General features: G+C 71.5%; 28 protein-coding genes (1 of these 28 only partly in view). 18 read left to right on the plus strand and 10 right to left on the minus strand.

Annotated features, from left to right (window positions below; translation table 11 throughout):
* Nucleotides 1-74: 74 nt before the first annotated feature.
* From AB0B90_RS29820 to AB0B90_RS29840, 5 genes are all read right to left on the minus strand, one after another.
* Nucleotides 75-3,875 (minus strand): beta-ketoacyl synthase N-terminal-like domain-containing protein, encoded by a 3,801-nt coding sequence (locus AB0B90_RS29820; RefSeq protein WP_362925868.1) that lies wholly within the window; start codon nt 3,873-3,875, stop codon nt 75-77.
* A gap of 58 nt (nt 3,876-3,933) precedes the next feature.
* Nucleotides 3,934-4,977, minus strand: a complete 1,044-nt coding sequence (locus AB0B90_RS29825; RefSeq protein WP_362925869.1) for a ketoacyl-ACP synthase III family protein — start codon at nt 4,975-4,977, stop codon at nt 3,934-3,936.
* Between the two features lie 18 nt (nt 4,978-4,995).
* Complete coding sequence (locus tag AB0B90_RS29830; protein WP_350947098.1) at nt 4,996-5,247, minus strand: phosphopantetheine-binding protein; 252 nt, start codon at nt 5,245-5,247, stop codon at nt 4,996-4,998.
* A complete protein-coding gene (locus AB0B90_RS29835) occupies nt 5,244-6,254 on the minus strand; it encodes a ketoacyl-ACP synthase III family protein (protein WP_362925870.1) in 1,011 nt (336 codons plus the stop codon). Before AB0B90_RS29835 ends, AB0B90_RS29830 begins: the two co-directional genes overlap by 4 nt.
* 399 nt (nt 6,255-6,653) lie before the next feature.
* Nucleotides 6,654-7,976, minus strand: coding sequence for a cellulose binding domain-containing protein (locus tag AB0B90_RS29840; protein WP_350947100.1), 1,323 nt, complete (start codon nt 7,974-7,976; stop codon nt 6,654-6,656).
* Between the two features lie 539 nt (nt 7,977-8,515).
* Between AB0B90_RS29840 and AB0B90_RS29845 the strand changes: the two genes are divergently transcribed.
* Complete coding sequence (locus AB0B90_RS29845) at nt 8,516-8,734, plus strand: hypothetical protein (protein WP_350947101.1); 219 nt, start codon at nt 8,516-8,518, stop codon at nt 8,732-8,734.
* Between the two features lie 133 nt (nt 8,735-8,867).
* Here AB0B90_RS29845 and AB0B90_RS29850 read toward each other — a convergent pair whose 3' ends face one another.
* The gene (locus AB0B90_RS29850; RefSeq protein ID WP_350947102.1) at nt 8,868-9,881 is read right to left on the minus strand and encodes a LacI family DNA-binding transcriptional regulator; all 1,014 of its coding nucleotides are present in this window, start codon (nt 9,879-9,881) and stop codon (nt 8,868-8,870) included.
* A gap of 265 nt (nt 9,882-10,146) precedes the next feature.
* Here AB0B90_RS29850 and AB0B90_RS29855 point away from each other — a divergent pair, with 265 nt between their 5' ends.
* The gene (locus tag AB0B90_RS29855; protein WP_362925871.1) at nt 10,147-11,049 is read left to right on the plus strand and encodes a hypothetical protein; all 903 of its coding nucleotides are present in this window, start codon (nt 10,147-10,149) and stop codon (nt 11,047-11,049) included.
* A gap of 135 nt (nt 11,050-11,184) precedes the next feature.
* On the opposite strand, the gene AB0B90_RS29860 is transcribed toward AB0B90_RS29855, so the two are convergent.
* Nucleotides 11,185-12,819, minus strand: a complete 1,635-nt coding sequence (locus AB0B90_RS29860) for a protein kinase (protein WP_362925872.1) — start codon at nt 12,817-12,819, stop codon at nt 11,185-11,187.
* A 185-nt stretch (nt 12,820-13,004) separates the two neighbouring features.
* Here AB0B90_RS29860 and AB0B90_RS29865 point away from each other — a divergent pair, with 185 nt between their 5' ends.
* Nucleotides 13,005-13,346, plus strand: a complete 342-nt coding sequence (locus AB0B90_RS29865) for a hypothetical protein (protein WP_362925873.1) — start codon at nt 13,005-13,007, stop codon at nt 13,344-13,346.
* A 104-nt stretch (nt 13,347-13,450) separates the two neighbouring features.
* Here the strand turns inward: AB0B90_RS29865 and AB0B90_RS29870 are convergent, their stop codons facing one another.
* Together AB0B90_RS29870 and manA are read right to left on the minus strand one after the other, a co-directional pair.
* A complete protein-coding gene (locus AB0B90_RS29870; protein ID WP_362925874.1) occupies nt 13,451-13,951 on the minus strand; it encodes a calmodulin-binding protein in 501 nt (166 codons plus the stop codon).
* 443 nt (nt 13,952-14,394) lie between these two features.
* The gene (gene manA, locus AB0B90_RS29875) at nt 14,395-15,507 is read right to left on the minus strand and encodes a mannose-6-phosphate isomerase, class I (protein ID WP_350947106.1); all 1,113 of its coding nucleotides are present in this window, start codon (nt 15,505-15,507) and stop codon (nt 14,395-14,397) included.
* 588 nt (nt 15,508-16,095) lie between these two features.
* On the opposite strand from manA, the gene rfbC reads away from it, so the two are divergent.
* From rfbC to AB0B90_RS29945, 14 genes are all read left to right on the plus strand, one after another.
* On the plus strand, nt 16,096-16,689 hold the full coding sequence (gene rfbC, locus AB0B90_RS29880; RefSeq protein ID WP_362907095.1) for a dTDP-4-dehydrorhamnose 3,5-epimerase: 594 nt from the start codon (nt 16,096-16,098) through the stop codon (nt 16,687-16,689).
* Nucleotides 16,690-17,106: 417 nt separating this feature from the next.
* The gene (locus tag AB0B90_RS29885; protein WP_362925875.1) at nt 17,107-19,965 is read left to right on the plus strand and encodes a BREX system ATP-binding domain-containing protein; all 2,859 of its coding nucleotides are present in this window, start codon (nt 17,107-17,109) and stop codon (nt 19,963-19,965) included.
* A 91-nt stretch (nt 19,966-20,056) separates the two neighbouring features.
* Nucleotides 20,057-20,887 (plus strand): DUF742 domain-containing protein, encoded by an 831-nt coding sequence (locus AB0B90_RS29890; RefSeq protein WP_362925876.1) that lies wholly within the window; start codon nt 20,057-20,059, stop codon nt 20,885-20,887.
* Between the two features lie 116 nt (nt 20,888-21,003).
* On the plus strand, nt 21,004-22,434 hold the full coding sequence (locus tag AB0B90_RS29895; RefSeq protein ID WP_362925877.1) for a carboxyl transferase domain-containing protein: 1,431 nt from the start codon (nt 21,004-21,006) through the stop codon (nt 22,432-22,434).
* 593 nt (nt 22,435-23,027) lie between these two features.
* Nucleotides 23,028-25,817, plus strand: a complete 2,790-nt coding sequence (locus AB0B90_RS29900; RefSeq protein ID WP_362925878.1) for a LuxR family transcriptional regulator — start codon at nt 23,028-23,030, stop codon at nt 25,815-25,817.
* On the plus strand, nt 25,810-28,659 hold the full coding sequence (locus tag AB0B90_RS29905; RefSeq protein ID WP_362925879.1) for an AAA family ATPase: 2,850 nt from the start codon (nt 25,810-25,812) through the stop codon (nt 28,657-28,659). Before AB0B90_RS29900 ends, AB0B90_RS29905 begins: the two co-directional genes overlap by 8 nt.
* Before the next feature lie 669 nt (nt 28,660-29,328).
* Nucleotides 29,329-30,018 carry a LuxR C-terminal-related transcriptional regulator gene (locus AB0B90_RS29910; protein ID WP_350947113.1) on the plus strand — a complete coding sequence of 230 codons (690 nt, stop codon included), beginning with the start codon at nt 29,329-29,331 and terminating at the stop codon, nt 30,016-30,018.
* Between the two features lie 92 nt (nt 30,019-30,110).
* The gene (locus AB0B90_RS29915; RefSeq protein WP_362925889.1) at nt 30,111-30,302 is read left to right on the plus strand and encodes a DUF5988 family protein; all 192 of its coding nucleotides are present in this window, start codon (nt 30,111-30,113) and stop codon (nt 30,300-30,302) included.
* Nucleotides 30,303-30,464: 162 nt separating this feature from the next.
* Nucleotides 30,465-30,992, plus strand: coding sequence for a cold shock domain-containing protein (locus AB0B90_RS29920; RefSeq protein ID WP_350947125.1), 528 nt, complete (start codon nt 30,465-30,467; stop codon nt 30,990-30,992).
* Nucleotides 30,993-31,343: 351 nt separating this feature from the next.
* Nucleotides 31,344-32,375 carry a GDP-mannose 4,6-dehydratase gene (locus tag AB0B90_RS29925; RefSeq protein ID WP_350947115.1) on the plus strand — a complete coding sequence of 344 codons (1,032 nt, stop codon included), beginning with the start codon at nt 31,344-31,346 and terminating at the stop codon, nt 32,373-32,375.
* Nucleotides 32,376-32,468: 93 nt separating this feature from the next.
* Nucleotides 32,469-33,332, plus strand: a complete 864-nt coding sequence (locus AB0B90_RS29930; RefSeq protein WP_350947116.1) for a 3-hydroxyacyl-CoA dehydrogenase family protein — start codon at nt 32,469-32,471, stop codon at nt 33,330-33,332.
* Entirely contained in the window at nt 33,329-33,619 is a 291-nt protein-coding gene (locus AB0B90_RS29935) for an acyl carrier protein (RefSeq protein ID WP_350947117.1), read from the plus strand. The genes AB0B90_RS29930 and AB0B90_RS29935 overlap by 4 nt, the downstream gene beginning before the upstream one ends.
* Nucleotides 33,612-34,721, plus strand: coding sequence for an acyl-CoA dehydrogenase family protein (locus tag AB0B90_RS29940; RefSeq protein ID WP_362925880.1), 1,110 nt, complete (start codon nt 33,612-33,614; stop codon nt 34,719-34,721). Before AB0B90_RS29935 ends, AB0B90_RS29940 begins: the two co-directional genes overlap by 8 nt.
* Before the next feature lie 18 nt (nt 34,722-34,739).
* Nucleotides 34,740-35,879, plus strand: a complete 1,140-nt coding sequence (locus AB0B90_RS29945) for an HAD-IIIC family phosphatase (protein WP_362925881.1) — start codon at nt 34,740-34,742, stop codon at nt 35,877-35,879.
* Here the strand turns inward: AB0B90_RS29945 and AB0B90_RS29950 are convergent.
* Entirely contained in the window at nt 35,876-36,559 is a 684-nt protein-coding gene (locus AB0B90_RS29950; protein WP_350947120.1) for a class I SAM-dependent methyltransferase, read from the minus strand. The genes AB0B90_RS29945 and AB0B90_RS29950 overlap by 4 nt on opposite strands.
* A gap of 233 nt (nt 36,560-36,792) precedes the next feature.
* On the opposite strand from AB0B90_RS29950, the gene AB0B90_RS29955 reads away from it, so the two are divergent.
* Nucleotides 36,793-57,671: the 5' portion of a type I polyketide synthase gene (locus AB0B90_RS29955; protein ID WP_362925882.1), read on the plus strand. 8,902 nt of this gene lie beyond the right edge of the window; only the first 20,879 of its 29,781 coding nucleotides appear in the window; its start codon is at nt 36,793-36,795; its stop codon lies off the right edge, out of view.

The raw sequence follows: 57,671 nt of genomic DNA on the forward strand, positions 1-57,671 counted from the left end.
GCGCCCCCCCCCCCCCGCCCCCGGCCGGGCGTGGCTCCGGCGTGCACCCCCCTCCGCACCCCCGGCCGGCGGCCTCAGCCTCCGATCGCGAGCATGCTCTCGGCGGCGGTCTCCGTCGCCACCTCCGGTCCCGGAGCCGTGAGAAGCTCCACCAGGTGGTTCGCGATCGCGGTGATGGTGGGCTGCTGCCACAGCAGGGTCGCCGGGAGACGGCGGCCGAAGCGCTTCTCCAGACGTCGCCGGACCATGATGGTCATCACCGAGTCAAGCCCCTGCTCGACCAGGGGACGCCTGGTCGCCAGGTCCTCGGGGGCGAGCCTCATCACGGCGGCGATCTCCGCGCGGATCTCGGGCAGGACACGCTCGCGCAGGTCCTCGGGCGCCAGGCCGGAGAACGACTCCGCGGGCCCACCGAGATCCTCCTCGGCCGGGGCGGGCGCGTCGATCACCGGATAGCGGAGTCCGGTGAGGTGTCCCACCACCCGGCCGTCCACGTCGGCGAGGAGCACCCGGACGGTGTCCTCGGCGGCAGGGTCGACGGCCGCGTCGATGATCACCGTCGAGGGAGGCGCGCCGGTCAGCGTCACCTCGTCGATGTGCACGACCATGCGCAGCACCGGATCGCCGGGGAACACGCAGGGCGCCACGGACATCGCCGCGTCCAGCGCCGGCGTCCAGCCCTCCGCCTCCCCGGTGCGTACCGTGGCCCGCAGCACGCCGTCCCCGCTCAGCAGCGTCTCGATCGTCCAGTCGAAGCCCGTCGAGGGCACGCCGACGCCTGCGAGCCGCTTGTGCACGAACCCGGGATCGATCGGGCCGAGAGAGTCGGCGTCCGGCAGCATGTCGGGTTTCACCTGGCCGGGGGCGGCCACGTCCGCGGTGACGTGCACCAGCCAGGCGGGTTCCGGCTCGTCGGGACCGGCCGGGGTACGGGCCGCGAGCCGCACCGCCGGAGGCTCGTGCACGACCTGGATCTGCCTGCGTTCCGCGGTCATCAGCGGATGCATCATCTCCACGTCGGTGAGCGTGACGTCCTCGTCCTCGACCGCGTGCAGGAACGTGTTGACGAGCACGGCGGCGGGCACGATCTCGACCCCGTTGAGGGCGTGGCTGCCCGGGTAGGGCCGGTTGGCGTCCTCCAGGCTGGTCCGCCACACCCGGGTCCGGCTGCCCGCGAGGCCGGTCCCGGCCCCGAGCAGGGTGTGGGAGTGCACGTCGTGCCCCCGGTTGTCGTCCCCGGTGTACGCCTCCCGCCAGTGGCGGCGGTGCTGCCAGGCGTACGGCGGCAGGTCGGCCAGGCCGCCGGACGGCTGCAGCCGGCTCCAGTCCACCTCGACGCCGTGGCAGTGCGCCGTGCCCAGCGCGACGAGGAAGGTCGAGGACTCGGGCTGGTTCCTGCGCAGTGACGTGCCGACGAACACGTCGTCGAACCCGTTCTCCGAGAGCGTCTCGGTCACCGAGTGCGCGACCACGGGGTGGGGGGAGATCTCCAGGAACACGCGGTGGCCGTCCTGCGCCGCGGCCGTCGTCGCCGCGGTGAGCCGCACGGGGTCTCGCAGGTTCGCCGCCCAGTACGCGCCGTCCAGGACGGGCGTCGACCGGGGGTCGGCCAGCGCGGTCGTGTACATCGGGACGCGAGGCGCACCGAACGAGAGATCGGCGACGGCGGCGGCGAGTTCGACGGCGAGCGGGTCCATGTGCGGGCTGTGGAAGGCGACGTCGGAGGCCACCCGCCGCACCACGATGCCCTCGGCGGGCCACTCGTTCACCACCGCCTCGACCGCGGCGACGTCGCCGGACAGCACGGTGGAGCCGGGGGCCGACGAGATCGCGGCCACCAGGTCGGTACGGCTGGCGAGCCGCTCCGCCGCCTCCTCGAACGACAGGTCGACCATCGCCATCGCCCCCTCGCCCTCGACCTGGCGCAGCAGCCGGGAGCGGCGGCAGATCAGGCGGGCGCCGTCGGCGACGGTCATCGCGCCGGCCGTCACCGCCGCCGCGATCTCGCCGACGGAGTGGCCGATGACGGCCTTCGGAGTGACCCCGTACGCGTTCCAGAGCCTGGCGAGGCCCAGCTGCATCACGAAGATCATGGTCTGCACGCGGTCGATGGTGTCGAGATCGCCGTCGGCGAGGACCTGCCGGGGCGAGAAGCCGATCTCCTCGACGAAGATCGGATCCACCTCGTCGACGAGGGACGCGAACTCCGGCACGGCGAGCAGTTCCCGCCCCATTCCGCGCCACTGGCAGCCCTGGCCTGAGAAGACCCAGACCGGCCCGGGGCCGAGCTCGGGCAGCACGTCACCGGTGATGACGCTCTCGGCGGGTACGTCATCGGCGAGCCTGCGCAGACCGGCCGCGAGCTCGTTCCCGTCCGCCCCGATCACGACGGCGCGACGGGCCAGATGGGTGCGCCGGAGCGCGAGCGTGTGCCCCGCCGACGCCAGGTCGAGCCCTTGGCCGAGTCCCTGGTCGAGGCGGTCGGCGAGCCTGCCCGCGTACTGCCGCAGCGCCTGCTCCGAGGCGGCCGACAGCGGGAACAGCCGCTCCCCGCCTTCCCCGCCTTCTTCGCCCCGGGGGGCCTCCTGGGCCGCGGGGGCCTGTTCGAGCACGATGTGCGCGACCGTGCCGCCGTACCCGAAGCTGGAGACGCCCGCCCTGCGGGGGTGGTCGCGCTCGGGCCAGGCCGATTGCTCGGTCACCACGCGAAGGCCCGAGGTCTCCCACGGGATGGCCGGGTTCAGGGTGTTCAGCACGCTCGGCGGGATCTCACCGCGGTGGAGGGCGAGCACCGCCTTGATGACGCCGGCGATGCCGGCGGCGCCCTCGAGGTGACCGATGTTGGACTTCACGGAGCCGACGAGGCACGGGTCGCCGGGGGGCCGCGGTGTGCCGTACACGGAGGAGAGCGCTCCCGCCTCAAGCGGGTCGCCGAGCCGGGTGCCCGTGCCGTGCGCCTCGATGTAGTCGACGGTGGACGGTGCGATGCCCGCCTGCCGGCAGGCCCGGATCATCACGTGTTCCTGGGCCTGTCCGCACGGCGCCATGATGCCGTTGGTGTGCCCGTCCTGGTTCACGGCGCTGCCGATGACGAGCGCGAGGATCCGGTCACCGTCGCGCCGGGCGTCCGACAGCCGCTTGAGCACGACCACGCCGCAGCCCTCGCCGCGTCCGTAGCCGTCGGCCGAGGCGTCGAACGACTTGGACCGCCCGTCGGGGGCGAGGGCTCCCGCCGTGCCGAGCGTGAGGGTCTGGCCCGGGGTGACCAGCAGGTTCACGCCGCCGGCGAGGGCGACGTCGCTCTCGCCGAGCCGCAGGCTCTGGGCGGCCAGGTGCAGCGAGACCAGCGACGCCGAGCAGGCGGTGTCGATCGCCATGCTGGGGCCGCGCAGGTCCAGGGAGTAGGAGATGCGATTGGCGACGGCGCAGGTCGCGGCGCCGATCCCGGTCCACGCCTCGATCTGGGGCAGGTCCTCGAGGAGGCGGCCTCCGTAGTCGGCGGTGCAGACTCCGATGAACACCCCGGCGTCGGTGCCGGTCAGCTTGTGCGGCGGCAGGCCGGCGTGCTCCAGGGCCTCCCAGGCGGTCTCCATCAGGATCCGCTGCTGCGGGTCCATCAACTCGGCCTCGCGGGGCGACAGGCCGAAGAACTCCGCGTCGAAGCCCTCGATGTCGTCGAGGAAGCTGCCGTGACGTACGGCGTCGCGCAGCGAGGCGGCGTGCTCGGGGCTTCGGTTCTCGTACGGGCGCCAGCGTTCCGCGGGCAGCGGCCCGGTCGTGTTCCGGCCGGCACGCAGCAGGTCCCAGAACTCGTCCGGTGAGCGGGCGTCGCCGGGAAGGCGGCATCCGATCCCGATCACCGCCACTGGTTCCACCTGGACTCCGCGCGTACTGTCGGCCATCTGCGTTCGTTTCCCTTCGGTCGGACCCACTTCAGACCCACTGAGGATTGTCGATGATCTTGATGACGGCGCCGGAGACGGTCACTCCCGGCCCGGTGCCGAGCATCAGCACGTGGTCGCCGGGGCCCAGCTGCCCGGTCAGGAGCAGGTGGTCGAGGGAGAGGGTCTGGTCGGCGGCACCGCAGTGGCCGATGGTGCGACCGTAGTCCCAGGTCGAGCGGGACATGGGCAGGTCGAGCATGGCCATGCACCGCTGTTCGACGATCTCCTCCGAGTAGTTCATGAACGCCACCCTGGTGAGGTCGCCGGCCCCGATCCCGCTCTCGGTCAACGCGCGCTCGACGACCTCCATCAGCGCCCGCTGGATCTTGAACAGCGCCGTGGTGGCCTCGCCCTTGGGCATGACCTGCTGCCTGAACTGCTCGTTCCTGGCGGCGAAGCTCATCTTGCGCCCGACCGTGACGCCCGGCGGGAAGAGAGGCTCGCTGCCCCGGTGGAGCTCCTCGGCCTCGGTCACCGTCGTCGTGCAGACCGACGTCAGGCGCGCGAAACCCGTCCCCTTGGTGAGCACGAGCGCGGCGGCGGCGTCCCCGCCGATGTAGCCGGGGCCCATCCGCCACCGGTCCATCAGCGGGGTGCCGTAGTTGTCGGCGGCGACCAGCAGGGCGGCCTGCCTGCCGGGTACGGCGTCCAGGTGGCCGGCCGCGAGCTCCAGGGCGATGAACATCCCGTTGCAGCCCTGCCGGATCTCGGTGGCCAGGACGTCCCCGCCGACGAGGTGACGCTGCAGGTAGGAGTGCGGCGGCCAGCCGTCGGGACCCTGGTGCCACGTCGAGGCGTACAGGAGGAGATCCAGGTCGTCCGGCGCGCGCCCGCTGCGCTTGAGCGCGCTCCGCGCCGCGTGCAGGGCCATCTCCGGAGCCGGTACGTCACCGGCCACCACCGCCCCGGCCAGGTTGTGCAGCTCGGCCTCCTGCGCCGGGTACCAGCCTTTGGCGACGGCTTTCTCGACGCTGACGACGGTCCGGGGGAGGAAGGCTCCCACCCCGCTGATGTAGGTGTCCGCCAACTGCATGACTCTGCCCTCGCCCGGCTAGACGGATTCGAGTTCTTCGACCATCGCCACGATGGTCACGACGTCCTTGAAGTTCTCCGGGTCGAGCCTCGCGGCGGGAATCGGGACGCCGACGTCCTTGCGGAGGAAGTTCAGCAGCCGCGCGGTCCGCAGGGAGTCCAGGAGCCCCGACAGCAGGAGCGGGGTCGTCTCGTCGACCTTGATGTCGTCGCCGTCCAGGACGAGGTTCTCCTGGATGAAGTCGACCAGCCTTCGCGTGAGATCGGTCATGCGCGTGCCCCTGTCGTGACGGGAGAGGTGGCCAGGACCCTGAAGACCGCCGCGGCGACGGACGTTCCCGAGCCGAACCCGACCGTGAGCAGGTGATCGCCGGCCACGAGCCCGCCGGTCGCGACGAGATGCTCGAAGGCGATGAACTGGTCCACCGCGCCGCAGTGGCCCACGCGCCTTCCGTAGTCCCAGGTCGTCTGGTCCTCCTCGATGCCCAGCCAGGACATCTGCCCGTCCAGGTCCTCGCGGCGGCCGTGCGGCAACGCCACCCGCGTGATGTCGGAGAGCTCGATCCCCGCCTCGTCCAGGGTCTTCTCGACCTGCTGCATCATCGTCTTCTGGATCGTGAGATGGATCCCGGTTCCCTGCTTCTTGAGCAGCCTCTGGCGGAACTCCTCGTGCCGGTCGCCGAAGCTCAGCCCTCTGCCGACGGTGGCGTCCGGGGGGAACAGGGGGTAGGCGCCGTCGTTGACCGCGTCGGCCTCCGGGATCACCGTCGCGTTCACCGAGAGGAGCTCGGCCATGCCGTAGTCCTTGCCGAGGAGGAGCGCGGCCGCGGCGTCGCCGATCAGCGCCCCGGGGGTCATCCGCCAGCGGTCCACCAGCGGGGTGCCGTGGTTGTCCGAGGAGACGACCATCGCCGTCTTTCGGTCCGCGTCGGCCTGCAGGTAGCTCGCCGCCAGTTCGAGCGAGCTGATCATCCCCACGCAGCCGCTCCGGATCTCGAACGCGGGAACGTTCCCACCGAGGAGGTGCATCTGCAGGTAGTGCTGGGGCTGCCAGCCGTTCGGGCCCTGGTGCCAGACAGACGGGTAGAGCAGCAGGTCGAGGTCGCGCGGGGAGGACTCGCCCCAGCGGTCGTACGCGTCCAGGACCGCGAGCCGTGCCATCTCGGGCGCGGGCATGTCGCCGGCCACCGCCGCGCCGATCTGCTGGAACCTCTCGACCTCCTCGGCCGGGTACCAGCCCTCACGAACCGCCTGCTCGACGCTCACACTGTCAGGCACATAAACGCCGAGGCTCCTGACGAATATGTTGGATGTACGCACACGTCCCCTAACTCATCGACGATCCCGGACAACGGCCTTCTGACAGCGGAAGACGGCTTATCCGATTTATTTCGGGTCACGGGATATCAAGTGACCTGCGGCCGGGCAATGAAAAGCGGGAAATGGGCCGGCGGCCGTCGGGGGCAACAATAGGGGCGGACCGTTGCGGAAAGCAATATGGACGTGAGCGGCCGGTCGGTGACATTCCGTGATCGGGTTCCGACGGAATGTATTCAACTCTGGAAATGCGCCTTTCCGCTCCAGGTCACGGTTTCCCAGAATGTAATTCTTGGGAATCCCGGCGACAGGAGAACGGTGCCGGGCCCTCGCCGTTCGGCTCGGGCCCGGTACGTCGTCTCAGGCGGGCACTCTCGTGCAGACGAGGTTGTTGAGTTTGAACTGGGCCGGAATGCCGTTCGTTCCGGTGGCGGTCGCCGAGAAACCGAGGCTCTGACTGGAGCCGGGGCCGATGTAGGAGTTATGGCCGGCGTCACGGGCGGTCACCTGGGTGCCGACCTGGGTCGCCGTGGTGTTCCAGGCGGTGGTGATCTGCTGGTTGCCCGGCCAGGTCCACGTCAGGGTCCAGCCCTCGATGGGGGTGGTGCCGGTGTTCCTGATGGTCGCGCTGCCGTTGAAGGCGCCGTTCCAGGCGCCGGTGGAGTAGGTGACCTCGCAGGAGGTGCCCATCTTGAGCCCGCCGCGCAGGAAGGTGGTGAAGTTGGGCCAGGTGGGGTTCAACGTGCCGGTACCGACGGTCTCTGAGCAGTTGGCGGTGGTGCGGACGGTCTGCAGGCCGTGCCGGGCGGGGTCCATGATCTGGGGCATCATGTGGTCCGCGCCGGGCACCGAGATGAACGTGGCATTGCCGCACTGGGCCTTGATCCTGTTGTAGAGCAGGAGGCTCTGCCCGTGCGGTACCAGGAAGTCGGCCTGGCCGTGCATGAACATCAGCGGCGGGTCGTTGCTGTCGACGTAGGTCATCGGATTGGCCTGGGCCACCGTGGCCGGACAGGTCTGGATCGGGCAGCCGACCAGGAGGGACTCGGGGGAGGCGGGGGAGTTGTGGTCGAGCCCGCCGGTCGGCAGGTTCTGCGCGTTCATCTGCAGGAAGTCGGTCGGACTGAAGAAGGCGAGTCCTGCCTGCACCGCGCTGGAGACGCCGGTCGTGCCGACGGTGCCCTCCAGTGCGGCCACGCCACCGGAGAAGGTGGCCATCTCGGTCAGCCAGCCGCCCGAGGAGTCACCCATGATCGCGAATCGATTGGGGTCGAGCTGGTACGTGGCGGCGTTCGCGCGCAGCCAGCGGATGGCCGCCTTGATGTCGTGCACCTGGGCCGGGAAGATCGCTTGGGCGCTGGAGCGGACGCTGACCCCGGCCACGGCGAAGCCCAGGGGGGTGAAGATGTCCGCGATCGCGTCCGCGCCGGCCTTGCCGTCGTCACTCGTCCACGCCGAGCCGGTGTGCCAGATCAGCAGCGGCCGGGGCGTGATTCCGGTGGAGGGCAGGTAGAGGTCCAGCAGATGCCCCTTGCTCCCGGCCGGTTGCGCGGGCGCGTAGGCGATGTTGGTGATCACCTGCGTGGCGTGAGCCGGTGGCGCGAAGACTGCTGACACGCCGACGACGGCCAGCATGGTCATCGCCATGCCGACGATCACGGCCGTGCGGATTCGAGCTTGCATGGTGCGACTCCGGTTGGTCGGATGCTCGCCGCTCGTCCCCGGTGACCGTCCGTGTTTTCTCTCGCGCCGTGGCGACCTCGATCAGCAGGCCGACCGTAGCGCCTGCGAGAACAACGTCCTGTTCGAGTGTCGCGGCTCACATCGATATGGGCGGGGCGACGATATGACACGTAAGTGATGGTGGTCAAAGTTTTCGATGCATCGTTCCAATAGAACAGGATGAGAGGCGTAAATCGTACTTTGAGCATCAGGTGGTGCGAAGACAGGCCAGATCATCTATGGCATGCACAGGCGGTCGGATACGCGCCCGCGAGGCCTTTCAAGGCCGCCATGTCGGGAATGGGACAGCGGCTGGACCTTCGAGGGCGGGTGGCATGGGATTTACCGTCGGTAAACATCCGCGAAACATGTGCGGCCGGTGACAAGGCCGATGAAAGTTTCATCCCCGTCCCGCGAATGATTCGAGTGCGATGATCTTCTCTGGTGCGGGCCGAGTGATAATGTTCACCTTCATGATCTCCCCAGTCACAGGAGGACGAATGCGAAAGGTACGCGCTGTTCTCGTCTCGGCCGTCATGGTCCTCGGAGTTTCGCTGACGACCGGTGCCGCCCCGGCGCACGCCGAGAGGCTGGCGGGTGTCTTCAAGGAGCACGCGGAGTGCGAGCGGATCGGAACCCACGGCATCACCGAGGACTGGTGGAACGACTACTCATGCGAGTGGGAGAGCCGGTACAGCTACTACTTCCTCTACGCGTGACCCCGTGAGACGCACGCACCCCCGGCTCCGAGAGATCGAATCGGGGGCGCGTGCCCATGACCCGCGGCTCGCGGGATCGGCTCCCTCTCCGTCACGCCGGCCCGCAGCCCGGTAGGGAACCGGCCGCCGGAACTCAGCGCGGCGGGATGCCCCGCTCGACCAGCTCGGTGGGAAGCACCACGGTGCGCGGCCACGACCGATCCCCGCCGATCCGCCGGAACAGCAGCTCGGCGGCGGTCCTGGCCAGCTCACGGGTGTCATAGGCGATCACCGTCAGCGGGTACGGCACCAGAGAGGCCATGTCGAAGTCGTCGAACCCGAGCAGCGCGGCGTCGCTGCCGCGCCGGTGCAGTTCCCCGACCGCGCCGAGGGTGATCCGGTTGTTCAGGCTGAAGAAGGCGGTCGGCGGATCCGGCAGGTCGAGCAGTTCGGAGACGGCCCGGGCGGCCTCAGCCGGGTCGCGGACGCCGTCGCGGACCAGCCCGGTGTCGTACGGCGTGCCGGCCGAGGCCAGCGCGTCCCGCGCGCCGTCGAGCCGCTCGCGCATCGTGTGGACGCCGATCGAGTCGAGCAGGACCCCGATCCGCCGATGGCCCGCCTCGACGAGCCGGCACACCCCGGCCCGCGCGCCCCCGCGGTTGTCGAGCAGCACCGTGTCGGCGAGCAGCCCGCCCGCCGGACGGTCGAGAAAGACCACGGGGGTGCCGAGCTCGACCTCGGCGCGCAGGAACGAGTGGTCCTCACCGGCCGGCACCACGAGCAGCCCGTCGACGCGGCGGGCGCACATGTCCCGCAGCAGTTGCCGCTCGCGCGCCGGATCCTCCTCGGAACTGGCGATGATGAGCATCGTGCCGTGGTGCCCGGCGACCTCGGCGGCGGCTCCCGCGATCGTCGCGTAGAAAGGGTTCGCGATCTCCTCGATCAGCAACCCGATCGTGGCGGTCGCCTGCCCGGAACGCAGCGAGCTGGCCAGGTGGTTGCGGCGGAAGCCGAGTTCGGCCACGGCGGTGAGCACCCGCTCGACCAACTCGGGCTGTACGTGCGGAGCGTTGTTCACGACCCGCGAGACGGTCTTCAGGCTCACCCCGGCCAGGGCCGCCACGTCCACCATGGTGGGCCGCCTCGCACGGCCGCCATCGCTGGTCATACCCGAACCATACCGACAGGCCGTCCGCCACGTTGACAACGTTGTCCGATCCGGCCGTGCCTGCTCATCGCCCACGACGCCCGCCCGGCGCGAGGATGACCACCGGGTGTCGGCCACGTGATCGAGTGCCTTCTGACCGGTGTCGACCCGGGAAAGACCGGGGCCGACGGAGGTGCCGGAAGCGCGAAACCCGCGAAAGGCCGCTCGGGGAGTGAGAAAGTGACGGGCAACCAGGTTGTAAGCGGGCCGCGAAGAATGGCTTTTCATGAAGAACCTCCCCTCACTCCTTGCCGCCCCCGTCCGGCACGGTGCCTTCCTTGTCCTTCTCGTTCTCGCTCTGACGGCCCTCACCGGTTGCGGCCTCACCGGCGGCCAGGCCGGGGACGGCGCGGCCGCCCCCGCGCAGGTGACGAGCGAGGCGACCACCGCGCCCGCCGAGAGCGACCCCCCGGCCCAGCCGGAAAGCACTCCCGAGCAGGCGGAGACCGGCGGGCAGGACCGGCCTTCCGCGGCCGTCGAACCGGGCGGCACCCTCGTCGACGGCAGTACGGTCTCGGCCGAGCTGACCCGCGCGGGGGAGAGGCACAAATTCACGCTGGATCTGGGCGACGCCAGGGAGTTCTACGTCGCCGACATGGAGGGCGACGGCATCCAGTTCCAGGTGTTCTCCGACGTCGACGACGAGCCCCTGACCCCGGCCAGTGTCGATTTCAGCGCGGGTACGTCGCTCAGCAACAAGCTGACCAAGGTGGGCGGCCACCGGCTGGAGGTCTGGGGGAACACCAACGTGATCGGGGCGTACAGCTTCCGGATCGCGACCGTGAAGGTCCGCACGTTCCCCGCGACGATCGGCCTGAAGATCGGTGAGGGCAGCCCGGAGGGGGCGGGGTCGCTGGACGTCCCCGGACGGATCGACCGCTTCGAGTTCGACGCCGACGGTGCCAAGGCCATCAGGATCATCGCGGGAGGCGGGCCGTGCACCTCCATCGACGTCGAGCTCTACGACGCGGCGGAGAAGAGCCTCGCCGATCCCCGGCAGCCCTACCCGCTGTGCGGCAACGAGTTCGACATGCCGCTCTCGGGCTCCGACGGGCGCTACGCGCTGGTCGTCAGGTCACCCGCGGCGAAGACCGGGTCGTACTCCTTCCAGATCGTGCGCGCCGGCTGAACGACGAGAAGTGAAGCGGGCGGGCGCTCCAGAGGGCAGGCGCGGGCAGTCGAGGGCAGTCGAGGGCAGTCGAGGGCAGTCGAGGGCAGGGCGGGAGCGGCGCGGGCCGGGCGATTCCGGAGGGTGCGGGGAAGGTCAGGAGCGGCGCAGGGTCCCCCGGTACTCCAGCGAGCCCCCGCCCTCCTGCTTCACGCAGTCCAGCGTCTGGGGGTCCCGCACCGTGAGGGTCATGTCCCCGCTCACGCACTGGCCGCGCTGCGCCACGTTCAGGCTGAGCACGGTGTCGCGTACGCGGGTGAGCGTGGCCTGCTGCTCGCAGTCACCGGACACCCAGGTCCCGGTGGATCCTCCCTGATTCAGGGTGATCGTGACGTCGGCGGTGCGCTTGCGGTCGTCCTGCGAGACGACCTGTCCCGTCCAGGTTCCCGCGAAGGCCGAGGGGATGCCCCCTCCGGGAGCCGCGGGCGGAGCCGAGGCCGATCCGGAGGCCGGTGCCCGGTCGGGGGTTCTCTCAGGTCCGGAGGCCGGTGTCCGGTCGGCGGTGTCGCCCGATCCGGAGGCCGGCGCCGGGCGGGAGGTCCCCTCGGATCCGCTCCGGGGCGCCGCCCCGTTCGCGGGGGAACCTCCGATCGTCCCCGTCGCGTACAGCACGCCGGCCGTCGCCAGACCCGCGAGGACGACGGCGGCCACCGGGATGGCCACGTTCCTCGCCCGCCGCGTGCCCCGCTCGCCGTACGGGGGCGCGTGGACCCTCGTGTCACGACCCGCCGTACCGGCACCGCCCGGAGGTAGGAGCGCCGTGTCCCGTACGAGGCCGGCCGGTTCGGTGGGCGTGGAGTGGACTCCGGACCGGACGGCCGGTGGCGGCTCGGCCTCGACGGGACGGGTCAGGCCGCTCGGAGCGCGGTCCGGCCAGCCGGAGGGGACGTAGGCGCTGGGCACCGGGCCGACGTCGGGAACCGTGACGGTGGAGGCTCCGGGGTCGACCAGGCGCACCAGAAGCGACCGGGCCGAGGGACGCGCCACGGGTTCCTTGGACAGGCAGGCGGCCAGGGTCTCGCGCAGGCCCTGGGGAACGCAGGACAGGTCGGGTTCCTGGTTGATGATGCGGTTGAAGACCGCGGCGACGGTGTCGCTGCCGAACGGTGCCCTGCCGGTCGCGGCGTAGAGCATGGTCGAGGCCCAGGCGAAGACGTCGGCCGCGGGTGATCCGTGCACCCCCATGAGCTGCTCGGGAGCCATGTAGGGCGGGGTGCCCGACATCGTCATGGACGCCGTGTCGGCGTCGAGGGGACGGGCGATACCGAAGTCGACCACGCGCGGCCCGTCGGGGCCGAGAAGCACGTTGGCCGGTTTGAAGTCCCGGTGAACCACCCCCGCGCCGTGGATGGCCGCGAGCGCGGAGGCCGTGCCGACGGCGAGCCGTTCGAGGTCACCGTCGCGCAGCGGACCGTCGTCGCGCACCCGTTCCTGCAGCGAGGGGCCCGCCACGAACTCGCTCACCACGTAGGGGTCCGGCCGGTCGAGCTCGGCCGCGAGCACCCGGGCCGTGCAGAAGGGGGCCACCCGGCGGGCCGACTCCAGCTCCCTGGCGAGTCGGCGGCGGATGTCGGGATTCGTGCCGCCCTTGAGGACCTTGATCGCGACACGGTCGCCGGAGGCGCTCCACCCCTCGTAGACGATGCCCTGCCCGCCCTCGCCGAGGCGCCCCACGACCTGGAACGCTCCCAGCGTGCGCGGGTCATCCGGTTCCAGCGGGCCAGCGGCCATGAGTTCCTCCATGCACGTCGGCGCGGGTCCCCAGCGTAACGACGGGGGTGGCCGGGCCGCCACGGAAGCGACGGGGTGCTTCGCCGTACGGACGGCTGGTTTGCCGTCTCTCTCGCGGGGCAGGCGGCCGAAGATCGGAGACGCCGTCTCCGATCACCGCCGACGGCCAGGGAGGTGCGATCCCGATGAGCGCGCACACACTGTCGGTCGCGTTCAGCTGGGCCCTGCTGGGGATCGGATGCGTGCTGGCCGCGCACGGCGTTCGCGTGCTGCTGAAGGGCCGGGTTCCGCTGATGGTCTCCAGGCGGGGCGGGGTCCTGCGGGTGAGGCCGTACGCGTGGTCACTGCTGTTCTTCGCGCTGTTCGCCGTCTCGACCGCGTCGCCCCGGCTGCTGGAACGGACGGACGAACTGTCGCTCACCCTCTTCACCCTGCTCGCGCTCGCCTTCGCGGTGGTGGCGCTCACCCTGATGGCGAAGGCGAAAAGGGTGCTGGAGTCCACGACATCGCGCGACCGGGAAACCTGAGGACGATCCCGGCGCTCTGACGGCCGTACGCGGCGGGCCGGGGGAGACCGGCTCCGGCCATCGCCTCCCGAGGGGAGGCGATGGCCGGAAACCCGTGTCGAGGGTCAGGGGGCGGAGACCTCGGCGACGAGCTTGGAGGTCCAGGGGCAGAAGAAGCAGCCGGGTAGGAAGGCGCCGCACGCCTCGTCGAGATGCTCCTCGACGTACGGGAGCGACGCGTCACAGACCTCGATGGCCACCTGGAAGAAGTCGATCGTGTTCGGATCGAGGTGGAAGCCGTAGGAGGGGTTGTACGGGGCCTGTGTCTTGACGATCCGGCCCAGGACGTGCGTCCTCTCGGTCTCCTTGCCGCTGATGATCCGCCGGGCGTGTTCTATCTTCTCGGCGTCGGTGAGCTTGATGACGAACGGCAGGCGCGAGCCGACGGTCGTCATCGTGAAGTAGGCCGGCTCGACCGTGGTGGCCCGCGACGGCGCGTCGGCCTGGGCGGAGAAGGGCATCGAGCAGGCGCGGGTGGTGGCCGTGGCCTGAGCGGGTGCGGCCATCGTGGTGGCGATCACCGCCAGGGCGGCGAGGTAGCCGATCCCGGTGAAGAAGCGTCGCACGGAGGTTCCTCCTGTGTTCTACGGGCCGTGACCGTCACGGTCTCAACGCCCTTGTAGGACTTCTCGCACGCCGGTCACCCGGCTCCACACCGGTCTTGATCGAAAAATCTCCGCCTCCTACCGCGACTTGGCCCCTGTCCTTCGACGCGTCCCGTCCCGGCTCCCCCCGTTGGAGCCGGGACCGGGACGCGTCAGCCGGTCGCGAGGTGCTCGGCTTCGTGGTGCAGTACCTCGACCAGGATCAGCTCCAGACGGAGGTCTGGATCCGTGAGGTCGTCTGACGGTGTCATCGGATACCTCCAGCCTCGCCGGTGGGGACGCCCCGACCACCCCGGGGGTTATCCGCCATAGCAGGCCGGTATGGACGTGAGGGCGCCCGCCCGCCGTGGATCGCGCCCGCCCGCGGCCTCACGAGGGAGGGGCGGGCGGGCGTGAGCCGCTGGTCAGGGCGCCTGGTCGATCCCCGGTTCCGCCCAGAAGACCGTTCCCGGCCCGCGCACCTCGACGGGGCCCCGGGCGGCGGAGACGAAGACCGACTCGCCGGCCCGCAGGGGGTGCCCGCCGGTCTCGACCTCGCCCTCGGTGCACAACAGGATGCGCGGCACGCCGCCCTGCAGGGTGAGGCCGGAACCGGGGACGGCCGTACCGAGGCGGAACTCGGGGGCGGGGGTGCGATAGAGATCGCCGACCGGCTCGACCTGGAGGGCCGGAAGCGAGGGGTCGGTGACCCGCAGCAGCTCCTCCACGTCCATCGGCTTGCCGGTCAGCCCGGCGCGCAGCACGTTGTCGGAGCCGCCCATGATCTCCACGCCGAACCCGCTCAGGTAGCAGTGCAGGACCCCGGCGCCCAGGAAGAGCGCCTCGCCGGGCCGCAGCTCGTGGCGCCGCAGGAACAGCGGGGCCAGGCAGGCGGGGTCTTCCGGGTGGATTTCCGTCAGGCGTACGACCAGCTCGTTCTCGGGACCTCCGGCGAAGGAGGCGGCCCGCGCGATGTCGGCCACGAGATCGGCTCTGCCGTCTTTCGGCCACTCCACCAGGACGCGGAGCGCGGCGGAGGCGTCTCCGGCCGCCAGCGGCGCGACGACGGGCTCCAGCTCCGGTACGCCCAGCCCGCCGATGAGGACCGCGGCCTCCTCGGGAGGACGGAACCCGGCCAGCGCGGTGAACGGGGTCAGCGCGCAGATCAGCTCGGGCTTGGGGAACGGGTCGACGTAGGTGCCCCGGGCGTGCCCTTCCCTGGCCTGCTCCTGGGAGGGGTGAACCTGGAGCGAGAGCGGCAGGTCCACGGCGATCAGCTTCAGCAGGTACGGCAACCGCGAACCGAACCGCTCGACGGTCTTTTCGCCCAGCTCTGTCTCGGGGGCGGCGGCCACCACCTCGGCGAGGGAGTGCCACGTCCCCTGGCGAAGCACCGACGAGGAGCCGGACGGGTGGGTGCCGAACCACATCTCCGCCTCGGGCAGCTCGGTGGGGGAGGGGCGCCCGGTGAGTGCGGCGATGGCCGTGCGCGAACCCCAGTCGTAGTTCTTCACGGGGTTGCGGAGGAGGTCGATCATGACGCCTCCACCGGAGCGGACGCGGTGCTGCCGGGTCGCCCGCCGTCGTTCTCCGGCCGGGGGGAACGCCGTGCGGGCGTGCCGCCAGGGCCGGTCCCGCCTGCCGCGCGGGCGGCGGGGATGAAGGAGTCGTTCATGATCCTCTGTGTCCGTCTGTGTTCGTGAGCGGAAATCGAATGAATGTCGCAGAACGTCGATGCTACGCGTCCCTGTGCCGGGTGGCCGTCGGGGCGTCGGCGGGACCCGGTGCCGCGCCCGTGGGGAGGGGAGGACCGCCTCGGGGACGGGACGTCGTGCCGATCGTGAACACGGTTTCCCGGCCGCTCCCCCTGGGCGGGGGGACGAGGCTCGTGATGGCCGGAAGTGGCCAGATCGGCCGGTCACCGGCCTGATGGGCGCCCACCTGGGACGATCCGCCCGCGCGGCACTGGAACGGTCCCGCGAAGGACCGTACGCGCCTCCTCGGGGTGCCACGACGGGTTCACAAGGGGGCGATGGTCGGAGGAGACTCCGCTGGGAGCGCCCGTCGCGCGTGCCGTCCGGGGCCCCCTCCCCGGATGAGGCGGGGTCACGGAAGGAGAGGTGGGCATGCGTTCACTCGGCATCGAGGGTGCGTGGGTGTTCGAACCGGAGGTGTTCCCCGACGATCGGGGCAGCTTCCACGAGTGGTTCCGCGCGGAGAGCTTCCGCGAGGCCACCGGCCGGCCCCTCGCCCTCTCGCAGGCGAACTACTCGGTCTCGCGCCGGGGGACGCTGCGCGGCGTGCACTTCGCCGACGTCCCGCCGAGTCAGGCCAAATACCTCAAGTGTGTCAAGGGTGCGGTTTTCGATGTAGTCGTCGACATCCGCGTTGGATCGCCCACCTTCGGGCGGTGGGAGTCGGTGATCCTGGACGACAGGGACCACCGGGCCGTGTACGTCTCCGAGGGGCTCGGTCACGCCTTCATGGCACTGACCGACGACGCGACCGTGGTGTACCTCTGCTCGGAGGGGTACGCGCCGAGGCGTGAGCACGGGATCGATCCTCTCGACCCCGAGCTGGGGATCGACTGGCCCGCCGGGGTGACACCGCTGCTGTCGGACAAGGACGCGACGGCCCCGACCCTCTCCGAGGCTCGGCGGCAGGGTCTGCTCCCCGCCTACGAGGAGTGCAGCCGGTTCTACGCCAGGCTCCAGGCCTGAGACGGGCCTGAGACAGGCCCGAGAAGACGGGTGTGAGACGGTGTGCGGCCGTCGCGGGCGACGGTGGGTACGGAAGGCACGCCCGCCCCTGACGAGCGGCCCGCCGGAGGGGCGCCGCCCCCGGCGAAAGCGGGGTTCGGATGAACTCGCGGCAAAGAGGTCTTTGCCGAGCGAGATTCTAGAAGCTAACGTCGGAAAAACATCGGAAACACGGCTGTACCGGATCAGTGGATGACCGGGTGCCCGTCCGGAGGTGGCATGTCGATGCCCGCGCGATCCCCGCACGCCCTGCGACGGCGTCTCGAATGTTCCCGGCCACGTTGACGTCGGTGTCGGCCCGGTGCCCGCACGCCACGCACAAGAAGAGCGCATGGCTCGACCCCCTCTTGGCGAGATTCGGTGACCTGATGGAGCGAGATGGTGACCATGTCGGGACGGATCTTCCACGGCGAGGCCAGGCCGGTGGGCCGGGAAGCGGAGTTCCGCACACTGGTGTCCTGGCTGGAGGGGGCCGCGGAGGGCGAGGCGTCTCTGACGCTGTTGCGAGGACCCACGGGATCGGGGAAGACCGCCCTGCTGGAGGCGCTTGAGCGATATGCCCGCAGTGTCGGAGTGACGATCCTGCGCGGCTCCTGCTCGCCCGCGGGGGCCCGCCTGCCATGGAGCGGTGCGGAAAGCCTGTTCGGCGGAGCGCCGCTTCCGACCCGAGACGGCACCGTGCCGCTGTCACACCTGTTGTTCCGGCGTGTCGGCGAGGCGGCCGCGTCGGGACCGGTGGCCCTCATGCTCGACGACACGCAGTGGTGCGACGAAGAGTCGTTGGCATGGCTGGACTTCCTGGTGAACCGTGGGCATCATCTGCCGCTGTTCGTCCTGCTCGCTCAGCACCGCTCCGGCCCGTCGAACGGGCGGGCGGTTCCCGGGGTCGCCGCGCGCGGGCACCGCGTCGTCGACCTCGGGCCGCTCTCCGAGGAGGACGCGGGGAAGCTGGCCCGGCGGTGCTGGGAGACTGTGCCGAAAGAGTTGTTCGTCCGCCTGTGCACCAGTGTTTGCCGGGGCAACCTGGCACTGCTCGCGCGGCTGTTCAAGCGCCTGAGCGAGGAGGGCGTGCCACCTGACGCCCGAGGCGAGTCCAGGGCCGCCGAACTCGGCGCCGAACTCCACGCCGGACATCTGCTCGCGACGCTCGACCGCCGGCCGGCATACGTGCGTGGGGTCGTGGAGGCCTTCGCGGTGCTGGGGCACTCCGACGCGGAACTGGTGGGCATGCTGGCCGGGGTCCCCGAGCCGCTGGTGACCGCCGCGATCGAGATCCTGCGCGACGAGGAGATCATCGACGTCGGCCTGGCCGAGTTGAACGAGCACCATGTGCGGACCGCGGTGCTGAACGACATGCCGACCGCCGCGCTCGACCGACGGCGGGAACTGGCCGCCAGGCTGCTCAACGACGGAGGCCGTCCGGCCGAGGAGGTCAGCGCGCAACTGGCGCTGCTGCCCGCACTTCCCGAGACCTGGATGCGGGGCGTGCTCGGGGAGGGAGCACGCCGTGCCGAGTCGAACGGGGACGCGGAGGTGGCGGCGCACTACCTGGGCCGGATGGTGATGGCCGATCCCGCCGACGTCGGCGCGCGGGCCGACCTCGCGCGGCTGATCGGACACGACGATCCGGCGAGAGCGTACGCGATGCTCTGCGACGGGCTGCGGGAGACGGGCGACGTGCGGGGAAGAGCACGTCTGGCGATCCAGATGTCGCGGGTCGCACCGCCGCTGGGCAGGGAACCGGAGGTGGTCTCGACGCTGAACGCCGTCCTGGCGGAACTCGACGGAGCGGCCACCGGGGATCACGAGTCGCGGATGCTGGTGGAGTCCGCGCTGTTGCTGATCGGGTGGAACCGCAGGTCCACCGCGAAGACCGTCTCGGAATGGGCGGTGATGTCGCGGACCCCCGGGGTGTCCGCCGGAGGCGGACGCGAACTGCTCGCCGGGCGGTCCCTGGTCTTCGCCATGTCGGGTTTCTCGTCCCGGACCTGCCTGCCGCTGGCCCGTAAGGCGCTCAGCGGCCCGGACGAGGTCTCCTGGAGCCAGGCGGTCGGTGCCGCCGCGTACGTGCTCTCACTCGCCGACGAGGTCGAGGAGGCGGTGCGAGCCATGGGCCGGGTGATCTCGCACGGCGCGGAGCAGGGGGACACCTGGGGGCAGGTGATGGCCCTGTCCAGGCGGTCGTGGATCCTGGGGGAGGCGGGCAACCTCGACGGGGCGCTGGTGGACGCGATCAGAGCCATGAAACTGGCGGACGAGCAGCCGTGGTCGAGAAGTGTGACGGCACCGCGGACGGCCCTGGGCGCGGTGCTCGCCTGGCGGGGGGACCTCGGCCAGGCCGCTGCCGTACTCGGCCAGCTGGGCACGCCGGACGTGGAGGACTACCTTCTCGACTATCCACGGGTGCTGATGACGAAGTCGTATCTGGCGGCGTCGCGAGGTGACCACGCGAGCGCGCTGTCGTCCCTGACCGAGTGCGGTGCGCTGCTCGCCGAGGCCGTCGTCAGGCATCCGATGTTCGTGCCGTGGTGGCTGGAGGCGGCCTGTCTCCTCGCCGAACTGGGGCGTGGGAACGAGGCGGGAGAGTTCGTCGAGCACGGCGAGGAACTCGCCGAGGCCTGGGGGAACGCGCCTGCCCGAGGACTCGCCCTGCTGGCGAGGGGGGCGGTCGCGGAGGGAGTCGACGGGGTGGAGACGCTCACCGAGGCGGTGGAGACGCTGACCGGGACCCAGGCGCGCTGGTATCTGGTCAGGGCCGAGAGTCTGCTGGGCGAGGCGCTGCTGCGGATGGACGACCGCGAGGGCGCCCGCGGACATTTCCGTCGCGCCGTGCACCTGTCGGTGCGGTGCGGATTTCGCAGGCTGGCCGAGCAGGCCCGTGGCCGGCTCGTCGCCGCGGGCGGCCGGATGTACCAGGGAGCCGGTGGGGTCAAGAACGTGCTGACCACGGGAGAGGGGCGCGTGGCGGAACTCGCGGCGACCGGTGCGACCAATCAGGAGATCGCCCAGGCCCTGCGCATCACGTTGCGCACCGTCGAAAGCCATCTCACCAGCGTCTTTCGCAAGCTGGACGTGAGTGGCCGTGCGGATCTGGGATGGGCGCTGGAAACGCTTCCCACCCCCTCGCCGAATCCGCCAGCGGATTCGCGGAATACTATGCAAACACCTAGGTATCGCCGAGGACAATCAGCAGACCTCCGCGGAGAGCAGCGAACACGCGGCGAAATCGCGGGGTGACGGATCGCGATGATCTCGATGGGATGATCATATCCCATCATCGTGTGATCTTGAGGCAAATGATCTTTGGAGAGCAGGTGAGATCCCGGCGATGTCCAACGGCAGGAGGCGACGACGGCGATTCGCTGACAAGCCCAGCTACCATGCGTCCGCTTTCGGCGGCTGGGGCGACTACAGGACCTGGGCCGAGCACCAGTTCCTGCCCAAACCCGCGGAAGAGGCGGCGGAGGACGCGCGGGACGTCGAGGTGGAGGACGGCGCGCGGGAGATCGAGGCGCACGACGGCGCGCGGGACGTCGAAGCGGACGACGGTGTGTGGGATGCCGAGGTGGCCGTCGCCGGTGAGGAAGGGACGCACGACGCTCCGGAGGGGTACGGCGCTCCGGAGAGGTACGACGTCCCGGAGGGGTACGACGCTCCGGAGAGGTACGACGTCCCGGAGAGGTCGTGGGCGGACGCCGACGAGCACCACTACGCCGAAAGCTTCCCGGACGCGATGCCTCGGGTCGCCCCCGCGCCGGCAACGGACCCGGACTGGGCGCCTTCGTCCTCGACGAGGTACGAGCACGAGAACTCGCGGCCGGTCGGACCGCGACCGTACGTGATCTCCGGAGGGCGTACGCACGGCGACGCCCCGCTGCGGATGGACTCGCTGATCTCGGTGACGCCGCAGGGCACGATGAGCGCCGACGATCCCGCGCTGTCCCCGGAATATCGCTGGATCTGCGACATGTGCCGGGAGCCCATGGCGGTGGTCGAGATCGCGGGGCGCCTCAGGATGCCGATCGGGGTGGCCATCGTCCTGATCGGTGACGCGATCGGTTGGAACCTCCTCAGAGTGCATCCGCTCGCCGAGGTCGACAACCAGCCGTCGCTCAACATCATCACGCGCGTGCGCGATGGGCTGCTCCGGCTGCCCTGACGCGGGACGTCTGTGGACCGGGCGGCAAGACTAGGGGTTTTCCCGGCGCCGCCGCTGGTTCACTTACGGCTCGGACGACGGGCGATTCGCAGAGGTGAGCGATGACATTTCCCTCAGTGGCTGTGGTGGACCGAGACGAGCCGTCCCTTGACCACCGCGACCCGGCGGTTCGGATGTCACGGCTGTCGGATCCGGGCTCCCTGGAGATCATCCACCGGCGCGAAGGCGTGGGAGTGGTGGTCGCCTACGGCCGGGTCGACGGCGTGCGAGTAGTGATCTACTGCACCGACGCCACCGTGAAGGGCGGTGCGATCGGGATCGACGAGTGCCCGCTGATCGCCGACGCCATCGACCTCGCGGTGCGCGAACGCTGCCCGGTGATCGGCGTGTGGCACTCCGGCGGCGCGAAGCTCAACGAAGGCGTGTCGGCGATGCACGAGATCGGGGAGATGTTCGCCGCGATGGTCCGGGCCTCGGGCGAGGTCCCGCAACTGTCCGTCGTGCTCGGTCCCGCGGCGGGCGGCGCGGCCTACGGTCCTGCCCTGACCGACATCGTGATCATGTCTGACGCCGCCCGCGTCTTCGTCACAGGCCCGGACGTCGTCAGGTCGGTCACCGGCGAGCAGATCGACATGGAGAGCCTCGGCGGGCCGGACGCGCACAGCAGGAAGTCCGGGGTGGCCCACATCGCCACAGGGTCGGAGGAGGAGGCCTTCGCCCAGGCCCGCCGGCTCGTCGCGCTGCTGGCGAAGCCGGGATTCGTCGACGTGGACTCGGTGCGCGAGGCGAGGCCGCTGCGCGACCTGCTCCCCGACTCACCCCGGCGCGCGTACGACGTGCGCCCGCTGGTCAGGGCGGTCCTGGACGGCGGGGACGCAGAGAACGGGGAGCCGGGTTTCGTCGAGCTGCAGCCCAGATGGGCGCCGAACATGGTGATCGGGTTCGGCCGGCTCGCCGGGCGGACGGTAGGGGTGATCGCGAACAATCCGCTGCGCAAGGGCGGTTGCCTCGACTCGCTGTCCTCGGACAAGACATCAAGGTTCGTCCGGATGTGTGACTCGTTCGGCGTGCCCCTGCTCGTGCTGGTCGACGTCCCCGGCTACCTGCCCGGCGTCGGGCAGGAGTGGGAGGGGGTGGTCCGCCGGGGAGCGAAGCTGCTGCACGCGTTCGCCGAGGCGAGCGTTCCGCGGGTCACGTTGGTCACGCGCAAGTCCTACGGCGGCGCCTACATCGCGATGAACTCCCGGTCGCTCGGTGCCACCGCCGTGTTCGCGTGGCCGGAGGCCGAGGTGGCGATCATGGGCGCGAAGGCGGCGGTGGAGATCCTGCACCGCAAGAAGCTCGCCGCGGTGGCACAGGACGAGCGTGAGGAGCTGCTGGCGGGCCTGGCCGCGGAGCACGAGAGGATCGCGGGGGGCGTGGCCAGGGCGGTGAGCATCGGCGTCGTCGACGAGGTGATCGACCCGGCGTACACCCGGCTGCGGCTCGGCGAGGCCCTGGCCGCCGCCCCGGCGCGCCGGGGCCGCCACACCAACATCCCCCTGTAGACGTCAGGTGGCGGGCGCGCTGCGGTGCCGGTGAGGTGCCGGTGAGGTGCCGGTGAGGTGTGCGGCCGTCCGTCGCCGTCGTGCCCCGGCCCACCCGCTCCTCCTGCGGAGGGGATCCGCTTCTCCGAGACGCCGGCCCGGTGTCTCCGGTCATTCGAAGGAGAGGTGGTCAGGCCGTCGAACACAGATAAATAAAGGCAATCACAGGTAAATCCAAGGCAAATGCTTGTAAACCAACATTGCTGTGATTAAGGTCTCCTCAGTAGGCGATCGGAGTGCTTGAGATCAGGCGCATGCGTCGTCGATTCGAGGTGCGAAATGTGCAGCGATACTCGACACAGAGTCGAAGCCAAGGTCACGGACGGATCGCTCGGGCTGAACGGCGAGGTTCCCGCGCCCGTCCGTGGCACTGATGCGACCGTGGTCGGGGCTCCGAGCCTGCTCCGGAGGGTTTCGGCCCCCTCTCGTGCCACGGCAGGCCCCGGCGGGGAGTCCGAGAGGGTCTCGCCGACCGTCAGCGACGAGCCGGTGTCGTACGCATGGCGCTAGCGGAGGGGAAAGCCGCGACGCACGGGCCGGCACGCACGTGGCCGGTGAGTGTCACCGAGCGGGGCGCTCGGTGGAGGGACGCCGCACCGGAGTTCCTGGCCGAGAGGGAAGGGCAGACACGCCTGCTGGGCGAGCAGGTGGCGATGCTCCTGCGCGGCCGTCCAGGAGTGGTGACCGTGCTCGGGGCGCCCGGCACGGGAAGGAGCGCGCTGCTCAGGGCGGTCGTCGCCCACGCCAGGAAGGCCGGACTGCTCGCCGTTCTCGCCGGCTGCTCGCCCACCGAGGCCGATCTCCGCTACAGCGTGGTCTCGCAGATCGCCGCCGGACTGGCCGGCGCCGGATATCCGGCCTTCGCGCGGCGCCTGTGGGCGGAGGAGCAGCCGGCCACGACCTTGATTCCCGCGCTGTGCGGGGAGTTCGTGGCCCTCGCGGGCAACCGTCCGTTGCTGATCGCCCTGGACGACGCCCGGTGGGCGGACGAGGAATCGAAGGCATGGCTGGCGGCCATGACCCACCGGCTGCGGTATGCGCCGATTCTCCTGGTGCAGGCCGGAGCTCCCGGCGAAGACTGTGCCGTCGAACCGGTCACCGAGTCCGGACCGGTCGCCGGCAGCGTGATCCACGTGCCGCCGCTGCGCGAGCACGGGGTCCGGGAGGTGATCGTCTCCCGGTACGCGGGGCCCGTCGACGGGGCGTTCGTGACCGCGGCCACCGAGGCCACGGGCGGCAGCCCGGCGGCCCTGCTCGCCGTGCTCGACCATTTCGTGCGCGCCGCCCTGCCGCCCGTCGCGCGGTATGTTCCGGCTCTGCTGGAGCGGGCCGCCGAGGTGAGCGGCGACCGGGTGACGAGGGGCATCTCCCGCCTGCCCGCGGACGCGCTCGCGCTGCTGCTCGCGATAGCCGTCTGCGAGGGCGGCCTCGACGCCGACCTGCTCGCCTCGCTGGCGCCACCGAGGACGATGTCCTCCGAGCAGGCACTGTCCGTCCTGGTGCGCCTGGGGCTGGTGACCGAGGGGAGGACTCCGTCGCCGGCGAGCCCTCTCATCGCCGACAGGGCGCTGGCCCGGATGGAGATCGGGGAGCGGCAGGCACTCGCGATGCGCGCCGTCGAGCTCGGGTACCGGGCGGCGATCCCGGAGGAACGGCTCGCCCGGTTGCTGCTCAACACGCGGCCGGTCGGCGCGGAATGGGTGGTGAGCCTGCTGAGCCGGGTGGCCACGCAGCGTCGTCTCGACGGGGACCACGAGGGCGCCGCGGCACTGCTCGGCCGGGCGCTCAGGGAACCGGTGGGGGACGAACAGCGGCAACGGCTGCTCATCGAGCTCGCGATGATGGAGGCGGACCGCGACTCGGAGACGAGCGACAGGCGGCTGCAGCAGGTGCTGCTGAACAGCGGTAACGAGGTGTCGGTCGGCACACTCGTCCGGGCGGCCGATCTGCTCGGCTCGCGGGGCGACGCGTCCGCCACGTACCGTGCCGTCGCGACGGCCTACACGCGCAGAGAGGCGGGTGGAGCCGGCCTCGAATCGCTGGCGGCCATCGGCTGGCTCGCGGAGAACGACTGTGCGATCGGTGATTCCGCGCTGCCCGTGCACTCGTTCCCCGAACCGTCCGACGAGCCGGGAGACCCCGTGCGGGCGGGTGTCGCGGCCTGGATGCTCGCCGCCAGGGGGGAACGTCTGCCGCAGGCGCGGGAACTGGCCAGGACGGCCTTCCAGGTGAGGGGTGAGGAGCAGCCGTTCGGCCCCAGGATCCACGCGGCGAGGGCGCTGCTCCTGGCCGACGAGGTCGCCGAGGCGGTGATCGGGCTGGACGAGGTCCTGGCCGACGCCAGGCGCTGCGGCGCACGGGCACCGGCCGCACTGGCGCTGATCCACCGCGGCCGATGCGAGATGCGGCGGGGAAACCTCGGGCAGGCGGTGTACGACTTCGAGGCGGCACTGGCGGAGTTGCCGCTCACCTCGTGGCATCCGCGGATGGTCCCCTTCCTCGTCGCGACGGAGGCCTACCTGCATCTCGCCGGCCGGTCCGTGGAGAAGGCCGAGCAGTCGCTGGCCTTCGAGTTCCCTCCGGGGGCGGACCAGGGCGTGGCCTGGGCGGCACTGCTGTACGCCCGTGCCAGGGTGCACATGGAGCTGGCGGACCCCGAGGCCGCGCTGCGCGACATCAACGAGTGCGGGCGCGTGCTTCTGTCCAGGGGCTGGACGAATCCCGCGGTGCTGTCATGGCGATCGGTGGCCGCCGTGGCGAACAGCGCGTGCGGCAACGTCGAGACCGCCAGGCGGCTGGCGCTGGAGGGGTTGGAGCGGGCGAGGGAGTGGGGTGCCCCCAGCGCGCTGGATGTCGCGCGACGGTGCGCGTCACAGGTGCTGGACGGTGTGGAGGCGGCGAGCGACCTCGGGCACGACGCGCGAATCCCGCGGAAGCCGGCGCCGTACGACCGCCCCGCGACGGTGCCGGCCGAGCCCGCCGCGGCGTCGTCGGCGGCGAGGAGATACGCCGCGACTCAGAGTCGGCAGAAGGCGACGGTGAGAATCGACACACCTGACGCTAGACTCACCGGACGGTCCGAGCGCCCTGCCGTGGAGGTTGTCGCGGAAGGACCGTCGGCGCCGAACGAAACGAGGTACCCACTGACCGCCAACGAGGAACGGGTCGCGGGGCTGGCCGCCGCGGGTCACTCGAACGCCTACATCGCGAGCGTCCTGTCGGTGAGCCTCCGGACGGTGGAGCTGCGGCTGACCACGATCTATCGCAAGCTCGCGGTCACCAACCGCAACGAGCTCGCCTCGCTTCTCGCCTCGATCCCGGCACCGCGGAACATGGGTGAGTGAATCCATGCTGCTGGAGCGGGAGAAGGAGCTGGCGCGGGCGGAGCAGGCGGTTCAGGCGGCCCTGGCGGGCAACGGGTCCATGATGGCGGTCATCGGCCCGCCCGGCGTCGGCAAGTCGGCGCTGTTGCGCACTTTGGCCGACGCGGCCACCCCGCACGCGCGGGTCCTGCGCGCCGGCGGCACGCTCCTCGAACAGGACTTCGCGTTCGGCGTCGTCCAGCAGTTGTTCGAGCCGATCCTGGCCGGGGCGGAGAAGGACCGCTGGGATACCTGGTTCCAGGGCACGGCGAGCCTGGTGCAGGGGATGTTCTTCGGTGAGTCGCACGCGATCGGACCGAACCGGTCGCTCAGGCAGGAGTCGGTCCTGCAGGGGCTGAACTCGCTGATCGCCAACCTCAGCGAGGGCGGCGAGGGCGGCGAAGGCGGCGAAGGCAGGGCACTGGTGGTGGTGGTCGACGACCTGCAGTGGGCGGACGCGCCGTCCCTTCGCTGGCTGGCGTACCTCGCCAGGCGGCTTGACGGCACGCGGGTTCTGGTCGCCGCCGCCTTCTCCGAGGAGTGCGCGGCCTCCGACCCGATGCTGCTCAGGGAGATCGTCGCCTCGGGCGCCCGTACGCTGCACCCGAGGCCGCTCTCCGTCGGAGGGGTGCGCCGGTTGATCGGCGAGGAGTTCGGGGAGTCCTGCGACCTCGAATTCGCCCGAGCCTGTCACGAGGTGTCCGGTGGGAACCCCGCTTCGCTGGCCGCGATGCTGCACAGGTTGCGCACGGCCGGCTTCCAGCCGGTCGCGGCACGTGCCGGTGAGGTTCACGCCGCGAGCCAACCGTTCCTCCGCGACCGCCGGATGTTCTGCCTCGGCATCCAGCCCGTGGTCGTCCGGGATCTCGCGCAGGCGATGGTCGTGCTCGGAGACCTGGCGGAGCCGGAGCTGATCAGCGAGCTCGCCGGTCTGGACAGCATCGACTACAAGTCCGCGATGCAGACCCTCGACCGCCTGGGCCTGCTCGCCGGCGGCGAGTCGCCGCGATTCGTCCACCAGAGCGTGCGGTACGGCATCGAATCGGGAATGAGCACCGACACGCGCGCCTCGATGCACCGCCGGGCCGCGTCGCTGCTGCACACCGTCGGCCACCCGGCCGAGCACGTCGCCGACCAGCTCCTGCAGGTCACCGCAGGGTACGAGGCATGGGAGATCGGCGTCCTGCGCGCGGCCGCCGGCGCCGCGCTCGAACGCGGCGCCGGAAGGAAGGCGGCCCGTTACATCCGGCACGCGCTGCTGGACAGGCCGCCGGACAGCGAGGCCCGGGGCCGGCTCCTGGTCGACCTGGCCGCCGCCGAGCGGGGATTCGACCTCGCGTCCTCGGTCACCCACATCTCGCAGGCCGTGCCGATGCTCACCTCGGTGACGGAGCGGGCGGAGGCGGTGCTGTGGATCCCGCCCGCGATCGGCACGGTCAACCCGTCATCGGGCGCGCTCGTCCAGGATGTGGCGCGGCAGCTCCATGAGCGGGGTCCTTCGTACGCGCAGGGAGACCTCGGCCTGCGGCTGGAGGCCCGCACCCGCTGTCTCGGGATGCAGGACGCCGCGCATCTCGGTGCGGCGGCCGACCGGCTGCGGGGGTTCGGCGCGGAGGTGCCGGTCTCCACGGGTTCCGGGCGGGAACTGCTGGCCGTGCTCGCCTACGCGGCGACGATGACCGGCGAGGTCACGGCCGCCGAGATCTCCGCCCTCGCCGGCCGGATCCTGGAGCGGGAGCCGCCGCGCGCGGGGCACGCCTACACCGCTCTCCCGCTGCTGGTCCAGGCGCTGGTCCTCGCCGACACGGCGGCCTCGGTGACCCCGTGGCTGGAGGCGATGCGAGAACAGGCTCAGCGCCAGGAGCTCGAAGGGGTCATCGCGCTGGTCAACGCGGAGCGGAGCATGATCCTTCGCGCGTCGGGGCATGTGGTCCAGGCCAGGAGTACCGCGCTGAGCGTGGCCGACAACGCCGGTTCGTCCTGGCCGGAGGCGAGGACGCTGTCCATCTGGACGCTCGCCATGATCGCGCTTGAGACGCAGGACGTCGAACTGGGCGAGCGGGTGATCCGTACCAGTCCGGAGAGCGGTGACCTGCGGGTGGTCGTCGCGCATCGCATGGTGCGGGGGATGCTGGACGCGGTGCGGGGCGATCTGCCGGCCGCGCTGCACAGATTCCTCGACAGCGGCAGGCAGCTGTCGCGCTGCGGGTGGACGAACGCGGCACTGTACCCCTGGCGGGTATGGGCCGCGGCGGTGAACCACCGGCTCGGAAGAGTGCAGGCGGCGACCGAGCTGGCCGACGAGGAGTACGCCTTCGCGTGGGCGTGGGGCGCTCCCGCGACGTACGGCCGCGCGCTGCGGCTGCGTGGAATGATCACTCCGGGTGAGGAGGGCGTCGATCTCCTCAAGCGGGCCGTCGAGACGCTTCGCCGTTCCGAGGATCGGATCGAGCTGTCCAGGACGCTCACGCTTCTCGGCAGAAGACTCGCGGAGCTGGGTGCCGACGACGCGGAGGAGTTCGTTTCCGAAGGCACGCGGGTCGCGAGGGAACGTGGCGTCTCCTGGGCCGAGGGCGACAGGGACTCGGAGCTGAACGGCCCGGCGCTGCGACTGTCCGCACCCGAGCGTGGCGAGCTGACCAAGACCGAGGAGACGGTCGTCGCCTTCGTGCTGCGGGGATGGACGAACCAGCGGATCGCCGACTCGCTCGGGGTGACCCGGCGTGCCGTCGAAAAAAGCCTGACGAGCACCTATCGCAAGCTCGGGGTGAGCGGCAGGGCGGCGCTCGTCGAGGAACTGGGCGCGCGGAACGCGGACGAATAGGCGGTGTGACAGGCGGTGTGACAGGCGGTGTGACAGGCGGTGTGACGGCCGCTCCGCCGGATTCCGCCAGGCGAATCGCCGCCTGTCACCTTCTCGCAGGTCTCCGGGGCGTGGCCCCCGATTCCCGCCGCCGCCCGGCGCGGTCTCCGCGACCGGACGGCCGGGTGATCCGCCGGCCGGATGCCTGAGCGATCACCTGGCCGAGGGCTGAAGAGCGGGGAGCCCGCGAAGTCGCCGCTTCGGGCCGGTCGGCGGAAATCCGCGCCGAGGACCCCGGCCGGCGACGGACATCACGGTTCGCCGGTCCGGCATGATCCGCATCACGGTTCGCGTGCCCGGCATGATCCGCGTCGTGACGGGTAATTTCCGGCGGGCGGTGTGCCGCCGTCGCCGGTTCGAGGGCCCCGGCCGTACGCGCGATATTTAGTGCGGAACGTGAACTATTTCCCCGGGTGGGCGCCCGGAAGTTCGGTACCGAACGAGACCGCCCCACCGCACCGCAAGGTCCGAACCGGACGCCTCACGCACCACAGTCTTTTACTGTTTGTCGTGGGCTTATGTTGACCTGCTTTCGCACCGATTAATATCATGTTAATAAGTGGATTTGGTCGTTACCCCATAGTTATCGGGTCATCGTCTCGTCTGCTGGAGGAGAGGAATGGTAATCAGATGAGTATTGATATCGGCATCGCTCCGGTTGATGAGGAACGGCGGCTTCGGTTAGTCGGCCCACCCGCCGACGGGATAGACCAGTATCGTTCCTTTTTCGACCAGTCGGGAATCTGCGTGGCGAATCTCGACCACGCGACCAGGGTTATCGAGGCGAATCTCGAATTCACCCGGCAATTCGGTCGTTCCCTGGCGGACATTCGAGGACTTGCGTTCTGCGAGTTGCTCCATCTGAGCGTCCGCGACAAGCTGGGACAGCAGTTCACCCATCTGACGGACAATCGGCGCGCCCGCTTCGAGGAGCGGGTGATCGCCGTGCGGCCGGACCAGACCGTGCTCGGCGGTGAGCTCACCGGGATCGCGCTGCACGGCGAGGCCGGCCACGTCGAGAGCGTCATGGTGGTGGTGCGACCCGACCGAGAGCAGCGTGACGACCTGCTGACCGGGAAAAAGAGGCTGCTCAGCAGCATGGAGGCGCGGGTACTCGAAGGTGTCGCCGCCGGGGTGTCGACCGTGCAGCTCGCGTCGATGCTGTACCTCAGCCGCGGCGGCGTGGAGTATCACGTGACGACGCTGCTGCGGAAGCTGAAGGCCACCAACCGCCCGGCTCTGGTCTCCAAGGCGTACTCCATGGGCATTTTCCGGCTCGGCTCCTGGCCGCCCCGGATTCTGCCCGAATTCGTGAAGTAAGTCCATGTAATCGGCCTGCGGTCGCGTGGTCGTCGAGACGATCGCGCCGCCGGAACGGCAAGGGAGGTTTCATCGTGACCAGTGCGAAAATTGTGCTATCCGGTGGGCCGGAGCGACTTTCCGGTCGAAGCCCCGTTCGAACCATGGTTGCCCCGGAGGAGAAGGTGAAGATTCTCTCCGGTGCGGGATACGAGCACTTCGTGCACAACGGTGAATTTCTTACGGTCGACGGGGAGAACCTTCCGGTCTTCCAGTGGTCCGAGCGTACCAAGATAGCCGAGTAAACATACTCGACAATTTTGGAAGTGAGCGGTAAATCGTGTGCGGGATAACCGTGGTCGCGCTCCCACCCGAACCGGGAATGGGTTTCCGTGGTTACCGAAAACGATTCTCCGAGCAAGAGGTACCCATTTCGGGAAAACGTGGCTCTGGTGAGGTGCGGTGTGGTGGTAACGGGTAAGCTCGTCAGCTTCGATGAATTTCGCGGATTCGGTTTCATCGCCCCCGACTCGGGTGGCGAAGACGTTTTCATGCACGTCAACGACCTGAACAGCGACAAGCGTCTCCTCTCGATCGACACGAGGGTCGAATTCAGGGTCGAGAACGGCGGAAAGGGACTGAAGGCGTCCCAGGTCCGCGTACTCGACAGGCCTGCCGCACCGAAGGCCGCCCTGTCCTCGCCGCCCTCGCCGTCCCTGTCGTCCTCACCGTCTCCGTCGGCTCCGCCCGCCGTGCCGAGACCCGCGCCGACGCCCGCGTCGATCGGGTCGGCGGCACCGGCACCGGCTGTCTCCGCCGCCGACCGCCAGGGCAACGACGCCGGTTTCTGTGACGTGCTCTCCGTCGGGGAAATGACGCAGGAGATCACGGAAGCCCTGCTCGTGGCCGTGCCGACGATGACGGCGGAACAGCTGCTGGGCGTCCGCCGATGCCTCGTCGGCCTCGCCCAGACACACGGCTGGGTCGAGGAGTAGCGCCTCCGGCACCGGGCCGCCGATCTCGCCGACCGGATGGCCCTGGTGCCCGATCACGCTCTCGCCGACGGTTCCGTGGGAGTTCGCGGTGAGCCCTCCAGTCTCTAAAGTCCCAGAAGTCCCAGGAATCCCTGGAGTCCGGTAATTCTGCGGCGTTTCCCGGACTTCTCGACTCTGGTGGCAGGCCACTGTCACCGCCGATCACCTGACACCCGGAAGAACTCCCTCGGTCACGGGCCGGCGATCCGCCGGCCCGACGGACTCGATTCCCGCTGTGGGCACGCCGTCGGCGTCTTCGCGGTCGCGACGGTGTCCGGTCGGAATCTGTTCGCGGTGCTGAAAGGAAAGTGCATGTCCAGGCGCGCGCTGATCACCGGTATCACCGGTCAAGACGGTTCTTATCTGGCTGAGCATCTACTGTCCCTGGGATACCAGGTCTGGGGGTTGATCAGAGGCCAGGCGAATCCCCGGAAATCCCGTGTCAGCCGTCTTGTCAGCGATCTGTCATTCGTCAACGGCGATCTGCTGGACGAGGGGAGCCTGGTGAGCGCGGTGGACAAGGTACAGCCCGACGAGGTGTACAATCTCGCGGCGATCTCCTTCGTCCCGATGTCCTGGGACCAGGCCGAGCTGACCACCGAGGTCAACGGCATGGGCGTGCTCCGGATGCTGGAGGCGATCCGCCTGGTATGCGGGCTGGACAAGTCACGTGACGGCAGCAGCGGCCAGATCCGCTTCTACCAGGCGTCGTCCTCGGAGATGTTCGGCAAGGTCGCGGAGAGCCCGCAGCACGAGACGACGATCTTTCATCCGCGCAGCCCCTACGGGGTCGCGAAGACATATGGCCATTTCATCACCCGGAACTATCGCGAGTCGTTCGACATGTACGGCGTCTCCGGGATCCTGTTCAACCACGAGTCGCCCCGCCGGGGCACGGAGTTCGTGACCAGGAAGATCTCGCTGGGGGTCGCCCAGATCAAACTCGGCCTGCAGGAGAAGCTGTATCTCGGAAACCTCGACGCGGTCCGCGACTGGGGCTTCGCCGGCGACTACGTCAGGGCGATGCACCTCATGCTGCAGCAGGACGAGCCCACCGACTACGTGGTGGGCACCGGGCACATGCACTCGGTGCGCGACGCCGTACAGATGGCCTTCGAGTACGTGGGACTGGACTGGCGCGACCACGTCGTCGTCGACCCGGCGCTGGTGCGTCCCGCGGAGGTGGAGACCCTCTGCGCCGACCCGAGCCGCGCCCGGATCGAGCTCGGCTGGGAACCCACCGTGAGCTTCGAGCAGCTGATGCACATGATGGTGGAGTCCGATCTTCAGCACGCCTCGCGCGAGCGGGACTTCGGAGACCTCATCCTCGCGTCGAGCTGGTGAGTTCACGGCCGCCTCTCAAGCCCGGCGCATCGGAGAGAGGCGGTCCGTGAGGCACGGGAAAGGCAAACTCGAACCGCTATGTGAGGCTCAGGGATGAACGAAGTGGAAGATGCCCGGCTGGGGGTCCTGGGGGCCGGGGTGATGGGCACGGGGATCGCGGTCGTGGCGATCGGCCACGGTATTCCGGTCGTGCTCGTCGATGTGTCGGAGGACAAGCTCGCCGACGCCCGGCACCGCGTCGACCTCCAGCTCCGGCACGCGCGGCTGATGGGCTCGGTACCGGCGAAGGGCCAGGTGGCCGACCTGACGACGACCACGGACCCCGCGGCCGTCGCCGGCGCCACCGCGGTCGTCGAGGCCGTCGTCGAGGACGCCGAGATCAAGGCGAAGGTGCTGGGCGAGACGTCACAGCTGCTCGGGGCCGGCACCCCGCTGATCTCCAACACCTCCGGCATCCCGATCGGGGAGCTGGGCAGGTTCACCGCCCGCCCGGACGAGCTGGTCGGCGTCCACTTCATGAACCCCGCCTACCTGATCACGATGGTGGAGGTGATCAGGGGCGACCTGACGAGCGACGAGACGATGACCGCGGTCACCGGACTGCTGGCCCGGATGGGGCGCCGCGGGATCGTCGTGCGGGACGCTCCGGGATTCGTCACGAGCAGGCTGCTCCACCCGATGATCAACGAGGCGGCACGGATCGTCGCGGCCGGCGTGACCAGCGCCGAGTCGGTGGACGACCTGATGCGAGGCTGCCTCGGACACCCCACGGGGCCCCTGCGCACGGCCGACCTGATCGGGCTGGACAACCTGGTCGACGCGCTGCGAGCCCTGTGGGAGCGCACCGGTGACGCGAACTTCCAGCCCTGTGAACTCCTGCTGGAGAAGGTGACGATGGGCCACCTTGGGCGTAAATCCGGTAAGGGCTTCTACGACTACGAGAAGGTGCTTTCGTGAACACGCACCCAGAAGAGACGCTTCAGCCGACCCCCGACACCATCCGGAGGCAGATTCTCGACTTCCTCCAGGAGCGGATCAAAACGGAGGTCGCCGTCGACAGAGACCTGTTCGCCTCCGGGCTCGTCAACTCGATGTTCGCCATGGAGTTGGTCGTCCACCTGGAGCAGAGGTACGGCATCGCCATCCTCGGCGAGGACCTGAAGCTGGACAACTTCCGCACCGTCGAGCGGATGGCCTCCCTCGTCCTTCGGCTGCTGGACACACCGGTGGCGGACCATGCCTGAATGGCTCGCCCAGGCGCGCCAAGGAGTCACCGACCTGGTCGGCGACCAGGCGGCGGAATGGGACCTCGCAGGTCTCCTTCCCACCGAGACGCTGCGGACCCTCGGCAAGCTGGGCCTGCTCTGCGCCGAGGTGTCGCCCGCGTACGGCGGCGTCGGCGCGAACAGCTCGGAGAACGGGGTCCTCACCGCGCACGTGGGCAGCCTGTGCAGTTCACTGCGCAGCGTGATGACGTCGCAGGGCATGGCGGCGTGGACGATCCAGCGGCTCGGTGACGCCCGCCAGCGCCAGGAGTACCTCCCGAGGCTGACCGGCGGCGAGCTGGCCGCCGTCGCCTTCAGCGAGCGTGAGGCCGGCAGCGATGTGACGGCGCTGACCACCCGGATACGTGCCGACGGTGACACGGTGGTGGTCGACGGGCGAAAGACGTGGACCACCGTCGCACGCTACGCCGACCTGATCGTCGTCTTCGGACGGTACGGGGACGAGGGCGCCGCCGTCGTCGTCCCCGCCGAGACCCCGGGGGTCACCGTACGCCCGGTGCCCAACCCCAGCGGCTGCCGGGCCGCCGGGCACGCCGACGTCGACCTCGACGCCGTACGCCTTCCGGCGAGCGCGGTGCTCGGGGGCGGCGGCCAGCAGCTCCAGCTGCTGGTCACCACGGCCCTGTCCTACGGCCGGATATCGGTGGCCTGGGGCTGTGTCGGGATCCTGCGGGCCTGTCTCCTGGCGGCGGGCTCGCACGCGGGAACCCGCAGGCAGTTCGGCCGGCCCCTCGCCGAACACCAGCTCGTCGCCCGCCACCTCGCCGAGCTCATGGCGGCGGAGCAGGCGGCGACCCGGGTCTGCGAGCACGCGAGCCGCTGCTGGGACGAGAGATCGCCGGAGATGGTGATCGCCACGGTCCTGGCCAAGTACATCGGCTCGACCGAGGCCGCACGCGGTGCGGCGGCGGCCGTGCAGGTGCTGGCGTCGGCGGGGGCGCAGGACGGCCATGTGGTGGCGCGGGCCTACCGGGACGCGAAGCTCATGGAGCTCATCGAGGGCAGCAGCGAGATCTGCCAGCTCATTCTCGCCCAGCACGCCGTCGCACAGTCACACTGACCAAGACGAGGAGGACAGGTGCCCGACAAGACCTCGGTGGTGAAATGCCTGGTATGGGACCTGGACAACACGCTGTGGCAGGGAACCCTGCTGGAGAACGACGAGATCCGCCTGCCCGACTCCATCCGTGAACTCATCCGGGTGCTCGACTCCCGGGGCATCCTGCAGTCCGTCGCGAGCAAGAACGACCACGACCACGCCTGGGCGAAGCTCGAGGCGCTCGGCGTCGCCGAGTACTTCGTGCTGCCCCACATCGGCTGGTCGCCCAAGTCCGACTCGATCCGGCAGATCGCGGAGGAACTGCGGTTCGCCCTCGACACGATCGCGTTCATCGACGACCAGGCCGCCGAACGGGCCGAGGTGACGTTCCACCTTCCCGACGTACGGTGCTACTCCGCCGAACACGTCGCCGAGCTGGCCGGTCTGCCGGAGTTCAGCCCGGAGACGGTGACCGAGGACGCCAGAAGCCGACGGCTGATGTACCAGGCGGGGTTCCGCCGGCAGGCCGCGAAGTCCGGCTTCACCGGTCCCGACGAGGAGTTCATCCGCTCGCTCGGCCTGGTGATGCACATCGAGCACGCCACGGCCGAACACCTCGCCCGCGTCGAGGAGCTGACCCTGCGCACCAGCCAGATGAACGCCACCGGCGTGCACTACTCGCGGGAGACGCTGGAGCGGCTGCTCGACGACCCCGGGCACCGCGTCCTGGTCACCTCGTTGAGCGACCGTTTCGGGCCGCACGGGGCGGTCGGGGTCATCCTGCTGGAGCTGGGCCGCAGGACCTGGCATCTGAAGCTGCTCGCCACCTCCTGCCGGGTCGTGTCCTTCGGCGCGGGCACGGTGATCCTGCGCTGGCTGATCGACCAGGCCGCCCGCGCGGACGCGCACCTGGTGGCCGACTTCCGCCGCACCGACCGCAACCGGATGATGGAGATCGCCTACCGGTTCAGCGGATTCACCGAAGGGAGGTGCCCGTGCGTCGGGAGGCTGCCCGCCTCCGGGGTGAGCGGCCTGGAGCGACTCCACCTCGTCCCGGCACCGCAGGGCGCGCCCACCACCATGACCCTCGTCGCGTGCGACCTCGGGACCCTCGGGACCCTCGGGAACTCGTCAGGCACCCGGCCCTTCGATCTGCGCAGCCCCTCACCCGTCGTCTAGCAGGGCGGTTCGGCCGCTCCCCGCTTGCGCACCAGGGTGATGCCGTCCGCCATCGGCAGCAGTGAGATGTCCACCCGGCGGTCCTCCGCGAGGAGGGCGTTGAACCCGCGGATGGCCTCGGTGTCCGCGTCCCGCGCCTCGGGGTCGACGACCTTGCCGAAGAACAGGGTGTTGTCCACCACGATCAGCCCGTTCTCCCTGAGCAGTGGCAGGGCGGCCTCGTAGTACTTCGGGTAGCCGGGCTTGTCCGCGTCGATGAACACGAGGTCCACCGAGCCCGGCCCCTCGTCGAGCAGGAGCGCGGCGAGGGTGTCCGAGGCGTCGCCGATCCGCAGGTCGATCCGGTCGAGCACACCGGCCCGGCGCCAGTGGGGCATTCCGACACGGGGCCACCGCTCGGTGATGTCGCAGGTGATGACGCGCCCCTCGGGAGCGACCGCGCGGGCCAGGCACAACGTGCTGTAACCGGTGAAGGTGCCGACCTCCAGCACGGTCCGCGCGCCGACGAGCCGGGCGAGCAGCGTCAACAGCTGCCCCTCCTCGGCCATCACCTGCATCGCCCTGCCCGCGGGCAGGGCGGCGGTCTCCTCGCGCAGGGAACGCAGGATCTCGTCCTCCCGCAGCGACATCCGCCGAACGTACTCCGACAACTCTGCTGTGACGTGCAGCTGACCGGCCATTGCGCGAGTGTACGGCCCGGCTCGCTGGTCTTTTTCCCACTCTCGGCGCCGGAGTTACTAATGATTTTCGGGGAGCGCGGAGCCGAGACTGATCCGATGTTGGCGGAGCCTGTGGGCTCGACCGCGGCCGGTGTGGTCCGTCCGGTGGTGCTGTGATCGCCGAACTCGGTTGCGAGGCATCCGGGTCCCGGCGAGTTGACGAGTTCGTGCTGGTCGTTGAAAAGGGTTGAGCTGTGGACAACGAAGCGAAACTCCGGGAATACCTCAAGCGGGCGACCACCGATCTCCGGCGCACCCGTCAACGCGTCCACGATCTTGAGGAACAGAATCAGCAGCCGATCGCGATCATCGGGATGACCTGCCGCTACCCGGGCGGTGTGGCCTCGCCCGAGGACCTGTGGCGGCTGCTCTCCGAGGGCGGCGACCCGATATCCGAGCCGCCCGCCGACCGCGGCTGGGACCTCGACCGGCTCCGCGACGAGTACGGCGACGCCGTACCGCCGTCGCTGTCCGGTGGTTTCCTGCGCGACGCGGCGGAGTTCGACGCCGGCTTCTTCGGCATCTCCCCCCGGGAGGCGCTGGGCATGGATCCGCAGCAGAGGCTGCTGCTCGAAGCCACCTGGGAGGCCGTCGAGAGAGCGGGCATCGACCCGATCGCGCTGCGGGGCAGCCAGACGGGCGCCTTCATCGGCGCGATGTCCCCCGACTACCGCGACACCCTGCCGCACGACATCGACGCCTTCGGGCTCACCGGTACGGCGAACAGCGTGATGTCCGGCAGGTTGTCGTACACGCTCGGTCTGGTCGGCCCGGCGGTGACGGTGGACACGGCCTGCTCGTCCTCGCTGGTCGCGCTGCACTGGGCCGCGCACTCGCTGCGGACGGGCGAGTGCACCCTCGCGCTCGCGGGCGGTGTGACGGTCATGTCGACGCCCAGCACCTTCATCGAGTTCAACCGCCAGGGCGGCCTGTCGCCCAGCGGGCGCTGCAGGGCGTACGCCGACAGCGCCGACGGCACGGGCTGGTCCGAGGGCGTGGGCGTGCTGGTGCTGGAACTGCTGTCGGACGCCCGGCGCAACGGGCACGAGGTGCTCGCGGTCATCCGTGGTTCCGCGGTGAACCAGGACGGCGCCTCCAACGGCCTGACCGCGCCGAACGGCCCCTCACAGCAGCGGGTGATCCGTGATGCCCTGGCGAACGCGCGGCTGTCGGCGGCGGACATCGACGTGGTGGAGGGACACGGGACCGGTACGACGCTGGGCGACCCGATCGAGACCGAGGCGTTGATCTCCACGTTCGGCGAGGACAGGGAACGACCCCTGCTGCTGGGGTCGGTGAAGTCGAACATCGGTCACACGCAGGCCGCCGCCGGTGTGGCCGGTGTGATCAAGATGGTGCTCGCGATGCGGCACGGGGTGCTGCCGAAGACACTGCACGTCGACGCCCCCTCGTCGCGGGTGGACTGGTCCGCGGGCACGCTGGAACTGCTGACCGAGCAGCGGTCCTGGCCCGAGACCGGGCAGCCGCACCGGGCGGGGGTGTCCTCCTTCGGGGTGAGCGGCACCAACGCCCACGTGGTGCTGGAGGAGGCGCCGGAGTCTGAAACGGACGCGCCCGCGGCCGACAGGACACCCGCGGGTGCGGTGCCCGTGCTGCTGTCGGGCCGGACCGACGAGGCGCTGCGGGCCCAGGCCGCGCGCCTGCTCGCCCATGTGGACGGTGCGCCCGAGACGTCGCTGGACGACCTGGCGTTCTCGCTGGCCACGACGCGGTCGGCGTTCGAGCATCGAGCGGGGGTCCTCGCCGCCGATCACGCCGAACTGCGAGCGGGGCTGACGTCGCTCGCGGACGGCGGCGCCGCCGGTGTGATCAAGGGCCATGGCAGGCAGGCCAAGCTGGCGGTGTTGTTCACCGGTCAGGGCAGTCAGCGGGCCGGGATGGGTCGGGAGCTGTACGACCGGTTCCCGGTGTTCGCGGCGGCGTTGGACGAGGTGGTCGCGGAGCTGGATCCGCTGCTGGACGGGTCGTTGCGTGAGGTGGTGTTCGCCGAGCCGGGGTCGGCTGAGGCGGAGGTGCTGGATCGGACCGGGTGGGCGCAGCCCGCGCTGTTCGCGGTGGAGACGGCGCTGTTCCGGCTGGTGTCCTCGTGGGGGGTGCGGCCGAACGTGCTGGCCGGGCACTCGGTCGGGGAGATCACGGCGGCTCATGTGGCGGGGGTGTTGTCGCTGGCCGATGCGTGTGCGTTGGTGGCGGGTCGGGCGCGGTTGATGCAGGCGTTGCCTGCGGGTGGGGCGATGGTGTCGGTGCGGGCCTCCGAGGGGGAGGTGGCCGAGCTGCTGGCCGGGCGTGAGGGTGAGGTGTCGGTCGCGGCGGTGAACGGTCCGTCCTCGGTGGTGGTCTCCGGGGTTGAGGAGGCGGTGCTTGAGGTGGCCGCCGCTCTGGAGGAGCGGGGGGTGCGGACGAAGCGGTTGCGGGTGTCGCACGCGTTCCATTCGCCGTTGATGGATCCGATGCTGGAGGAGTTCCGGGCGGTGGCCGGGTCGCTCTCCTTCAGCCCGCCGGAGATCCCGATCGTGTCGACGTTGACGGGGGAGTCGGCGACGGCGGAGCGGTTGTGCTCGCCGGAGTACTGGGTGGAGCAGGTGCGTGGCGCGGTTCGCTTCGCCGACGGCGTGCGCACCCTGCACGGCCAGGGTGTGCGGGCGTATCTGGAGCTGGGCCCCGACGGGGTGCTCACCGCGATGGCCTCCGACACCCTCGCAGCGAGTCCGGACCCGCGTGACACCGACTCGACGCCGGATTCGCCCCTGCGCGCCACGCACCCCGAAGGGGAGACGGACGCGGTGCTGGTGCCGGTACTGCGCGGGGGGCGCGACGAGCGAACGGCGGTCATGTCGGCGCTGACGGCCCTGCACGTGCGTGGGGTGCCGGTGGACTGGCAGGCGGTTTTCCCCGGCGCCCGCCGGGTGGAGGTGCCGACGTACGCCTTCCAGCGCGAGCGGTACTGGCCGAACCCGACCTCGACCGGGGATGCCCGAGGGCTCGGCCTGACGGCTGCCCGGCATCCGCTGCTGGGTGCGGTCATGGGGTTGGCCGACAGTGATGAGGCGTTGTTGACGGGTCGTGTCTCGTTGGGGTCGCATCCGTGGTTGGCGGATCATGTGGTGGGCGGGATGGTGATTTTTCCGGGTACGGGGTTTTTGGAGTTGGTGGTGCGGGCGGGGGATGAGGTCGGGTGTGACCTGGTCGAGGAGTTGACCTTGACCGCGCCGTTGGTGCTGGGTGAGGACGATGCGGTGGCGGTGCAGGTGCGGGTGGGGGCTGCGGATGGGGTGGGTCGGCGTGAGGTGAGTGTTCATGCTCGGCCTGCGGGGGCCGGTGAACACGACGCCTGGGTACGGCACGCGAGTGGTGTGCTGGCCGGTGGGGGGATCGGCGCGGGAAGTAACGGTGCGGCGGCCGGTGGCCGGGCCGGGGAGGAGTTCGAGGCTTTCGAGGGTGGGGTGTGGCCGCCGAGGGGTGCGTCGGTGGTCGAGTTGGGTGGGTTGTACGAGCGGCTGGCCGGCAGCGGGTTGAATTACGGGCCGGTGTTCCAGGGGGTGCGGGCGGCGTGGCGGGGGGTGGACGGTGCGCTGTTCGCCGAGGTGGTGTTGCCTGATCGGGTCGCCGATGCGGGTGGCTACGGGGTGCATCCGGCGTTGCTGGACGCGGCGTTGCACGCGGTGGCTTTCGCGGGGGCGGGAGATCCGGAGGGTGTGCGGTTGCCGTTCTCGTGGGGTGGGGTGTGTCTGCACGCGGGTGGGGCGTCGGTGCTGCGGGTGCGGTTGGCGTGGACGGGTGAGGACGAGGTGTCGTTGAGCGCGGTGGACGCGGTCGGGGAGCCGGTGCTGTCGGTGCGCTCACTGGTGCTGCGCCCGATCCCGTCCGACCGGCTTGGCTCGGCCTTCCAGAGCGGGGGAGTCGAGCGGGAGGCGCTGTTCGGGGTGGAGTGGACGCCGGTGGCGGAGCCCTCTTCGGGTGAGGTGTCACCGGTGGCGGTGCTCGGCCCGGACGTGCTGGGTTTCGCCGAGGCATGGCGGGTGGCCGGGCAGGCGATTCCGGCTCATGAGGATCTGTCCTCGCTGGTGGCGGGGCCGGTGCCGGACGCGGTGGTGACCGAGGCGGTCTCGGATCAGGCGGGCGCGATGGTGGGGGCGGTGCGTGCTTTGGCGGTTGGTGTTCTGGGGTTGGTGCAGGGGTGGTTGGCCGATGAGCGGTGTGGGGGTTCGCGGTTGGTGGTGGTGTCGCGGGGTGCGGTGGCGGTTGGGGAGGGTGAGGTGGTGGCGGATTTGGGGGCTGCGGCGGTGTGGGGGTTGGTGCGTTCTGCGCAGGTGGAGAATCCTGGCCGGTTTGTGCTGGTGGATATCGATGAGGAGTTGTCGTCGTCGGTGTTGGCGGGGGTGTTGGCCTCGGGTGAGCCGCAGGTGGCGGTGCGTGGGGGTGAGGTGCGGGTGCCGCGTCTGGCGCGGGTGACGTCCGGCTCCGCTTCTGGTTTCGGGGGTGGGGGTGGTCTCGCGGATGGCTCGGGTCTTGGTGAGGGGGGTGGTTCTGTTCTGGTCGGTGGTTCTGATCTGGGTGAGGGCCGGGTCTGGGATCCGGAGGGGACGGTGTTGATCACTGGTGGTACGGGTGGTCTGGGGGGTTTGTTCGCGCGGCATGTGGTGGCCGAGCGTGGGGTGCGGCGTCTGCTGCTGGTGAGTCGGCGGGGGTTGGATGCTCCGGGTGCGGTGGAGTTGCGGGCGGAGTTGATCGCGCACGGGGTCGAGGTCACGGTCGCGGCGTGTGATGTGGCCGATCGGGATCAGGTGGCGGCGCTGCTGGCCGGGGTGCCGGAGGAACACCCGTTGACGGCGGTGATCCACACGGCGGGTGTGCTGGCCGATGGGACGATCCCGTCGTTGTCGGCCGAGGATCTGGATGTGGTGTTGCGGCCGAAGGTGGATGCGGCGTGGCATCTGCACGAGCTGACCCAAGACGAGGATCTGGCGGAGTTCGTGGTGTTCTCGTCGGTGGCGGGGACGTTCGGTGGGGCGGGGCAGGGTAACTACGCGGCGGCGAACGCTTTCTTGGACGCGTTGGCGGAGTATCGGCGCGGGCTGGGGCTGGCGGGGGTGTCGTTGGGGTGGGGTCCGTGGGAGCAGGGCGCGGGGATGACGGGTGGGTTGGACGAGGTTCAGGCGCGTCGGTTGACGCGTGCGGGGATGTCGGCGATCACGCCGGAGCAGGGTGTGGTGTTGTTCGAGGCGGCGATCGGTTCCGGTGGGCCGGCTGTGGTGCCGGTGCGGTTGGATCTGGCGGCGGTGCGGGCGAGTGGTGAGGTGCCGCACCTGCTGCGCGGACTGGTGCGGGGGGTCCGCAGGTCGGCGGTGTCCGGGATGGCGTCGGCCGTGGCCGGTGACGGCGCGCTGGTGGGACGACTGATCGGGGTGGAGCCCGCCGAGCGTGTCCGGCTCCTGGTGGACCTGGTGCGTACCGAGGTGGCACTGGTGCTGGGGCACACCTCGCCGAAGGCGGTGGACGTCCGGCGGGAGTTTCGGGAGTTGGGCTTCGACAGCCTGACCGCGGTGGAGCTGCGCAATCGGCTGAACACGGTGACCGGGCTGCGCCTGCCGGCCACGCTGGTCTTCGACCATCCCACGCCCGCCGTGCTGGCCGAGTTCCTGCTGGAGGAGGCGCTGGGCGAGCGGGACGTCGCCGTCCCGGCCACGATCACGCCGGTCGCCGACGACCCGGTCGTGATCGTCGGGATGGGCTGCCGCTATCCGGGTGGCGTCACCTCGCCGGAGGACCTGTGGCGGTTGGTGGCGGAGGGCCAAGACGCGATCACGGGATTCCCGGTCAACCGCGGCTGGGACCTGGAGGCGCTCTACCACCCGGACGCCGACCACGCGGGCAGCTCGTACACCAGAAAGGGCGGCTTCCTGCACGACGCGGCGGAGTTCGACGCGGACTTCTTCGGGATGAGCCCGCGGGAGGCGCTCGCGACGGACGCGCAGCAGCGCCTGTTGCTGGAGACCTCCTGGGAGGCCGTCGAACGGGCGGGAATCGACCCGGCCACGCTCCGGGGCAGCCGGACGGGCGTGTTCGCCGGGGTGATGTACACCGACTACAGCGGGATCCTGGGCGCGGGCGAGTTCGAGGGCTATCGGGGTACCGGGACCGCCGCGAGCGTCGTCTCCGGCCGGGTGTCCTACACGCTGGGCCTGGAGGGTCCGGCGGTGACGGTCGACACCGCCTGCTCGTCCTCGCTGGTCGCGGTGCATCTGGCCGCACAGGCACTGCTCTCGGGGGAGTGCGAGCTCGCCCTGGCCGGCGGTGTGACCGTGATGGCCACGCCCGGGGCCTTCGTGGAGTTCTCCCGGCAGCGAGGGCTGTCCGCCGACGGGCGATGCAAGTCGTTCGCGGACGGCGCGGACGGCGTGAGCTGGGCCGAGGGCGTCGGGGTGCTGGTGCTTGAGCGCCTGTCGGACGCCCGGCGCAACGGCCACGACGTGCTGGCGGTGGTACGGGGCTCGGCGGTGAACCAGGACGGCGCGTCCAACGGTCTGACCGCGCCGAACGGCCCCTCGCAGCGGCGGGTGATCCGTCAGGCCCTGGCCGGAGCTCGACTGTCGGCGTCCGAGGTGGACGTGGTGGAGGGGCACGGGACCGGCACCACCCTGGGCGACCCGATCGAGGCGCAGGCGCTGCTCGCCACCTACGGCCAGGACCGGCCGCAGGACCGGCCGCTGCTGCTGGGTTCGATCAAGTCGAACATCGGCCACACGCAGGCGGCCGCCGGTGTCGCGGGCGTGATCAAGATGATCATGGGGATGCGGCACGGCGTCGCGCCCAGGACCCTGCACGTCGACGCGCCGTCCTCGCACGTGGACTGGGCCGCGGGTGCGGTGGAGCTGCTGGCCGAGGCGCGGGAGTGGCCCGAGACGGGTCACCCGCGCCGGGCCGCCGTGTCGTCGTTCGGCTTCAGCGGCACCAACGCCCACCTCATCATCGAGCAGGGCATCGAACAGGACGGCGCCGAGGTGACCCCGTCGGCCGACGGGTCGCCGACGACGGGCCTGCCGCTGCCGCTGCCGCTGCCGCTGCCGGTCTCCGGCAGGACGGAGGGGGCGGTGCGGGCGCAGGCCGCGCGGCTGCTGTCCCACCTGGAAGGCCGTCCCGAGGCGTCCCTCGCCGATATCGCGTTCTCGCTGGTGACCACTCGTTCCCTCTTCGAGCACCGGGCCGCCGTGCGGGCCGAGGACCACGCCGGAGCGCTGGCCGGGTTGCGTGCGCTGGCCGGCGGCCTGACCGCGCCGGGAGTCGTACGAGGCCAGGCCAAGGACGATCTGAGGCCGGCGTTCCTGTTCACCGGCCAGGGCGCCCAGCGAGTGGGCATGGGCCTGGAGACCTACGAGCGGTTCCCGGTGTTCGCCGAGGCGCTCGAAGGCGTGCTCGCGGCGCTGGCTCCCCGGATGAGTCCGCACCTGGACCGGCCGCTGCGGGAGGCGCTCTTCTTCGACGCCGAACTGCTCGACCGCACGGCGTACACGCAACCGGCGCTTTTCGCCCTTGAGGTCGCGCTGTACCGGCTGGTGGAGTCGTGGGGCGTACGCCCGGCCGCGCTGGCGGGGCACTCGATCGGGGAACTCGCCGCGGCGCACGTCGCCGGGGTTCTGACACTGGAGGACGCCTGCGCGCTGGTCGCCGCGCGGGGCCGGTTGATGCAGGCGCTCCCCGCAGGTGGCGCGATGGTGGCGATCCAGGCGAGTGAGGAGGAGATCCGTCAGGCGCTGGCCGGGCGCGAGGACGAGGTGTCCGTCGCGGCGGTGAACGGCCCCGCGTCGGTGGTGATCTCCGGGGTCGAGGCCGCGGTGCTGGAGGTCGCCGCCGGGTTGGCCGCCCAGGAGCGCAGGACCAAGCGGCTGCGGGTGTCGCACGCGTTCCACTCTCCGTTGATGGAGCCGATGCTCGAGGAGTTCAGGGCGGTCGCCGAGACGGTGTCGTACGCACCTCCTCGGATCCCGATGATCTCCAACGTGACCGGCGGGTTCGTCACGGACGAGGTGTGCTCCCCCGGCTACTGGGTGCGGCACGTGCGGGAGACCGTCCGGTTCCGCGACGGTGTGCGGGAACTGCACGGGACGGGCGTGACCGCGTTCCTGGAGATCGGGCCGGACGGCGTGCTGACCGCGATGGCCCAGGACGCCCTCCCCGAGGAGGCCGAAGCGCTGCTGCTGCCCGTGTTGCGCGGCGACCGCGGCGAGGGCGCCGCCCTCATGACCGCGCTGGCCGAGCTGCACGTGAACGGCGTGCGTGTCGACTGGCCGGCCCTGCTGCGCGGGGCCCGCCGGGTGGACCTGCCGACGTACGCGTTCCAGCACGAGTCGTTCTGGCCGGAGCCGCCGCCCGTCGCGAACGAGGCGGTCGCCGATCCGGCCGACGCGCGGCTCTGGGACGCGGTCGGGCGCGGTGACGCCGGGGACGTGGCCGCGATCCTCGGCCTGCGCGACGAGCACGCCGCCTCGCTGGACGCCCTGCTCCCGGCCCTGTCGTCGTGGCGGCGGAGCCGGAGCGAGGTGGCGACGCTCGACTCCTGGCGCTACCGGGTGGAGTGGAAGCCCCGCCGTACGCCCCCTCTCGCCGTGCTGGCGGGCACCTGGCTGGTCGTGACCGCCGACGGGATTCAGGACGGCGACGTGGTGGCCGCGCTGGAGGGTCACGGGGCACGGGTGGAACGGCTCGTGCTGGAGGGGACGGACACCGATCCCGCGTCGCTCGCGGCCCGGCTCGGGGAGCCGAACGAGATCTCCGGTGTGGTGTCGATGCTCGCGTCCTCGGAGGCGCCCGTCGCGGACGGCGGGGCGGTGCCGAGCGGTCTCGCGCTCACGGTCGTGCTCCTGAGGGCGCTCGGCGACGCGGAGATCGGCGCGTCGCTGTGGTGTGTCACCCGTGGCGCCGTGTCCGCGGCTCCCGGCGATCGGGTGACCCGTCCTGTGCAGGCGCAGGTGTGGGGCATGGGCCGGGTCGCGGCCCTGGAGCATCCGGAGCGCTGGGGCGGTCTGGTCGACCTGCCCGAGGTCGTCGAGGGGCGTTGCGCCCAGGGGCTGGCGAGCGTGCTGGCGGGCCTGGACGGCGAGGACCAGGTGGCGGTGCGGGCGTCGGGCGTGTTCGGGCGGCGGTTGCGGCGTCACCCCGCCGCGTTCGGCCAGGCCGGTTCGACCGGTGCCGCCGTGCGGGGTTCCGGCGGTGCGGCGTCGGGTTCCGGTGCGCTCGTGCCGGGTTCCGGTGATACGGCGTCGGGTTCCGGTGCTGTCGTGTCGGGTTCCGGCGGTGGGGTGTCGGGTTCCGGACCCGCCGGGTTGGGCTCCGGTGGCACGGTGCTGATCACCGGTGGGACCGGCGCCCTCGGCGCGGCCACCGCGCGGTGGCTGGTACGCGGCGGCGCCACGCGTCTCGTGCTGACCGGCCGGCGCGGCATGGACGCCCCCGGGGCGCCGGAGCTGCGCGACGAGCTGCTGGCGCTGGGTGCCGAGGTGAGCGTCGCCGCCTGTGACGTGGCCGACCGCGACGCGCTCGCCGCCCTGCTCGCCACGATCCCGGCCGAGTACCCGCTCACCGGGGTCGTCCACGCGGCCGGGGTGGGGCAGGCCGTCGCACCCCTTGAGCGGGCGGACGCCGCGACCCTCGCCGAGGTGACGACGGCGAAGGTGGCCGGTGCCGCCAACCTGGACGACCTGCTCGGGGATCGCGAGCTCGACTTCTTCGTGCTGTTCTCCTCGATCGCCGGGGTGTGGGGCAGCGCGGGGCAGGGCGCCTACGCGGCGGCCAACGCCTACCTCGACGCGCTGGCCGAGCACCGGCACGCGCGAGGTCTCGCCGCGACGTCGGTGGCCTGGGGCGCGTGGGCGGAAGCGGGCATGGCCGTCGCGGGGGACCTCGCGAGGGACACCGCAGGAGACAGCGCAGGGGACGCTGCCGCGACGGGAAACACGGTTGCGGCGGACGACACGGCAGGGCAGGGGAACGCCGGGGGCGCTGGGGGCGCCGAGGGGATGGCCGCGGAGGGGGGCATGGCCGGTTACCTGCGCAGGCGCGGTCTGGCCCTGCTGCCCCCCGACATCGCGGTCGGCGAGCTGAACCGGGCGGTCGGCGGCAGGGACGCGGTGGTGACGGTCGCCGACGTCGACTGGGACCGGTTCTATCCGATCTTCACCTCGACCCGGCCCAGCAATCTGTTCGGCGAGCTCGCGGAGGTGAGGACGCAGCGCGAGAGCGAGGACGGGCCGGGGGTCTCCGGCGACCCGGAATTCGTCGCGCGGCTACGTGGCCTGACCGACAAGGAGCGTCGGCGTGAGCTGCTGAACCTGGTACGCGCCGAGGTGGCGGCCGTGCTGGGACACGCCTCGGCCGAGACGGTCTCCGAGCGGCGCGCCTTCCGAGAGCTGGGCTTCGACTCGCTCACCGCGGTGGAGCTGAGAAAGCGGCTCGTCGCGGTGACCGGTCTGGCGTTGCCGAGCACGCTGGTGTTCGATCACCCGAATCCGGCCGCGCTGGTGGAGTTCCTGCGGTCGCGGGTCGCGGGCGCGGAGGACGGCGAGAACGGCGAGAACGGCGAGAACACAGCCGGAGGCTCCATCGCCGTCCGTGCCGACGAGCCGATCGCGATCATCGGGATGGCCTGCCGCTTCCCCGGCGGCGTCGCCTCTCCGGAACAGCTGTGGGAACTGGTGACCGAGGGGGGCGACGCGATCTCCGGGTTCCCCGCGGGCCGGGGCTGGGACGCGGAAGGGCTCTACGACCCCGACCCCGATCACTCCGGCACGACCTACTCGGTCGAAGGGGGGTTCCTGCACGACGCCGGCGACTTCGACCCCGGGTTCTTCGGTATCTCACCGCGCGAGGCGCTGACCATGGACCCGCAGCAGCGGCTGCTGCTGGAGACCGCGTGGGAGGCCATCGAGCGGGCCGGCATCGATCCCGTCACGCTGCGCGGCCACTCCACCGGCACGTTCATCGGCTCCAGCTACCAGGAGTACGGCTCGGACTCCGCCGACGCCGAGGGGCACCAGGTCACCGGCACCATCCCGAGCGTGCTGTCGGGTCGGCTGTCGTACGTACTGGGCCTGGAAGGTCCCGCGGTCACGGTCGACACGGCGTGCTCGTCGTCGCTGGTGGCGCTGCATCTGGCCTGCCAGTCGCTGCGCGAGGGCGAGAGCTCGCTCGCCCTGGCGGGCGGCGTGACGGTGATGACCACCCCGGCGGCCTTCGTGGCGTTCAGCCGCCAGCGGGCGCTCGCCGCCGACGGCCGGTGCAAGGCGTTCTCCGACGCGGCCGACGGGATGAGCCTGGCCGAGGGGGTCGGCCTGCTTCTGGTGGAGCGGCTGTCGGACGCGCGGCGCAACGGCCACCCGGTCCTCGCGGTGGTGCGCGGTTCCGCGATCAACCAGGACGGCGCGTCCAACGGACTGACCGCGCCGAACGGTCCCTCACAGCAGCGGGTGATCCGCAGGGCGCTCGCGGGCGCGCGGCTGTCGGCGGCCGAGGTCGACGCGATCGACGCGCACGGCACGGGGACCGGCCTGGGCGACCCCATCGAGGCCCAGGCACTCCTCGCCACGTACGGGCAGGACAGGGAGCGGCCGCTGCTGCTCGGGTCGGTCAAGTCGAACATCGGCCACACCCAGTCCGCGGCGGGCGTGGCCAGCGTGATCAAGATGGTCATGGCGATGCGGCACGGGACGCTGCCCAGGACGTTGCACGTGGGCACGCCGTCGTCCCACGTGGACTGGACGGCGGGCGCGGTCGAGCCGCTGACCGAGGCCACCCCCTGGCCGGAGACCGGAAGGCCGCGCCGGGCCGCCGTGTCCTCCTTCGGGATCAGCGGCACGAACGCCCACACGATCCTCGAACAGGCGCCGGACGCGGAGGAGCCGGTCGGCGAGGTCGCGCTCGCCGGTCCCGACGACCGTGCGGATTCCGCGGCCGCGGAATCCGTTCCCGTTCCCACTCTCGGCGCGGTGCCGTGGGTGGTGTCGGGCAGGACGGCGGAGGCGCTGCGCGCGCAGGCGCGACGGCTCGCCGACCACGTCGCCGACCACGGTGTCGATCAGGGGGCCGGCGGCGGTGAGCTCGATCCGGCCGCGGTGGGCTTCTCGCTGGTGACGTCGAGGTCGGCGTTCGAGCACCGCGCGGTCGCGGTGGGCGGTGACCGCGAGTCGCTCTCCGCCGCGATGAGCGCGGTGGCCGCGGGCGAGCCCGCGCCGGGTGTGATCCAGGGCGTGGCGGACGCCGAGGGCAGGACGGTCTTCGTCTTCCCCGGCCAGGGCGCGCAGTGGGCCGGTATGGGCGCCCGGCTGCTTGAGCAGTCCCCGGTGTTCGCCGAACGCGTCGCCGAGTGCGCCCTCGCCCTGAGCCGGTACGTCGACTGGTCGCTGATCGACGTGCTGCGCCAGACGGAGGGGGCGCCGTCGCTGGACCGGGTGGACGTCGTGCAGCCGGTGTCGTTCGCGGTGATGGTCTCGCTCGCGGCGATGTGGCGCGCTCACGGGGTGGAGCCCGACGCGGTGATCGGGCACTCCCAGGGGGAGATCGCCGCCGCCTGCGTGGCGGGCGCGCTCTCCCTGGACGACGCCGCGAGGGTGGTGGCGGTGCGCAGCCAGGCCATCGCGCGGCGGCTGGCCGGCGCCGGAGGGATGATGTCGGTCTCGCTTCCGCTGCCCGACGTCGAGGAGAGGCTGCGTCCCTGGGCCGAGCGGATCTCGGTCGCGGCGGTCAACGGGCCGCGTTCGGTCGTGGTGTGCGGCGATCCCGGCGCGCTCGACGAGCTGTCGGAGCGGTTGACCGAGGAGGGGGTGCGCGCCAGGCGGGTCGCGGTGGACTACGCCTCGCACTCGGCCCATGTCGAGCGGCTCCAGGAGGAGCTGCCGCGAGCCCTGTCGGAGATCCGGCCGGAGCGGGCCGAGGTTCCCTTCCTGTCCACGGTGACCGGGGAGTGGCTGGACGGCACGGAGCTGGACGCCGGCTACTGGTACCGCAACCTGCGCCGAGCCGTCCGGTTCGAACCCGCGGTGCGGTCCCTGCTGGCCGAGGGACACCGGGCGTTCATCGAGGTCAGCCCGCACCCGGTGCTGACGGGCGCGATCCAGGAGACGGCCGAGGAGGCGGGCGGGACCTCGGCGGTGGTCGCCGGGACTTTGCGCCGCGACCAGGGCGGCACGGAACGCTTCCTCACCTCCCTGGCGGAGGTGTTCGTACGCGGCGTGCCGGTCGACTGGCGAACGGTCTTCGACGGCACGGGCGCCCGCCGGGTGGAACTGCCGACGTACGCGTTCCAGCGGGAACGGTTCTGGATACAGCGCGCCGAGGCGCCGGCGGCCGGTGCGGCGGACCCGGCGGACGAGCGGTTCTGGGCGGCGGTGGAGCGGGAGGACCTCGACTCGCTCGCTTCCGGACTGGACGTGGGCGCCGGGGCACTCGCCGAGGTGGTACCCGCGCTGTCGTCCTGGCGTCGCCGGCAGCGGGCCCGGTCCACCGTGGACTCCTGGCGCTACCGCGTCGCCTGGCGGCCGGTGACCGACCTCGCCTCCGCCTCCCTGTCGGGCACGTGGCTGCTCGTCACCCCGGAGGGCGTTGAGGGTGACGACGTCGCCGACGCGCTCACCGCGCACGGCGCGCGGGTCCGCAGGGTCGCGCTCGACGAGTCGTGCACCGACCGCGCCCTGCTGGCACGCGTGCTGACCGGCCCGCCGTCCGGGACGCCCGGCGATGCCGGGGGACCGGGCGTACCGGCCGGGGGGCCGGACGCCTCGCCAGGCGAGGGAGAACACATCTCCGGCGTCGTGTCCCTGCTCGCCCTCGCCGAGCGGCCCGCCGACCGCTACCCGGAGCTGGCCGTCGGCCTGGCACTCACCGTCGCGCTCGTGCAGGCCCTGGGCGACGCGGAGATCGACGCGCCCCTGTGGTGCCTCACCACGGGCGCGGTCTCCACCGGCCGGTCGGACCGGGTGACCAACCCCCTCCAGGCGCAGGTCCACGGCGTGGGCTGGACGGCCGCGCTGGAGCACCCGCGACGCTGGGGCGGGATGGTCGACCTGCCGGGGACGCTCGACCAGCGCGCGGCGCGGCGCCTGGCGAGCGTCCTCGCGGGCGGTGGCGGCGAGGACCAGCTCGCGATCAGGACCTCGGGCGTGTTCGCCAGACGGGTGGTGCCGGCACCGGCGGCCGACCGGAAACCGGCGCGCGGGTGGACGCCACGCGGGACCACCCTGGTGACCGGCGGCACGGGAACGCTCGCCCCCCACCTGGCCCGCAGGCTCGCGGCCGAGGGGGCCGAGCACCTGGTGCTGACCAGCCGGCGCGGCATGGACGCCCCCGGCGCGGCCGAACTGCTGGCGGAGCTGGCCGCACTCGGCACGACCGCGACGATGACGGCGTGCGACGTGTCCGACCGTGACTCCGTCGCCGACCTGCTCGCGGGGCTGCGGGCGGAGGGCCACGTCGTCCGTACGGTGGTGCACGCCGCCGCCTCCATCGAGCTGCACACGCTGAACGACACCACCGTCGAGGCGTTCGCCGAGGTGGTGCGGGCCAAGGTCCTCGGCGCCCGGCACCTGGACGAGTTGCTGGACGCCGACGAGGTCGAGGCGTTCGTCCTGTTCTCCTCGACGGCGGGGATGTGGGGCAGCGGGCGGCACGCGGCGTACGTGGCGGGCAACGCCTACCTCGGCGCGCTGGCGGAGAACCGGCGCGCCAGAGGGCTGCCGGCCACGTCGATCTCCTGGGGCATCTGGTCGGACGACCGCGAACTCGGCCGGGTCGATCCCGAGCAGATCCTGCGCAGCGGGCTCGTGTTCATGGAGCCGGACCTGGCGCTCGAGGGGTTCAGGCAGGCGCTGGACGGCGAGGAGACCGTGCTCGCGATCGCCGACGTGGACTGGGAGCGGTACTTCCCCGTCTACACCTCCGCCCGGCCGAGCCGGCTGTTCGGCGAGGTGCCCGCCGTACGGCGGCTGACCGAGGCCGCGGAGCGTCCGGCGGTCGCCGCGGGCGACGGGGAGTTCGTCACCCGGCTGCGCGGGCTGCCCGCGTCCGAGCGGGACCGGCTGCTGCTGGAGCTGGTGCGCGGCCAGGCGGCGACCGTACTGGGCCACTCCTCGGCCGACGCCGTCGCCGAGCGGCAGGCGTTCCGCGACATGGGCTTCGACTCGGTCACCGCGGTCGACCTGCGCAACCGGCTCGCCGCTGCGACGGGCCTCGCGCTGCCCAGCACGCTGGTGTTCGACCACCCGAACCTGGAGGCGCTCGCGGGATACCTGCGCGCCGAGATCGCCGGGGTGCGGGCCGTTCCCGTCGCCGTGGCAGGTCCCGCGCGGGCCGCCTCGGACGAGCCGATCGCGATCATCGGGATGGCCTGCCGCTACCCGGGCGGGGTTCGCTCCCCCGAGCGGCTGTGGCAGGTCGTCCTCGACGGGGTCGACGCGATCTCCGGGTTCCCCGGCGACCGCGGCTGGGACGCGGACGGGCTCTACGACCCCGATCCGGGCCGGCCGGGAAAGACGTACTCCACCTGGGGCGGCTTCCTGCACGACGCGGCGGAGTTCGACGCCGACTTCTTCGGGATCTCGCCGCGCGAGGCACTCGCGATGGACCCGCAGCAGCGGCTGCTGCTGGAGACGGCCTGGGAGGCCGTCGAACGGGCCGGGATCGCCCCCTCGTCGCTGCGCGGCAGCCTGACCGGCACCTTCGTCGGGGCCAGCTACCAGGACTACGCCCTGGCGATGGCCGGCGGCAGAGAGGGCCTGGAAGGCCATCTGATCACCGGCACCATCTCCAGCGTGCTGTCCGGCCGGGTGTCGTACCTGTTCGGTCTTGAGGGCCCGGCCGTCACGCTGGACACCGCGTGCTCGTCGTCGCTGGTGGCGCTGCACATGGCCTGCCAGTCGCTGCGCGACGGTGAGAGTTCGCTCGCGCTCGCCGGTGGGGTGACCGTGATGTCCACCCCCGACGCCTTCATCGGGTTCAGCAGGCAGCGGGCGATGGCCCCCGACGGCCGGTGCAAGGCGTACTCCGATTCGGCGGACGGGATGAGCCTGGCCGAGGGGGTCGGCCTGCTGCTGGTGGAGCGGCTGTCCGACGCCGAGCGCAACGGGCACCCGATCCTCGCGGTCGTCCGAGGGTCGGCGATCAACCAGGACGGCGCGTCCAACGGGCTGACCGCGCCGAACGGCCCCTCGCAGCAGCGGGTGATCAGGCAGGCGCTGGCCAACGCGGGGATCTCGGCGGCGGACGTCGACGCGGTGGAGGGCCACGGGACCGGTACGGCGCTGGGCGACCCGATCGAGGCGCAGGCGCTGCTCGCGACCTACGGCCAGGACCGGGACCGCCCGCTCCTGCTGGGATCGGTCAAGTCCAACATCGGGCACACCCAGATGGCCTCCGGTGTCGCGGGCGTGATCAAGATGGTCATGGCGATGCGGCACGGCCTGCTGCCCAGGACGCTGCACGTGGACGCCCCGTCCTCGCACGTGGACTGGTCGAGCGGCGCGATCGAGCTGCTCACCGAGCCGAGGGAGTGGGTGCGGGCGGGGCGTCCGCGCCGGGCCGCGGTGTCGTCGTTCGGACTCAGCGGCACCAACGCCCACGCGGTGCTGGAGGAGGCGCCGCCGGTCGCCGCGCGGGCCGGGCAGGCCGCGCCCGTCGTCGTCCCCGTGCTGGTGTCGGGCAAGAACGACCAGGCCCTGCGCCACCAGGCGGGACGGCTGCTGTCGCTGCTCCAGGAGTCGCCGGACCTCCACCCCGCCGACGTCGCCCTCTCCCTGGCGACCTCGCGCTCCCACCTCGACCGGCGCGCGGCGCTCGTCGGACGGGACCGCGAGGAGATCGTCGACGGGTTGCGGGCGCTGGCGGAGGAGCCGCAGGACGGCGCCGTCGTCGCGGGGGGCGTCGCGGGGACCGTCATCCACGGCGGCGCGGTCCACGGCTCCCTCGCCTTCATGTTCACCGGCCAGGGCGGCCAGCGCGCGGAGATGGGCCGCGAGCTGTACGGTCGCTTCCCCGCGTTCGCGGACGCGCTCGACGAGGTGCTCTCCCACCTGGACGCGGACCTGGACCGCCCGCTGCGCGAGGTGCTGTTCGCCCCGGCCGGTACGGCACAGGCCGCCCTGCTGCACGAGACCGGCTACACCCAGCCGGCGCTGTTCGCCTTCGAGGTGGCCCTGTTCCGGCTGCTCGAATCGTGGGGGGTGCGGCCCGACCACCTCACCGGCCACTCGGTCGGGGAGATCGCCGCGGCGCACGCCGCCGGCGTGCTCTCGCTGCCGGACGCGTGCACCCTGGTGGCGGCCCGCGCACGCCTGATGCAGGCGCTGCCCACGGGCGGGGCGATGATCGCCCTGGAGGCCCGCGAGGAGGAGGTGCTCCCGCTGCTGGCCGGCCGCGAGCACGAGGTGTCGATCGCGGCGGTCAACGGCCCGGCCTCGCTCGTCGTCGCCGGCGAGGAGGACGCCGTCCAGCAGATCGCGGCGCGGCTCGCCGCCGGAGGACGCAGGACCAGGCGGCTCCAGGTCTCCCACGCCTTCCACTCCCCTCGGATGGAGGCGATGCTCGACGACTTCGGCCGGGTCGCTCGCGGCCTGTCGTACGCGCCTCCGCGGATCCCGGTCATGTCGAACGTGACCGGCGAGTCGGCGACCGCGGAGCAGCTCTGCTCGCCCGACTACTGGGTGGAGCACGTCCGCAGGCCGGTCCGCTTCGGCGACGGCGTGCGCCGGCTCGCGGAGCAGGGCGTCGTCACCTTCCTCGAACTCGGCCCCGACGCGGTGCTCACCGCGATCGCCGCCGACTGCCTCGCCGACCGCGCGGACGTCCGGACGATCCCCACGGCGCGCGGGGACCGGGGCGAGGAGCAGCCCCTCACGGCCGCGATGGCCCGCCTGCACACCCTGGGCGTCACCGTGGACTGGCGGGAGTTCTTCGCCGGTACCGGCGCCGAGACGGTCGACCTGCCGACCTACACCTTCCAGCGCCGCCGGTTCTGGCCGGAGGCGCGGGCCGCGGCCGTACCGGCGTCCTCGGGCGCGGAGGACACCTACTTCTGGGACGCGGTGGAACGCGGTGACGTGGCGACGCTGGCGGAAGGGCTGGGGGTCGACGGCGGCACGCTGGAGACGCTGCTGCCCGCGCTGTCCTCGTGGCGCCGCCACCGGTGGGAGCACTCGGCCGTGGACGGCTGGCGGTACCGGTCCGTCTGGAAGCCGCTGCCCTGGTCACCGCCCGCCTCGCCCTCCCCTGACGCGGGAGCCCGGTTGCTCGTGGTGATCCCCCGGGGGTACGCGGACGAGGAGTGGGTGACCTCGCTGGCGGGCGCGCTGGGCGCGGAGGCCGACCGGATCGAGGTCGGGGAAGACGACCGGGCGGCGCTGGCCGTACGGGTACGGGAGCTGTGCTCCGCAGGACCCCGGCCGGTCGGGATCGTGTCCCTGCTCGCCCTGGACGAGCGCGACCTCGCCGGCCATCCCGGGGTTCCCGCCGGTCTGGCGCTCACGGTCACCCTGGCGCAGGCCCTCGGCGACGCCAGGGCCGAGGCACCCCTGTGGTGTGTGACCCGGGGCGCGGTGTCGGTGGGACGCTCGGAACGGGTGTCCCGGCCGCTGCAGGCCGCCGTGTGGGGTCTCGGCAGGTCCGTGGCGCTGGAGCAGCCGCATCTGTGGGGCGGCCTGGTCGACCTGCCGGAAAGTCTCGACCCCGGCACGATCTCCCGCCTGGCCGGCGTGCTGTCCGGCATCCGGGGCTCCGGCATCGAGGGCGAGGACCAGCTCGCCGTACGCACCCCGGGGGTCTACGGCCGCCGCCTGGTACACGCCCCGATCGGCGAGAATCCCGTCGCGCGGGAGCTCACCCCGCCGGGCACGGCCCCGATCGGCCCGGGCACCGTACTCGTCACCGGAGGCACCGGCGCCCTCGGGGCACGCGTCGCCCGCTGGGCGGTCCGCGCGGGTGCCGCGCACGTCCTGCTGGTCGGCCGACGCGGGCCGGACGCCCCGGGCGCGGCCGAACTGCGGGACGAGCTGACCGGCCTCGGCGCCGAGGTCGACCTCGTGGCCTGCGACGTCGCCGACCGCGACGCGCTGGCCGCCGTACTGGCCGGCATCCCGGAGGACCGGCCGCTGAGCGCGGTCTTCCACGCGGCGGGCGTGGTCGACGACGGGGTGCTCGACGGACTGACGCCCGAACGCCTCTCGTCGGTGCTGAGGTCGAAGACGGCCGCCGCGCTCAACCTGCACGAGCTGACCGAGCACCTGGACCTGCCGGCGTTCGTGCTGTTCTCCTCCACCTCCGCCACCTTCGGCTCGCCGGGGCAGGCCAACTACGCGGCCGCGAACGCCGTGCTCGACGCGCTGGCCGAGCATCGGCGGGCGCGAGGTCTCGCGGCGACGTCGATCGCCTGGGGGCCGTGGGCCGGGGCCGGCATGGCGGCGGACGCCGCCGGCGTGGAGAGCCGGATGCGCAGGGCCGGCTTGGAGATGATGTCCCCCGACCTGGCGATCCACGCGCTGCGGCAGGCGATCGAGCAGGACGACACGACGCTGACCGTCGCCGACGTCGACTGGTCCCGATTCGTCGGCGCCTTCGCCGCGATCCGGCACAACCCGCTGGTGAGCGACCTGCCCGAGGTCGCCGCGGCCGCCGCGGTGGCGGACGCGGGGGCGATCGGCGCCGGAGGGGACGGGGCCGCCACGACCGAGCCGGCGTTCCGGCGGCGGCTGGCCGGGCTGCCCGCCGCCGAGCGGGGCCGGGCCGTCCTGGACCTGCTGCGCGGCTGCGTGGCCGCCGTGCTCGGCCACGCCGACGCCGACGGCATCGCACCGGACCGCCCCTTCAGGGAGCTGGGCTTCGACTCGCTCACCACCGTCGAGCTGCGCAACGTGCTGGCGGCGACGACAGGGCTCACCCTGCCGGCGACGCTGGTGTTCGACTATCCCGCCCCGAGCGCGCTGGCGGACTTCCTGCTGGCCGAGCTGCTCGGCTCGATGTCGCAGGAGGGTACGGCCGCCCGCACGCCGGCCGTGGTCGCCCGCGCCGACGAGGGCGATCCCATCGTGATCGTCGGCATGAGCTGCCGGTTCCCCGGCGGGGTGAGCTCCCCCGAGGAGCTGTGGCGGCTGCTGATGGACGGGAGAGAGGGCCTCTCCCCGTTCCCCGACGATCGGGGATGGGACCTGGAGGCGCTCGCGGCGGGGCTGTCGTCCACGAACGTCGGCGGCTTCCTGCGGGACGCGACCGAGTTCGACGCCGAGTTCTTCGGCATCTCGCCCCGTGAGGCGCTCGCGATGGACCCGCAGCAGCGCCTGGTCCTGGAGGCGTCCTGGGAGGCGCTGGAGCGGGCGGGCATCGACCCCCTCGACCTGCGAGGCCGCGACGGCGGGGTCTTCGTGGGCACCAACGGCCAGGACTACGTCGGCCTGCTGAAGGGCTCCGACGCCGACGTGCAGGGGCACGTGGCCACCGGCACCACGGCGAGCGTCATGTCGGGACGGCTCTCCTACACGCTGGGGCTGGAAGGACCCGCCGTCACCGTCGACACCGCGTGCTCGTCCTCCCTGGTCGCCCTCCACTGGGCCGCGCAGGCCCTGCGCGGCGGGGAGTGCTCACTGGCGCTGGTGGGCGGCGTCTCGGTGATGTCGAGCCCGGACTCGTTCGTCGAGTTCAGCGTCCAGGGCGGCCTCGCCCCGGACGGGCGGTGCAAGGCGTTCTCCGACTCGGCCGACGGCACCGGCTGGTCGGAAGGCGTCGGAGTGCTCGTGCTGGAACGCCTGTCGGACGCGCGGCGCGAGGGGCATCCGGTCCTCGCCGTCGTCCGCGGTTCCGCGGTGAACCAGGACGGCGCCTCCAACGGGCTGACCGCGCCGAACGGCCCCTCGCAGCAGCGGGTGATCCGGCAGGCCCTCGCCGTGGCGGGGCTGTCCCCGGCCGAGGTCGACGCGGCCGAGGCGCACGGTACCGGTACGGCGCTGGGCGACCCGATCGAGGCGCAGGCCCTGCTGGCGACGTACGGTCAGGAGCGGGACCACCCGCTGCTGCTGGGGTCGATCAA

It is taken from the genome of Streptosporangium sp. NPDC049078 (genome assembly GCF_040648855.1).
GTDB lineage: Bacteria > Actinomycetota > Actinomycetes > Streptosporangiales > Streptosporangiaceae > Streptosporangium.

Bases quoted from the DNA above. Each gene is read 5' to 3' on its own strand.
- manA (WP_350947106.1), bottom strand. From the start codon at position 15,507: ATGATCGACCTCCTCCGCAACCCCGTGAAGAACTACGACTGGGGTTCG.
- rfbC (WP_362907095.1), top strand. From the start codon at position 16,096: ATGCGTTCACTCGGCATCGAGGGTGCGTGGGTGTTCGAACCGGAGGTG.
- AB0B90_RS29845 (WP_350947101.1), top strand. From the start codon at position 8,516: ATGCGAAAGGTACGCGCTGTTCTCGTCTCGGCCGTCATGGTCCTCGGA.
- AB0B90_RS29830 (WP_350947098.1), bottom strand. From the start codon at position 5,247: ATGACCGATCTCACGCGAAGGCTGGTCGACTTCATCCAGGAGAACCTC.
- AB0B90_RS29940 (WP_362925880.1), top strand. From the start codon at position 33,612: ATGCCTGAATGGCTCGCCCAGGCGCGCCAAGGAGTCACCGACCTGGTC.
- AB0B90_RS29865 (WP_362925873.1), top strand. From the start codon at position 13,005: ATGAGCGCGCACACACTGTCGGTCGCGTTCAGCTGGGCCCTGCTGGGG.
- AB0B90_RS29910 (WP_350947113.1), top strand. From the start codon at position 29,329: ATGAGTATTGATATCGGCATCGCTCCGGTTGATGAGGAACGGCGGCTT.
- AB0B90_RS29825 (WP_362925869.1), bottom strand. From the start codon at position 4,977: ATGCAGTTGGCGGACACCTACATCAGCGGGGTGGGAGCCTTCCTCCCC.
- AB0B90_RS29850 (WP_350947102.1), bottom strand. From the start codon at position 9,881: ATGACCAGCGATGGCGGCCGTGCGAGGCGGCCCACCATGGTGGACGTG.
- AB0B90_RS29840 (WP_350947100.1), bottom strand. From the start codon at position 7,976: ATGCAAGCTCGAATCCGCACGGCCGTGATCGTCGGCATGGCGATGACC.
- AB0B90_RS29885 (WP_362925875.1), top strand. From the start codon at position 17,107: ATGGTGACCATGTCGGGACGGATCTTCCACGGCGAGGCCAGGCCGGTG.
- AB0B90_RS29855 (WP_362925871.1), top strand. From the start codon at position 10,147: ATGAAGAACCTCCCCTCACTCCTTGCCGCCCCCGTCCGGCACGGTGCC.
- AB0B90_RS29890 (WP_362925876.1), top strand. From the start codon at position 20,057: ATGTCCAACGGCAGGAGGCGACGACGGCGATTCGCTGACAAGCCCAGC.
- AB0B90_RS29930 (WP_350947116.1), top strand. From the start codon at position 32,469: ATGAACGAAGTGGAAGATGCCCGGCTGGGGGTCCTGGGGGCCGGGGTG.
- AB0B90_RS29860 (WP_362925872.1), bottom strand. From the start codon at position 12,819: ATGGCCGCTGGCCCGCTGGAACCGGATGACCCGCGCACGCTGGGAGCG.
- AB0B90_RS29950 (WP_350947120.1), bottom strand. From the start codon at position 36,559: ATGGCCGGTCAGCTGCACGTCACAGCAGAGTTGTCGGAGTACGTTCGG.
- AB0B90_RS29925 (WP_350947115.1), top strand. From the start codon at position 31,344: ATGTCCAGGCGCGCGCTGATCACCGGTATCACCGGTCAAGACGGTTCT.